This is a genomic window from Belnapia moabensis DSM 16746 (assembly GCF_000745835.1).
GTDB lineage: Bacteria > Pseudomonadota > Alphaproteobacteria > Acetobacterales > Acetobacteraceae > Belnapia > Belnapia moabensis.
Window position 1 is genome coordinate 53,475 of record NZ_JQKB01000013.1, and the last position, 55,770, is coordinate 109,244.

At 70.5% G+C, this 55,770-nt stretch carries 52 protein-coding genes (1 of these 52 cut by a window edge); 27 read left to right on the forward strand and 25 right to left on the reverse strand.

Going from position 1 to position 55,770, the window contains the following annotated elements:
* The 3 genes from EP26_RS10885 to EP26_RS10895 all read left to right on the forward strand — a co-directional run.
* Positions 1–16 carry the 3' portion of a nucleoside 2-deoxyribosyltransferase gene (locus tag EP26_RS10885; protein ID WP_043338504.1) on the forward strand. Its footprint begins 542 nt before the window's first position, so 16 of the gene's 558 nt are visible here — the last part of the coding sequence; its start codon lies off the left edge, out of view; the stop codon is at positions 14–16.
* A gap of 4 nt (positions 17–20) precedes the next feature.
* Positions 21–476: a hypothetical protein gene (locus EP26_RS10890; RefSeq protein ID WP_043338505.1), complete on the forward strand. Its 456-nt coding sequence runs from the start codon at positions 21–23 to the stop codon at positions 474–476.
* 82 nt (positions 477–558) lie between these two features.
* Positions 559–789 (forward strand): hypothetical protein, encoded by a 231-nt coding sequence (locus tag EP26_RS10895; protein ID WP_043338506.1) that lies wholly within the window; start codon positions 559–561, stop codon positions 787–789.
* 2 nt (positions 790–791) lie between these two features.
* On the opposite strand, the gene rnd is transcribed toward EP26_RS10895, so the two are convergent.
* Complete coding sequence (gene rnd / locus EP26_RS10900; protein ID WP_043338507.1) at positions 792–1,976, reverse strand: ribonuclease D; 1,185 nt, start codon at positions 1,974–1,976, stop codon at positions 792–794.
* A 112-nt stretch (positions 1,977–2,088) separates the two neighbouring features.
* Here rnd and aspS point away from each other — a divergent pair, with 112 nt between their 5' ends.
* Together aspS and EP26_RS10910 are read left to right on the forward strand one after the other, a co-directional pair.
* Positions 2,089–3,891, forward strand: coding sequence for an aspartate--tRNA ligase (aspS, locus tag EP26_RS10905; protein ID WP_043338510.1), 1,803 nt, complete (start codon positions 2,089–2,091; stop codon positions 3,889–3,891).
* Between the two features lie 30 nt (positions 3,892–3,921).
* On the forward strand, positions 3,922–4,734 hold the full coding sequence (locus tag EP26_RS10910) for an EipB family protein (RefSeq protein WP_043338512.1): 813 nt from the start codon (positions 3,922–3,924) through the stop codon (positions 4,732–4,734).
* Positions 4,735–4,740: 6 nt separating this feature from the next.
* Here EP26_RS10910 and EP26_RS10915 read toward each other — a convergent pair whose 3' ends face one another.
* The gene (locus EP26_RS10915) at positions 4,741–6,309 is read right to left on the reverse strand and encodes an ABC transporter substrate-binding protein (RefSeq protein ID WP_043338515.1); all 1,569 of its coding nucleotides are present in this window, start codon (positions 6,307–6,309) and stop codon (positions 4,741–4,743) included.
* Between the two features lie 56 nt (positions 6,310–6,365).
* Positions 6,366–7,976: a hypothetical protein gene (locus EP26_RS10920; RefSeq protein WP_043338516.1), complete on the reverse strand. Its 1,611-nt coding sequence runs from the start codon at positions 7,974–7,976 to the stop codon at positions 6,366–6,368.
* 532 nt (positions 7,977–8,508) lie between these two features.
* On the opposite strand from EP26_RS10920, the gene EP26_RS10925 reads away from it, so the two are divergent.
* Positions 8,509–9,144: a hypothetical protein gene (locus tag EP26_RS10925; RefSeq protein ID WP_052389043.1), complete on the forward strand. Its 636-nt coding sequence runs from the start codon at positions 8,509–8,511 to the stop codon at positions 9,142–9,144.
* A gap of 24 nt (positions 9,145–9,168) precedes the next feature.
* Here EP26_RS10925 and EP26_RS10930 read toward each other — a convergent pair whose 3' ends face one another.
* Together EP26_RS10930 and EP26_RS31860 are read right to left on the reverse strand one after the other, a co-directional pair.
* Positions 9,169–10,245, reverse strand: coding sequence for a tartrate dehydrogenase (locus EP26_RS10930; RefSeq protein ID WP_043338517.1), 1,077 nt, complete (start codon positions 10,243–10,245; stop codon positions 9,169–9,171).
* Between the two features lie 80 nt (positions 10,246–10,325).
* Positions 10,326–11,126, reverse strand: a complete 801-nt coding sequence (locus EP26_RS31860; RefSeq protein ID WP_052389044.1) for a calcium-binding protein — start codon at positions 11,124–11,126, stop codon at positions 10,326–10,328.
* A 184-nt stretch (positions 11,127–11,310) separates the two neighbouring features.
* On the opposite strand from EP26_RS31860, the gene EP26_RS10940 reads away from it, so the two are divergent.
* The 5 genes from EP26_RS10940 to EP26_RS10960 all read left to right on the forward strand — a co-directional run bounded on the left by EP26_RS10940 (position 11,311) and on the right by EP26_RS10960 (position 18,684).
* Positions 11,311–12,735 carry an FAD-binding oxidoreductase gene (locus EP26_RS10940; RefSeq protein ID WP_043338518.1) on the forward strand — a complete coding sequence of 475 codons (1,425 nt, stop codon included), beginning with the start codon at positions 11,311–11,313 and terminating at the stop codon, positions 12,733–12,735.
* Between the two features lie 96 nt (positions 12,736–12,831).
* The gene (gene lptF, locus EP26_RS10945) at positions 12,832–14,007 is read left to right on the forward strand and encodes an LPS export ABC transporter permease LptF (RefSeq protein ID WP_043338521.1); all 1,176 of its coding nucleotides are present in this window, start codon (positions 12,832–12,834) and stop codon (positions 14,005–14,007) included.
* Entirely contained in the window at positions 14,004–15,125 is a 1,122-nt protein-coding gene (gene lptG / locus EP26_RS10950; RefSeq protein WP_043338613.1) for an LPS export ABC transporter permease LptG, read from the forward strand. The genes lptF and lptG overlap by 4 nt, the downstream gene beginning before the upstream one ends.
* Positions 15,122–17,458 carry an LPS-assembly protein LptD gene (locus EP26_RS10955; protein WP_245624367.1) on the forward strand — a complete coding sequence of 779 codons (2,337 nt, stop codon included), beginning with the start codon at positions 15,122–15,124 and terminating at the stop codon, positions 17,456–17,458. Before lptG ends, EP26_RS10955 begins: the two co-directional genes overlap by 4 nt.
* 254 nt (positions 17,459–17,712) lie before the next feature.
* Positions 17,713–18,684, forward strand: a complete 972-nt coding sequence (locus EP26_RS10960; protein WP_211259419.1) for a Bug family tripartite tricarboxylate transporter substrate binding protein — start codon at positions 17,713–17,715, stop codon at positions 18,682–18,684.
* 6 nt (positions 18,685–18,690) lie between these two features.
* Here the strand turns inward: EP26_RS10960 and EP26_RS31865 are convergent, their stop codons facing one another.
* A complete protein-coding gene (locus EP26_RS31865; protein ID WP_052389045.1) occupies positions 18,691–19,620 on the reverse strand; it encodes a calcium-binding protein in 930 nt (309 codons plus the stop codon).
* 257 nt (positions 19,621–19,877) lie between these two features.
* On the opposite strand from EP26_RS31865, the gene EP26_RS10970 reads away from it, so the two are divergent.
* A complete protein-coding gene (locus tag EP26_RS10970) occupies positions 19,878–20,801 on the forward strand; it encodes a DUF1835 domain-containing protein (RefSeq protein WP_157033489.1) in 924 nt (307 codons plus the stop codon).
* On the forward strand, positions 20,798–21,715 hold the full coding sequence (locus EP26_RS10975) for an isoaspartyl peptidase/L-asparaginase family protein (RefSeq protein WP_043338525.1): 918 nt from the start codon (positions 20,798–20,800) through the stop codon (positions 21,713–21,715). The genes EP26_RS10970 and EP26_RS10975 overlap by 4 nt, the downstream gene beginning before the upstream one ends.
* A gap of 37 nt (positions 21,716–21,752) precedes the next feature.
* Here EP26_RS10975 and EP26_RS10980 read toward each other — a convergent pair whose 3' ends face one another.
* Positions 21,753–22,091: a hypothetical protein gene (locus EP26_RS10980; RefSeq protein WP_157033490.1), complete on the reverse strand. Its 339-nt coding sequence runs from the start codon at positions 22,089–22,091 to the stop codon at positions 21,753–21,755.
* Positions 22,092–22,334: 243 nt separating this feature from the next.
* On the opposite strand from EP26_RS10980, the gene EP26_RS10985 reads away from it, so the two are divergent.
* Entirely contained in the window at positions 22,335–22,808 is a 474-nt protein-coding gene (locus EP26_RS10985) for a DUF1203 domain-containing protein (protein WP_043338527.1), read from the forward strand.
* On the opposite strand, the gene EP26_RS10990 is transcribed toward EP26_RS10985, so the two are convergent.
* Together EP26_RS10990 and EP26_RS34765 are read right to left on the reverse strand one after the other, a co-directional pair.
* Positions 22,809–24,674, reverse strand: coding sequence for an ABC-F family ATP-binding cassette domain-containing protein (locus EP26_RS10990; RefSeq protein WP_043338529.1), 1,866 nt, complete (start codon positions 24,672–24,674; stop codon positions 22,809–22,811).
* A gap of 44 nt (positions 24,675–24,718) precedes the next feature.
* The gene (locus tag EP26_RS34765) at positions 24,719–24,883 is read right to left on the reverse strand and encodes a hypothetical protein (RefSeq protein WP_157033491.1); all 165 of its coding nucleotides are present in this window, start codon (positions 24,881–24,883) and stop codon (positions 24,719–24,721) included.
* Between the two features lie 108 nt (positions 24,884–24,991).
* Between EP26_RS34765 and ndk the strand changes: the two genes are divergently transcribed.
* Positions 24,992–25,414 (forward strand): nucleoside-diphosphate kinase, encoded by a 423-nt coding sequence (gene ndk, locus EP26_RS10995; RefSeq protein WP_043338530.1) that lies wholly within the window; start codon positions 24,992–24,994, stop codon positions 25,412–25,414.
* A 37-nt stretch (positions 25,415–25,451) separates the two neighbouring features.
* On the opposite strand, the gene EP26_RS34770 is transcribed toward ndk, so the two are convergent.
* Genes EP26_RS34770 through purM form a run of 3 tightly spaced genes read right to left on the reverse strand, consistent with a single transcriptional unit; the run spans position 25,452 to position 27,350 of the window.
* Positions 25,452–25,610, reverse strand: coding sequence for a preprotein translocase subunit SecE (locus EP26_RS34770; protein ID WP_157033492.1), 159 nt, complete (start codon positions 25,608–25,610; stop codon positions 25,452–25,454).
* Between the two features lie 10 nt (positions 25,611–25,620).
* Positions 25,621–26,280 carry a phosphoribosylglycinamide formyltransferase gene (gene purN / locus EP26_RS11000; RefSeq protein ID WP_052389046.1) on the reverse strand — a complete coding sequence of 220 codons (660 nt, stop codon included), beginning with the start codon at positions 26,278–26,280 and terminating at the stop codon, positions 25,621–25,623.
* Positions 26,277–27,350 (reverse strand): phosphoribosylformylglycinamidine cyclo-ligase, encoded by a 1,074-nt coding sequence (gene purM / locus EP26_RS11005; protein ID WP_043338618.1) that lies wholly within the window; start codon positions 27,348–27,350, stop codon positions 26,277–26,279. The genes purN and purM overlap by 4 nt, the downstream gene beginning before the upstream one ends.
* A 95-nt stretch (positions 27,351–27,445) precedes the next feature.
* Between purM and EP26_RS37390 the strand changes: the two genes are divergently transcribed.
* From EP26_RS37390 to EP26_RS11035, 6 genes are read left to right on the forward strand one after another with little or no spacing between them, the layout of a single operon-like run.
* On the forward strand, positions 27,446–28,138 hold the full coding sequence (locus EP26_RS37390) for a hypothetical protein (RefSeq protein WP_043338532.1): 693 nt from the start codon (positions 27,446–27,448) through the stop codon (positions 28,136–28,138).
* Entirely contained in the window at positions 28,125–28,721 is a 597-nt protein-coding gene (locus EP26_RS11015) for a CDP-alcohol phosphatidyltransferase family protein (RefSeq protein WP_245624368.1), read from the forward strand. Before EP26_RS37390 ends, EP26_RS11015 begins: the two co-directional genes overlap by 14 nt.
* Positions 28,722–28,747: 26 nt before the next feature.
* On the forward strand, positions 28,748–29,881 hold the full coding sequence (locus EP26_RS11020; protein ID WP_084112460.1) for an AI-2E family transporter: 1,134 nt from the start codon (positions 28,748–28,750) through the stop codon (positions 29,879–29,881).
* Positions 29,881–30,627 carry a P-loop NTPase family protein gene (locus EP26_RS11025; RefSeq protein ID WP_052389047.1) on the forward strand — a complete coding sequence of 249 codons (747 nt, stop codon included), beginning with the start codon at positions 29,881–29,883 and terminating at the stop codon, positions 30,625–30,627. The genes EP26_RS11020 and EP26_RS11025 overlap by 1 nt, the downstream gene beginning before the upstream one ends.
* A 9-nt stretch (positions 30,628–30,636) precedes the next feature.
* Positions 30,637–32,820 (forward strand): RNA degradosome polyphosphate kinase, encoded by a 2,184-nt coding sequence (locus EP26_RS11030; protein ID WP_043338534.1) that lies wholly within the window; start codon positions 30,637–30,639, stop codon positions 32,818–32,820.
* Positions 32,821–32,825: 5 nt separating this feature from the next.
* A complete protein-coding gene (locus EP26_RS11035; RefSeq protein ID WP_043338536.1) occupies positions 32,826–34,310 on the forward strand; it encodes a Ppx/GppA family phosphatase in 1,485 nt (494 codons plus the stop codon).
* 25 nt (positions 34,311–34,335) lie between these two features.
* Here EP26_RS11035 and EP26_RS11040 read toward each other — a convergent pair whose 3' ends face one another.
* The 4 genes from EP26_RS11040 to EP26_RS11055 are packed head-to-tail and all read right to left on the reverse strand — an operon-like array spanning position 34,336 to position 36,710.
* Positions 34,336–34,653, reverse strand: a complete 318-nt coding sequence (locus tag EP26_RS11040; RefSeq protein WP_043338537.1) for a hypothetical protein — start codon at positions 34,651–34,653, stop codon at positions 34,336–34,338.
* A gap of 36 nt (positions 34,654–34,689) precedes the next feature.
* Positions 34,690–35,094 (reverse strand): hypothetical protein, encoded by a 405-nt coding sequence (locus tag EP26_RS11045; protein WP_043338538.1) that lies wholly within the window; start codon positions 35,092–35,094, stop codon positions 34,690–34,692.
* A gap of 13 nt (positions 35,095–35,107) precedes the next feature.
* A complete protein-coding gene (locus EP26_RS11050) occupies positions 35,108–36,070 on the reverse strand; it encodes an N-carbamoyl-D-amino-acid hydrolase (protein WP_043338539.1) in 963 nt (320 codons plus the stop codon).
* A gap of 16 nt (positions 36,071–36,086) precedes the next feature.
* The gene (locus EP26_RS11055; RefSeq protein ID WP_043338540.1) at positions 36,087–36,710 is read right to left on the reverse strand and encodes a hypothetical protein; all 624 of its coding nucleotides are present in this window, start codon (positions 36,708–36,710) and stop codon (positions 36,087–36,089) included.
* Positions 36,711–37,006: 296 nt separating this feature from the next.
* Between EP26_RS11055 and EP26_RS11060 the strand changes: the two genes are divergently transcribed.
* Positions 37,007–37,477 (forward strand): hypothetical protein, encoded by a 471-nt coding sequence (locus EP26_RS11060; RefSeq protein WP_043338542.1) that lies wholly within the window; start codon positions 37,007–37,009, stop codon positions 37,475–37,477.
* Between the two features lie 228 nt (positions 37,478–37,705).
* On the opposite strand, the gene EP26_RS11065 is transcribed toward EP26_RS11060, so the two are convergent.
* On the reverse strand, positions 37,706–38,935 hold the full coding sequence (locus tag EP26_RS11065) for an ABC transporter substrate-binding protein (protein ID WP_043338544.1): 1,230 nt from the start codon (positions 38,933–38,935) through the stop codon (positions 37,706–37,708).
* Between the two features lie 137 nt (positions 38,936–39,072).
* On the opposite strand from EP26_RS11065, the gene EP26_RS11070 reads away from it, so the two are divergent.
* Positions 39,073–40,062: a Bug family tripartite tricarboxylate transporter substrate binding protein gene (locus EP26_RS11070; RefSeq protein ID WP_043338545.1), complete on the forward strand. Its 990-nt coding sequence runs from the start codon at positions 39,073–39,075 to the stop codon at positions 40,060–40,062.
* 221 nt (positions 40,063–40,283) lie between these two features.
* Here the strand turns inward: EP26_RS11070 and EP26_RS11075 are convergent, their stop codons facing one another.
* Positions 40,284–41,672, reverse strand: coding sequence for a dihydroorotase (locus EP26_RS11075; RefSeq protein ID WP_043338546.1), 1,389 nt, complete (start codon positions 41,670–41,672; stop codon positions 40,284–40,286).
* Between the two features lie 33 nt (positions 41,673–41,705).
* Positions 41,706–42,617: a LysR family transcriptional regulator gene (locus EP26_RS11080; protein ID WP_052389048.1), complete on the reverse strand. Its 912-nt coding sequence runs from the start codon at positions 42,615–42,617 to the stop codon at positions 41,706–41,708.
* Between the two features lie 118 nt (positions 42,618–42,735).
* Between EP26_RS11080 and EP26_RS11085 the strand changes: the two genes are divergently transcribed.
* The 3 genes from EP26_RS11085 (at position 42,736) to EP26_RS11095 (ending at position 46,794) form a co-directional block, all read left to right on the forward strand.
* Positions 42,736–44,277: an MmgE/PrpD family protein gene (locus EP26_RS11085; protein WP_043338547.1), complete on the forward strand. Its 1,542-nt coding sequence runs from the start codon at positions 42,736–42,738 to the stop codon at positions 44,275–44,277.
* 233 nt (positions 44,278–44,510) lie between these two features.
* Positions 44,511–45,644 (forward strand): bifunctional 2-methylcitrate synthase/citrate synthase, encoded by a 1,134-nt coding sequence (locus tag EP26_RS11090; protein WP_043338548.1) that lies wholly within the window; start codon positions 44,511–44,513, stop codon positions 45,642–45,644.
* A 487-nt stretch (positions 45,645–46,131) separates the two neighbouring features.
* The gene (locus EP26_RS11095; RefSeq protein WP_211259420.1) at positions 46,132–46,794 is read left to right on the forward strand and encodes a hypothetical protein; all 663 of its coding nucleotides are present in this window, start codon (positions 46,132–46,134) and stop codon (positions 46,792–46,794) included.
* A 60-nt stretch (positions 46,795–46,854) separates the two neighbouring features.
* Here EP26_RS11095 and EP26_RS11100 read toward each other — a convergent pair whose 3' ends face one another.
* From EP26_RS11100 to trxB, 5 genes are all read right to left on the reverse strand, one after another.
* Positions 46,855–47,454, reverse strand: coding sequence for a nitroreductase family protein (locus tag EP26_RS11100; RefSeq protein ID WP_211259421.1), 600 nt, complete (start codon positions 47,452–47,454; stop codon positions 46,855–46,857).
* A gap of 28 nt (positions 47,455–47,482) precedes the next feature.
* Positions 47,483–50,455, reverse strand: a complete 2,973-nt coding sequence (locus tag EP26_RS11105; protein WP_169747383.1) for a caspase family protein — start codon at positions 50,453–50,455, stop codon at positions 47,483–47,485.
* Positions 50,456–50,493: 38 nt separating this feature from the next.
* Positions 50,494–51,513: an SH3 domain-containing protein gene (locus tag EP26_RS11110; RefSeq protein ID WP_043338550.1), complete on the reverse strand. Its 1,020-nt coding sequence runs from the start codon at positions 51,511–51,513 to the stop codon at positions 50,494–50,496.
* Between the two features lie 303 nt (positions 51,514–51,816).
* Positions 51,817–52,704 (reverse strand): LysR family transcriptional regulator, encoded by an 888-nt coding sequence (locus EP26_RS11115; protein WP_084112462.1) that lies wholly within the window; start codon positions 52,702–52,704, stop codon positions 51,817–51,819.
* A gap of 82 nt (positions 52,705–52,786) precedes the next feature.
* Complete coding sequence (gene trxB / locus EP26_RS11120; protein WP_043338552.1) at positions 52,787–53,767, reverse strand: thioredoxin-disulfide reductase; 981 nt, start codon at positions 53,765–53,767, stop codon at positions 52,787–52,789.
* Between the two features lie 158 nt (positions 53,768–53,925).
* On the opposite strand from trxB, the gene EP26_RS11125 reads away from it, so the two are divergent.
* Positions 53,926–54,405, forward strand: a complete 480-nt coding sequence (locus tag EP26_RS11125) for an Lrp/AsnC family transcriptional regulator (RefSeq protein ID WP_043338555.1) — start codon at positions 53,926–53,928, stop codon at positions 54,403–54,405.
* On the opposite strand, the gene EP26_RS11130 is transcribed toward EP26_RS11125, so the two are convergent.
* Positions 54,395–55,696, reverse strand: a complete 1,302-nt coding sequence (locus EP26_RS11130; protein ID WP_043338557.1) for a hypothetical protein — start codon at positions 55,694–55,696, stop codon at positions 54,395–54,397. The genes EP26_RS11125 and EP26_RS11130 overlap by 11 nt on opposite strands.
* Positions 55,697–55,770 lie beyond the last annotated feature (74 nt).

A 55,770-nucleotide genomic window follows, 5' to 3' on the forward strand; every position in this document is an offset into this window, starting at 1 on the left:
GGCGATGCGCCGGTAACGCCGTGCTCTATCTCGACCTCGACGGCGTGCTGGCCGATTTCGACCGCGGCGTGGAGGCGGTGACCGGCCAGCGACCGGAGGCGCTGCCGTTGAAGACCATGTGGGCCGCGCTCGCCAAGGCGCCGCGCTTCTTCGAGACGCTGGAGATGATGCAGGATGCCGAGGCGCTCTGGCGCTTCTGCGCCCCGCTCAAGCCCACCATCCTCACCGGCCTGCCGCGCGGCGCCTGGGCGCCCGAGCAGAAGCGCCGCTGGGTGGCGCGGGTGCTCGGCGCGCATGTCCCCATCATCACCTGCATGAGCCATGAGAAGCCGCGCTGGTCCGGCCCCGGCCATGTGCTGGTGGACGATCGCGCCTCGGCCCGTGCCGGCTGGGAGTGGAAGGGCGGGCGCTTCATCCACCATGTCTCGGCGGCGGAGAGCATCGCGCAGCTGCGGGCACTTGGCCTCGGCGGCTGAAGGCGGTCGCTCGATCCGCCTGCGGCTCGGCATCCGCCCCGTGCCAGCCACGTTGGCCCCCTGTGGCAACGGAGAAGGCGACATGACCGACAGGAAGGACGACGACAAGGCGACGCCTGCCCTCGATGAGATGCAGCAGCAGATGCAGCAGCCTTCGGGCACCGGCAGCGGCGGGCATGGGATCGCCTCGGGCCACAACCCCGGCGGCACCCTGCCGGGCGGCGGCCCGGGGGCCGGACTTGGCAGCCTTGGCACCGGCGGCGCCTCGACGGGCGGTGCGCCGACCGGTTCGGTGAAGCGCGGCGGCGCCTGAGCTCAGCGGGCGGCGATCAGCTTGATCCGCCGCCCCTCGACGCCGACCGCCAGCCGGCCCGCCTTCAGGTCCAGCGCCGCCTCGCCGAAGACCTCCCGCCGCCAGCCATGCAGCGCCGGCAGGTCCGGCTCTGCCTCGGTCGCCAGCCGGTCGAGGTCCTCGCTATTGGCCAGGAGCCGCGGTGCGACGTGATGCTCCTCCGCCTTGGCGGCCAGCAGCACCTTCAGCAGTGCGATCAGGGCCGGGGAAGGGGAGGGGCCGCCGCGATCCCGCGGCGCCTCCGGCATGGCCGAATCGGGCAGCGCCTTGGCCGCCTTGATCGCGGCGATCAGCCCGGCGCCGCTCCGCCCCTTGGCGAAGCCTTCCGAGATGCCGCGCGCCCGGGCGAGGTCGGCCGCCGTCTCCGGCGCGGTCGCGGCCAGCTCCAGCATCGTCTCGTCCTTCACCAGCCGCTGGCGAGGGATGTTGATGCGCTGCGCCTCCCGCTCCCGCCAGGCCGCGGCGGCCTGGAGTATGCCCAGGAAGCGCCGGTTGCCGGTGCGTGGGCGCAGCCGCTCCCAGGCCGTCTCGGGGTCGGTGCGATAGGTCTCCGGTCGGGTAAGCACCGCCATCTCCTCGCCCACCCAGTCGAGCCGCTCCTCCCGCTCCAGCCGCTCCCTGAGCGCGACATAGATGCGGCGGAGATGCGTGACATCGGCCGCCGCATAGGCGACCTGGGCCGGTGAGAGCGGCCGCACCGACCAGTCGCTGAAGCGATGCGCCTTGTCGATCTGGGCATTGGCGAGAGAGCGGCAGAGCTGGTCGTAGCTCACCTGGTCGCCGAAGCCGGCCACCATGGCGGCCACCTGGGTGTCGAAGAGCGGCGCCGGCACCGCATCGAATTTCAGCAGGAAGATCTCCACGTCCTGCCGCGCTGCATGGAAGACCTTCACCACCGCCGGATCGGCCAGCAGCGCGCCGAGCGGCGCCAGGTCGAGATCGGGGGCGAGGGCATCGACCACCGCCGTCTCCCGCGCCCCGCCGAGCTGGACGACGCAGAGCTCGGGCCAGTAGGTCCGTTCCCGCATGAATTCCGTATCGACGGTGACGAAGCTCTCCCCCCGTAGCCGCTCGCAGAGGGCGGCGAGGGCCTCGGAGGTCGTGACGAGGGCGGGCACAGACTCGGTTTCGGCGGAACGGCGGCTCATTCGAGGCTTCTAGCCCTGTGCGGGGCAGGGGGAAAGCCATGCGCGCTTGACAGGACCCGCCCCGCCCCCCTCTTACGGGCGCTCCGATTGCCAGCGCAGGTCCCGAACCCCCATGCATGCCTACCGCACCCATAGCTGCGGCGCCCTCCGCGCCACCGATGCCGGCAGCACGGTCCGCCTCTCCGGCTGGGTGCACCGCAAGCGCGACCATGGCGGCCTGCTCTTCCTCGACCTCCGCGACCATTACGGCCTCACCCAGTGTGTGGTCGCCCAGGGCTCGCCCGTCTTCGAGGCGGCCGACCGGCTACGGCCCGAGAGCGTCATCACCGTCACCGGCGAGGTGGTGAACCGCGAGCCCGGCACGGTGAACGTCAAGCTCCCCACCGGCGAGATCGAGCTCCGGGTCCGCGAGCTCACGGTGCAGTCGACGGCCGAGGTGCTGCCCTTCCAGATCGCGACGGAGCAGGAGTATCCGGAGGAGATGCGGCTGCGCTACCGCTTCCTCGACCTCAGGCGGGAGCGGCTGCAACGGAACATGATCCTCCGCGCCCAGATCATCCAGGACATCCGCGAACGGATGATCGCCACCGGCTTCAACGAGTTCCAGACGCCGATACTGACCGTCAGCAGCCCCGAGGGCGCACGCGACTTCCTCGTCCCTGCGCGCCTGCACCCCGGCAAGTTCTATGCCCTGCCGCAGGCGCCGCAGCAGTACAAGCAGCTGACGATGGTGGCCGGCTTCGACCGCTACTTCCAGATAGCCCCCTGCTTCCGCGACGAGGCCGGCCGCGCCGACCGCACGCTGATGTTCTACCAGCTCGACGTGGAGATGAGCTTCGTCACGCAGGAGGACGTATTCACCACGATGGAGCCGGTGATCCGCGGCACCTTCGAGCGCTTCGCCGAAGGCCGCCATGTCGATGCCGGCCCCTGGATCCGCATCCCCTATGCCCAGGCGATGCTGGACTATGGCTCGGACAAGCCGGACCTGCGCAACCCGCTCGTCATCCGCGACGTGACGGAGCAATTCGCCGGCTCCGGCTTCGGGCTCTTTGCCAAGATCGCGGCGAGCGGCGGCGTGGTCCGCGCTATCCCGGCGCCGGGCGCCGCGGGCAACCCGCGCAGCTTCTTCGACAAGATGAACGAATGGGCCCGCGAGCAGGGCGCCGGCGGCCTCGGCTACATCACCTTCGAGGCGGATGGCGCCAAGGGCCCGATCGCCCGCAACCTCGAGGCCGACCGCGCCGCGGCGATCCGCGATGCCTGCGGGCTGAAGGCAGGCGACGCCGTCTTCTTCGCCGCCGGTAAGGCCGCAGACGCCGCGAAGCTTGCCGGCCAGGCGCGGCTCAAGCTCGGCCACGACCTCGGCCTTTCGGAGAAGACCGGCTTCCGCTTCTGCTGGATCACCGACTTCCCGTTCTACGAGCTGAACGAGGAGACCGGGCAGGTCGACTTCAGCCACAACCCTTTCTCGATGCCGCAGGGCGAGATGGAGGCGCTGGAGAAGCAGGACCCGCTGACCATCCCGGCCTACCAATACGACGTCGTCTGCAACGGTTACGAGATGGCCTCGGGCGCTATCCGCAACCACAAGGCGGAGATCATGGTGCGCGCCTTCGGCATCGCCGGCTATCCGCCCGAGGCGGTGGAGGAGCGGTTCGGCGGCATGTTGAACGCCTTCCGCTATGGCGCTCCGCCGCACGGTGGCATGGCGGCCGGCATCGACCGCATCGTCATGCTGCTGGCGGAGGAGCCGAACCTGCGCGAGGTCAACCTCTTCCCCATGAATCAGCAGGGGGAAGAGCTGATGATGGGCTCGCCCTCCACCGTCGAGCCCGCCCGGCTCAAGGAATTGCACATCCGCCCCGAGCTGCCGCCCGCCAAGGGGGCTGCCGCGGCGCCCAAGGCGTCCTAGATCAACACGTCGCTTCGTAAGGACAGAGTGATGCCGCTGCGCCGCCCCCTGCTCGCCGCCGCCCTCCTCGCTGCCTGGGTAGCGCCCGTCGCCGCGGAGCCGGGGGTGGAGGCAATGATTGGCCATCGCGCCGCCTACCAGCTGACGCTCGACCGGGTGCGGGAGAATTCCGACATCGCCCGGGCCGAGGGCGCGATGCTCTACGAGGTGGTCGATGCCTGCGACGGCTGGGCCACGCGGCAGCGCTTCCAGCTCACCATCACCGACCGGGACGGGACGGAGGTCGAGACCACCTCCGACTACTCGACCTACGAGACGAAGGATGGGCGGAACATCCGCTTCTCCCTTACCCAGACCTCGCAGGGCGCCGTCTCCCAGCGCATCTCGGGCGAGGCGGAGGTGACGCCAGAGGGCGGCACGGTCCGCTATGTCGACCCGGAGGCGAAGCAGGTGGCGCTGCCGCCCGGCACGCTGCTGCCGATGCTGCACACCATCCGCACGCTTGCCGCCTCCCGCACCGGGCAGCGGCTGCTGGTCGTGCCGCTCTTCGACGGCACCAGCGCCGATGGCGCGCAAGACACCACCTCAGTCCTCCAGGCCTGGCAGACGCCGCAGGCGAATGAGCGCTTCCCGGCGCTGGCCTCGCTCGGCAGCGCGCGGATGCGCATCGCCTTCTTCGACCGTACACCCGGCAGCAATGCCGGGGGCGCCAGCGCTCCGGATTACGAGGTTGGCCTGCGCTACTACGAGAACGGCATCGCCGACGAGCTGAAGATGGAATTCGGCGATTTCAGCGTGAACGGCCGGATGCGCGAGCTGGCGCTGCTGCCCAACCCCTGCTGAGGCGCCTCAGCCCCGCCTGAGGTTCCACAGGAAGGGGTTCGGCCCCTGCAGCACCCCCGTCAGCTCCCGCCGGAAAGCGGTGCGAAGGCGGAACAGACCTGTTGGGGCGAAGGGCACGCTCTCCCAGGCCGCGGCCTGGAGATCGGCCATGGCGGCAGCCTGAGCCCCGGCATCGGCGGCGCCAATCCAGCGCTGCACCGCCGCCTCGCTCGCCGCATCGGTCGGCCAGCCGAACCAGGCCCGCTCGCCATGCCCGCGAATGATCGGGCTGACCGCCGGGTTGGCGATGGCGGCCGCCGGGAAATTCGTATTGTGCAGGTTCCAGCCTCCCGCCTCGGGCGGCGCCTTGTTGGCGCGGCGGGCGATGATCGTCGCCCAGTCGCTCTCCACCAGCTCGATATTCACGCCGAGCCGCCGCATCAGGTCGGCGGTCACGCGCCCCTGCTGGGTGACGGCCGGGAAGTCGCTCGGGTTGATGAGAACCACCCGCTCGCCGCGATAGCCGGCCTCGCGCAGCGCCGCCCGCGCCCGCTCCATCGCTGGCTGGCCACCCGGCGAGACCTCAAACTCCCGCACCTGCGGCAGCCCGCAGGGGAAGACGGCATGGCAGTCCCGCCAATCCCCGGGCAGGGCGACGGATGCCATGTAGTCCGGCTGCGCCATCGCCTCGCGCACCGCTCGTCGTACCCGAACATCGCTGAAGGGCGGATGCAGGTGATTGAAGCGCAAGAAGCCGAGGAAGCCGTTCGGGTCGTAGATCTGGGTGGCGACGCCCGGCGCCCGGTCCAGCACCGGCACCAGGTCGGGCAGCGGATACTCGATCCAGTCGATCTCCCCGGTCCTGAGCGCCGCCGCCGCCGTGCCGCCATCCGGGACCCAGATCAGTTCCAGCCGGTCGAAATGCACCCGCTTGCCGCCCGAGGCCGCCTCCGCCGGCTCGTCGCGCGGGACATAGGCCTCGTTCCGCGCATAGGCCGCCTTCGCGCCCTGGCTGAATTCGTCGGCGAGGAAGCGCCAGGGCCCGCTGCCGACCATCTCGGTGATCGGCTTGTCGGCCGGCATCGCCGCTACCCGCTCCGGCATGATGAAGGCGGGGCTCGCCGCCGGCTTGGCCAGCGCATCGAGCAGCGCCGGGAAGGGCCGGTGCAGGCGGATCAGCAGCGTCCGATCGTCCGGCGCCGACCACTCGGCCACCGCCGCCGCCAGCACCTGGCCGAACCCGTCCCGCACCGCCCAGCGCCTCAGCGAGGCGATGCAGTCCCGCGCCCGCACCGGCTCCCCGTCATGGAAGCGCAAGCCCTCGCGCAGGCGGATGGTCCAGGCCAGCCCATCGGCCGAGACCTCGTGCCCTGCCGCCATCTGCGGCTGCGGCCGGAGCGCACTGTCGCAGCCATAGAGGGTGTCGAAGACGCAGTAGCCATGCGTTGTGGCGATGGTGGTCGGGTTGAAGATCGGGTCGAGCACCGCCGGCGCCGCCTGCGGCATGAAGCGCAGCGTGCGCGCCCGGCTTCCTTGGGCGAGCGCCGGCCCCGCCAGGACCAGCCCCGCTCCCTGCAACACCTGCCTCCGCCGCATCGTCGTCTCCCTTGCCCCTGCCGGATAGGCCAGGGGCGCCGCCGGCGGAAGAGGGCTCAGCGATGACCGGGGCTGTGCTCCGCGAACAGCTCCGGTGGCCGCACGCGGTAGAGCGCCGCCATCGGCGTATGCGTCACCAGCTCCAGCCGTTCCCGGGCGAAGGCAGGCAGCTCCCCGGCGCCGCCGGCCAGCAGCACCAGCACGTAGTCGAAATTCTCCTGCCAGTCGGTGAGGTAGGGCTGCCGCCTGAGATCCGGCGGCGGCTCGGCCGCCGGGTCCAGCATCCGGTAATCGGGCAGGTAGCCGGCCGGCTGGGCGAGCGCATCATAGGGAGGCAGCACCCGCAGCGGTTGCTGGCTGGGGTTGGTGAAGACCATCGGCCAGAAGGCATGCCGCTCAATCGTCAGTAGCGAGCCGAGATGCTGATCGGTCCGGCAAAAATCGGCGATGATCAGACGCCGCCCATGCTGGCGCCAGAAGTCCGGGTTGCTGCCCGGGTCGACGGTGGCCACCAGCACGCGGCTGCCCGGCTCCACCGTCTCGATGCTGCGGCGGATATCGACGACGTCCCGCTCCTGCCCCGACCAGACCGAGGCTAGGATGCCCATCCGCACCAGGAACAGCGCTGCGAGGGCGACACCCACCACGCGTGCCGGACGTGGCGGTAGCATCGGCAGCGTGCCGGCGAAGAGCAGCATGCCCAGCATGATCGGGAAGCGCCCGTCGATGAAGGAGGCCTCCTTCAGCGTCATCGGCATGGCCAGGTAGAGGAGGAAGCAGATCATCGCCGCCAGCAGGCTCGCCCGGTTCACCCGCAGCATCCGCAGCGCCAGGCAGGCCAGGACGAGGCCGAGAACGGCGAGCGCTGTCAACTTGTCGAAGGCGGCGTAGTAATTCATGAAGGGTTCGGTGAGGTTCGTCAGCTTCTTCATAGGCGAGTTCCAGGTGACGGAACCCTCCTCGGCGCTGGCCAGCCGCGCGCTCAGGTAGAGCGCGGCCGAGGGCAGGAAGACGAGCCCCGCCGCCACGGCCCGCCGCAGCAGCGCCCCCCAGCTCTGCGCGCGCAAGTGGTCCCACATCAGCAGAAGCTCGCGCGCGCCGATCAGCACGGCGCAGAAGACGAGGCCAAAGATGTGGCAGAAGAAGACGAGGGTCGCCGCCACCGCCGCCGCGATGACGGTCGCGACGGGATGGCGCTCGCGGAAGACGTGCCAGCCCGCCGCCGTGATCATCGCCAGCGCGATCCCCACCTGGTAGTTCATGAAGCCCATGAGGAAGAGCGCGTGATAGCCCATCAGCGCCGCCGCCACCGGCCACCAGGACCAGCGCCCGAACACCGCGCGGCTGTAGAGGATGATCGCGGCGTAGTTGAGCACAAGGATCAGGCCGAGCATGACGCGCCCGGCAACATAGACGGGCAAGATCTTCACCAGCCCCGTCAGCACCACATCGATGGCGAGGTTGGGGATGATTTGCCAGTCCTGCGCATAGATGCGCGACAGCACCGGGTCCTCCTGCCCGAAGGCGAGCACATAGGTCCGAGCCAGATGGTTCGGGTAGTCGAGCAGCGGGGGCAATTCGGTGATGCAGAGCGGCGCCAGCAGTACGAGCAGGGCACCGAGGCAGACAAACCAGCGCAGGCGCGGTTGCAGCGACGCGTCGCTCATGCCGATCGCTCCTTCGCAATTTTGCAGGTGACGTCTGCAATGTCATTGCCTGCTGCAATGCGGCAACCCAGCTTCGGCAAGATGAACGAACTGTGTGCAGCATTGCGTCCTTGAGGTTGGGCGGAGCTTCCGTCATTCCCCGCTTTGGCGTCATGGTGTACGAAATCGTCGCAGGACGTCCTGCCGCTGCGTCAGCCGATAGCAGGCGTAGCCTGCCGTCGGCATGAGGGAGCGTGCACTCGATCTACGGCAGCCCGGCCGTCCGGAGTGTATACGGTCGATTGCCTGTCGGCGGCGGCTGCGAACCCGCAGCCTGTTGGCGCAGACCCCGTTCAAGCCGCACTTTGTCCAGACATCTGCTGGCACGAACGACAAGCCAAGAAGGCTTTCGCGGAACCAGAACGCGCCGATGCACCGGTCCGGGAGCATCCACCATCCATTGACGCCGCCGTGTACGACCACTGTGGTTGCAACCTATGGTCGCCTCTGGACCGATTGGCTATCCTGGGACCCGATCTTTCTGGAGGATGGCATGTTGCGTCGTGCGGTGCTGGTCGCTGTCTTGGGGTTCATGGCCTGGGTCGGGCCCGGCCAGGCACAGTCCAGCGACCCCTCCTTCCGTGTCGTCAACAATACGCCGAATGTGGTGAACGAGGTCTATGCCTCGCCGACCAATGAGAGGAGCTGGGGGCAGGACCGGCTGGGTGACCAGGTGATCGCGCCGGGCGCCAATTGGATCATCCGTCTGCCGGCCGACGGCAATTGCACTTTCGACATCCGCATCGTCTACCAGGGCGGCACCGCGGAGGAGCGGCGCAACGTCAACACCTGCGCCATGACGGACTTGGTGCTCGGCCAGCCCGCCGGGCCCGCGCCGCGTACCCAGCGCAACCAGCAGCAGGGTAGCACCCAGCAGGGCAATCCCTCCTTCAACCTCGTCAACCAGAGCGGCCGGGTGATCGAGGAATTCTACGCCTCGCCCTCCTCCCAGCAGAACTGGGGCCCGGACCGGCTGGGCGACGACGTGGTGCAGCCGGGCGCGACCTTCGCCGTCCGCCTGCCGCAGGGCGAATGCACCTATGACATCCGCATCGTCTTCGCCGGCGGCCAGGCGCAGGAGCGGCGCAACGTGAACGCCTGCTCGCTGACCAACTACACCGTCCGGTAGCGCCTGCGCCAGGGGCGGTGCCGCTCAGGCATTCGCCCCCGCCAGCGCCGCGATCACCGCCTCCGTGACCTCGGCGGTCGTCGCCTTGCCGCCGAGATCGGGCGTCATCACCGCCCCGCGTCCGGTGACCGCCTCCACCGCCGCCATCAGCCGCCCTGCCGCACGCGGCTCGCCGCAATGCTCGAGCAGCATCGCCGCCGTCCAGAAGGCGCCGAGCGGGTTGGCGATGCCCTTGCCCGTGATGTCGAAGGCCGAGCCGTGGATCGGCTCGAACATCGAGGGCCGCCGCCGCGAGGGGTCGATATTGCCCGTCGCCCCGATGCCGAGCGAGCCCGCCAGTGCCGAGGCCAGGTCGGAGAGGATGTCGGCATGCAGGTTGGTGGCGACGACGGTGTCGATCGTCCCCGGCTTCATCACCATCCGTGCCGTCATGGCATCGACCAGCATCTTGTCGACAGTGAGGTCCGGGTATTGCGCCGTCACCTCGGCGCAGACCTCGTCCCACATCACCATGCCATGCCGCTGCGCATTGGACTTGGTAACGACGGTGAGCAGCCGGCGCGGCCGGCTCATGGCGATCTCACAGGCCTGACGGCAGATGCGGGCCACGCCCTCGCGGGTGAAGACGGCGACATCCATGGCGACCTCGATCGGCAGGCCGCGATGTGCTCTCCCGCCGACGCCGGCATACTCGCCCTCGGAATTCTCCCGCACGATCACCCAATCGATTTGCCGTCCCAGCTCCTCCCGCAGCGGCCCCTGGATGCCGGGCAGCAGCCGTGTCGGCCGGACATTGGCGTACTGGTCGAAGCCCTGGCAGATGGCCAGCCGTAGCTCCCAGAGGGTGAGGTGGTCCGGGATATCCGGCGCTCCGACCGCACCGAAGAAGATCGCGTCGAAGCCTTCGAGCTGGCGAAGCCCGTCCTCCGGCATCATCCGCCCGCTCGCGCGGTACATCGCGCTGCCCCAGTCGAAGCCCTGGAACTCGCAGGCGAAGCCGCCATCGGCCCGGGCCGTCGCCTCCAGCACGCGGCAGCCGGCCTCGATCACCTCGGGGCCGATACCGTCGCCGCCGATGGCGGCGATCCTCAGTTGGCGCATGGCGGGCCGTCCTCCAGTTCGTTGCCCGCCATCAAGCCCGGGGGCGCGGTGCCCATCAAGCCCCCGCGCCGGAGGTGGCATCAAGCCAGGATGAAATCCGACTTCACCAGCTGGTGCACGCCGCTCAGGGTGAAGCTGGCGCTGGGTCCTTCCGGCGCCCCGATCCCGTTGAAGAATGGGACATAGATTTCGACCACCGTCTGCCCGCCTTCGACTGCTGCCCGCACCTGCGTGTGGGTGGCATCGGTGAAGGCGCCGGAGCCGAGAAAATCCACCGCCGGCCTCGTCATGAAGGGTTCGAGAAAGGGCGTGAGATCCAGCTTGTCCTCGCCGCGGCGGAAGTCGGTCACCACGTCGCCGGTCGTGTCATAGACCGGCAGCTTGGCCTGGCTGTTGGTGCCGCCGAAGCGGAAGACGTCCTGACCGCTGCCGCCGGTCAGCGTGTCGGCACCGACGCCGCCCGTCAGTACGTCGTTGTCCCGTCCGCCCGAGAGCCGATCGTCGCCACCGCCCCCCATCAGCGTGTCGTGGCCATCGCCACCATAGAGTGTGTCTCTACCGTCGCTGTCCCGGGCCTGGGCGCTTCGCCAGGGGTCTTTTCCGGCGAGAGCGCCGTAGCCGAGGATCATGTCGTTGCCGCTGCCGCCCCAGACATGATCGTTGCCGTAACCCGCATAGACCGTGTCGTTCCCGGCGCCGCCGCCAATCCAGTTGGCGCGAATGACGGGACCCGGGAAGGGCTCCGGGAAGATCGGCGGACGGGGTCCGTTCAACCCATCGCCGTAGATTAGGTCGTTACCGCCCCGGCCATGGATATCATTGGCGCCGGCATCGCCGAGCAAAGTATCGGCCCCCGAGCCACCATAGATATGTACTGGCATTGCTTCCCCCACCAAATGGCGACCATATCGAATACAATATTCATCCTACGGGTGAAGCGGTTCCGTCACATTGCACAAACCCGAGAGATAGATGTGGGCCGAGAAAACCTGCCCAAAGGTTATATCTCCTGGCGGGGTGGCCACAGCGATTGACCCCGGCCCCCTTCGGCACGACCTTCCCGCCATGCCCGACGACCTCTCGCCCCCGCTGCTCGATCGTCTTTCCGCCGTGCTCGGCCCGCGCGGCATCCTGACCGAACCTGCCGATCTCGAGCCGCATCTCGCCGACTGGCGCCTGCTCTATCGCGGCCGGACCCCCTGCGTGCTGCGCCCCGCCGGCACTGCGGAACTGGCCGAGGCGGTCCGCCTCTGTGCCGCGGCCGGCATGCCGCTCGTGCCGCAGGGCGGCAACACCTCCATGGTCGGCGGCGCGACGCCGGATGAGGGCGGCCGGCAGATCGTCGTCTCCCTGGCGCGGATGAACCGCATCCGCGACCTCGACCCGCTCGACATGACGATGACCGCCGAGGCCGGGCTGGTCCTCAAATCCGCGCAGGATGCCGCGGCCGAGGCCGGCTGCCTCTTCCCCCTCTCCCTTGGCGCCGAGGGAACGGCGACGATCGGCGGCGTGCTTTCGACCAATGCCGGCGGCAACACCACCGTCCGCTACGGCAATGCCCGCGAGTTGATGCTCGGCCTCGAGGTCGTGCTGCCGGACGGCCAGGTCTGGAACGGCCTCCGCCGCCTGCGGAAGGACAATACCGGCTACGCGCTCCGCCACCTCTTCGTCGGCGCGGAGGGGACGCTTGGCTTCATCACGGCCGCCGTCCTCCGCCTCTTCGCCCGGCCGAAGGAGAGCGAGGTCGCCCTCTGCGCGGTCCGCGACGAGGATGCGGCACTCGCCTTGTTCCGGCGCTTCCGCGACCGCGACGAGACGGCGGTGCGCGCCTTCGAATACATGTCCGGCACCGGCGTCGGCTTCTACGCCCGGTTGATCGAGGGCGGCAGCGTCCCGCTCTCGACCCCCGCCGACCACTATGTGCTGGTCGACCTCGCCTCCACCCGCCCCGATGCCGGCCTGCGCCCCCTGCTCGAGGCTGTGCTGGAGGAGGCGCTGGAAGCCGACGAGGTGCTCGACGCCGCCATCGCCGAAAGCGAGGCCCAGCGTGCCGCCATCTGGCGCATCCGCGAGGAGCACCCGGAGGCGCAGAAGCGCGAAGGCGCCTCGGTGAAGAACGACGTCTCCGTCCCGGTCTCGCGCGTGCCGGAGCTGATCCGCCGCGCCTCCGACGCCTGCCGCCGGCTGATCCCAGGGGTGCGCCCCGTGCCCTTCGGCCATCTGGGCGATGGCAACATCCACATGAATCTGCAGCAGCCGGAGGGAATGGACCCAGCCGCCTTCCTCGCCCGCAGCCATGACATCATGGACACGGTGAACGAGGTGGTCCGCGAGCTCGGTGGCAGCTTCAGCGCCGAGCACGGCATCGGCCGGCTCAAGACCGACATGATGGAGGGCTGGCGCGGCGGGCCGGAACTGGCGGTGATGCAGCGGATCAAGGCCGCGATCGACCCGCAGGGGATCATGAACCCAGGGAAGGTGTTGCCCTGAGGCAAGGCCGGGCCACCATCGATCCGGTGTCCACCCCGATCCTTTCCCCCGCTCCCGCCAGCGGCTAGGGTGCGCGCCCCCGACCCTTGATCCGTGATGAGCAGCCTCGATCGTTACATCTTCCGCCAGCTGGGCGTCGCGCTGCTCGCCGTGACCATCGGCCTGGCGGCGCTCGTGTGGCTGACCCAGTCGCTGCGCTTCATCGAGCTAGTGCTCGACCGCGGCCTGTCCTTCGGCGTCTTCGTCGAGCTGACTGGCCTGCTGCTGCCGAGCTTCTTCGCCATCATCCTGCCGATCACCACCTTCGTCGTCTCCCTTTTCATCTATGTCCGCCTCGCCTCGGACCGGGAGCTGGTGGTGATGCGCGCCGCCGGCCTCTCGCAATGGCAGCTGGCGCGGCCGGTGCTGGCCATAGCCGGCCTGGCGACGCTGGTCTGCTACGCGCTGAACCTCTGGGTGGTGCCCAGCAGCCAGGCCGCCTTCCGCGCCTGGCAGTTCGAAATCCGCAACGAGCTGGCTGCGATCCTGGTGCAGGAAGGCGTCTTCAGCTCTGTCGGCGACGATCTCACCGTCTATGCGCGCTACCGCGACCCGGACGGCACGCTGCGCGGCATCTTGGTGCATGACGCCCGCGAGGCCGGCGCCCCCGTCACCATCCTGGCCGAATCGGGCCATATCTCCCCCGGCCCCAACGGCCCGCGCGTCACCCTCGAGAACGGCCAGCGCCAGCAGGTGGAGAAGGTGGCGCCGCCCGCCGGCTCGCCCCCCGGCACGCCGCAGCAAATCCGCCTCTCCGTGCTCTCCTTCAGCGAGAACAGCGTCGACCTGGCCCGTGCCCGCAGCGGCGAGGCCGATAGCCGCTACCGCAACGCCCAGGAACGTACCCTCGACGAGTTGCTCCACCCCGACCCGGCCGAGCACGTCCCGGAGCGCGACCTCAAGCGCTTCATCGCGGAGGCGCATCAGCGCTTGAGCAGCCCGCTGACGGCGATGAGCTACGCCCTGGTCGCCCTGGCGACGGCGCTGACTGGGCAGTTCCGCCGTCATGGCGGCAGCCTCCGGCTGTTCACTGGCATAGCGGTGGTGGTGGCGCTGCTCGCCTTCGGCCTCACCGCCGGCAATCTCGCGGCGCGGACGCCGCGGCTCATCCCACTGATCTGGCTGAACACGCTGCTGCCCGGCCTGGTCTCCGCCTGGGTCCTCTCTGGCGCACCGGGCTGGCCGCAGGGCTGGTGGCTCAACCGCCGGCCGAGGGGCGCCGCCACGCCATGATGCTGGCGCTGACCCTCACGCGCTACGTTGCCCGGCGCTTCTTCGGCGCGACGCTCGCCATGCTGACCGGGCTGACGCTGCTCGTCTCGCTGTTCGACTTCATCGAGCTGCTGCGCCGTGCCGCGACCCGCCCGGATGCCGGTTTCGCCCTGGTGGCGACCATCGCGGGGCTCCGCCTGCCTTTCGTCGCCCTGCAGATCCTTCCCTTCGCCATTCTGCTTGGGGGGCTGCTCGCCTTCTGGCGGCTGACCCGTTCCTCGGAGCTGGTGGTGGCGCGGGCGGCGGGCATCTCCGCCTGGGGCTTCCTTTCCGGCCCGGTCGCCGTGGCCCTGTTGTTCGGCGGGCTCGGCACGGCGGCGATCTCGCCGCTTTCCTCGGTGATGCTCGCCCGGGCGGAACGGATGGACTTTGCCTATCTCCGCTCCAGCGCCGGCATCACCGCCCTCGCCGGCGGCCGGCTTTGGCTGCGCCAGGCGGATCGTGGCATCGAGGAGCAGGGGGTCGCCATCCTCTCCGGTCGCCCCGTCTCCGACCGCGAGGCCGCGCGCGAGGGGTTCAGCATGACCGATGTCTCGCTCTGGCGCCTCTCGGCCGATGACCGGCCGCTGGCCCGGATCGAGTCGCCACGGGCCCGGCTGCTGGCCGGCCGCTGGGTGCTGGAGGATGCCGTCACCTTCAACGCCGACCGCAGCGCGGGACCGAAGCAGGAGCTCAGCTTCCCGACCGAGCTGACGCCCGAGCGCATCGAGAACAGCTTCGCCTCGCCGGATACGCTCTCCGTCTGGGCGCTGCCCGGCTTCATCGCAGTGCTGGAGGGGGCCGGCTTCTCCGCCGTGCGGCACCGGCTGCACTTTCAGAGCCTCCTCTCGCTGCCCCTGCTCGCCGCAGCCATGGCGCTGCTGGCGGCCAGCTTTTCCATGCGCTCCTCCCGCCGCGGCGGAGTAGCGCAGATGATCGGGGCCGGCGTCGCGGCCGGCTTCATGCTCTTCGTGCTCGACAAGATCGCCAATGAGTTCGGTGAGGCCGGGACGCTCCCGGTCTCGATCGCCGCCTGGGCACCCACCATGGCCGGGCTGCTGCTCGCCCTCGCCCTGCTGCTGCATCTGGAGGATGGATGAGCCCTCGCCCCGCACGCCGTCGGCGCCTGCTCCTCGGCGGGGCGCTCGCGCTGCTGCCGGCCAGTCAGGCCCTGGCGCAGATGGAGCAGCCGAGCGTGACGCCGCTCGACGCATCCATCCGCCCCTCCCTGGTCGCGCCCGCGCCCGGCACGACCTCGGGAGCGAGTCAGGCCCCCGGCTCCAGCGCGTCCGCGATCCAGCCTTTCGGCAGCATCGCCGGCGGCGGGCAGCCGGTGGACCGCAACGCCCCGGTCACTTTCACCGCCGAGGAGGTGGAATATGACCGCGACAAGGGCCTCGTCATCGCCCGCGGGCGGGTCGAGGCCTGGCAGGGCGAGCGCCTGCTGCGCGCCGACGAGTTCACCTACGACCGCAATACCGGTGTCGCCACCGCCCGCGGGAACGTCCAGCTGCTGGAGCCGGACGGCCAGGTGCTCTTCGCCGATGAGGCGGAGCTGAAGGACCGCTTCCGCGACGGCGTGCTGGAGGGCGTCCGCGCCCTGCTCGCCGCCAATGGCCGCATGGCGGCGAACGGCGCCCGCCGCACCGGCGGCACGATCAACGAGCTGGCCCGCGTCGTCTATTCCTCCTGCGACCTCTGCGCCGACGACCCGACCGCGCCGCCGGTCTGGCAGGTCGAGGCCCGCCGCGCCACGCAGGACAAGGGCGAGCAGCGCATCAGCTACCGCGACGCGACCGTCCGCCTCGGCGGTGTCCCGGTGCTCTATACGCCTTACCTCTCCCACCCGGACCCGAGCGCCCCGCGTGCCTCCGGCTTCCTCTTCCCGACGCTCGGCTATACCCGCTTCCTCGGCGCCTTCGCCGAGACGCCCTATTACTGGGCCATCGACGATACCTCTGACCTTACCGTCATCCCCATCCTCTCGACGCGGCAGTATCCCAATCTCGGCCTCGAATACCGCAAGCTGTTCAATTTCGGCGAGATCACCGGCAGCGCCTCGATCGGCGGGTTGAACGGCACCGATACCGGCGGCAAGCGGGAGCTGGCGGGCCACATCTTCCTCAAGGGCCGCTTCACCATTGACGAGAACTGGCGAGCCGGTGTCGACCTCAACCGCGCCAGCTCGGAGCAGTACCTCCGCACCTTCCGCTACGAGTACCGCCGGGTGCTGACCAGCCAGGCCTATGTCGAGGGCTTCTGGGGCACCGAAACCTATGCCCGCATCGATGCCCGCGCCTATCAAGGCCTGCGCAGCATCGACGACACGCGGCAGATTCCCTATGTCCTGCCCAATGCCGTGGTCGAGCATGCGCCGCACGGCAAGTATCTCGGCGGCTTCCTCACCGTCGATGCCGGGCTGCTCGGCATCAGCCGCGACATCGGCAGCTCCACCCAGCGCCTGTCGAGCCGCGTTTCCTGGCAGCGGCCGGAGACGGACCGCTTCGGCGGCCTCTGGACGGTGAAGATCCAGGCCGATGGCCTCGGCTATCGCTCGCAGGGGCTGCAGGAGCCGCCGACCAACCTGCCTGAGGCCAATGGCGACCGCTTCAACGGTAATATCCGAGCCGCGCTCGACTGGCGCATGCCCTTCGTCCGCTATGCCGGCGCCTGGGGCAGCCAGACCATCGAGCCGCGCGTGCAACTCGTCACCGGCCCGCGGGCTGGACCGCAATACAGGGTGCCGAACGAGGACAGCATCGATTTCGAGTTCACCGATGCCAATCTCTTCGCCCTCAACCGCTTCACCGGCCGCGACCGGCAGGAGGGCGGCACCCGCGTCGATACCGCCATCCGCGCCGCCTGGGACTTCCCCAATGGCGGGCAGGTCGAAGGGATGATCGGCCGCTCCTTCCGCCTCGATGACCAGATTTCCAGCCCCTATGTCGGCTCCGGCCTCGAGCGCCGCGCCTCCGACTACGTCGCCCGGCTGCGCATCGCGCCGACCACCTGGTTCGACACCATCGGCCGCATCCGCCTCGACGGCGAGAACATCACCGACCGGCGGCTGGTGGACACCGTTGCCAATCTCGGCCTCGGCCGGGTGACGCTCTCGGCCGGCTATCTCTACTCGCCGCCGCTGCCCTTCCTCATTCCCAGCCGCGCGCGCGAGGAGGTTGGCGCCGGCTTCACCGCCCGCATCGGCCAGTACTGGCGCGTGACGGTGAACGGGAAATATGATCTCGGCCTCGGCCGCGCCGTGCTGGTCCAGGGCTCGGCTGGCTACGAGGACGAGTGCTTCATCTTGGAGGGCCGCTTCATCAAGCGCTTCGCCGAGGATCCGACGAGCCAGAGCCTCTATGCCGCAAACACCGTCATCCTCTTCCGCCTCGGCCTCAAGACGCTCGGCGAGTACTTCTTCCGCGCGATCTGACCTCACGCGGCGCGCCGCCTCTTCAGCAGCCCCCGGTGACGCCACCGAAACCGGGCCAGGTTCTCCTGGCCGGCAGGCTCCATCCAGGGTGGTGCGGAGACGCCACATCGGCGAAGTCTTTACAGGGGCTTTGCCTAAATCCGGTCGCGAGGGGAAATTGCAGCGTAACCGCTGGCCGGCCGGTTGCGCGCTGGCGCCGCTGCCACGACCATGCCGGAAACCGGCCCTGAAAGGCCGCACCGGGAGAGATATCCATGCCCATGCGCCGCCGCAGCCTGCTCGCTGCCCCCTTTGCCACGCCGTTGCTCGCCAGCCCGGCCATCGCCCAATCCGGCTTCCCCAACCGCCCGATTCGCATGCTGGTGCCCTGGCTTCCCGGCGGCTCCTCCGACGTACCGCTGCGCGTGCTGAGCGAGTTGGCAAGCGCGAAGCTCGGCCAGCCCGTGATAGTGGAGAACAAGCCCGGCGCCTCCGGCACGCTCGGCGCCCTGGCCATGTCGCAGGAGGCGAAGGGCGACGGCCACCTGGTCGGCCAGATGCCGGTGACCATCTTCCGCCTGCCGGCCATGTCGCGCCGTCCGACCTTCGATCCGGCGAAGGATTTCAGCTGGATCCTGCACCTGACAGGCTATGTCTTCGGCGTCGTCGTCCGTGCCGACCAGCCCTGGCAGACATGGCAGGAATTCGTCGCCTACGCGAAGGCCAATCCCGGCAAGGTCACCTACGGCACGCCCGGCGTCGGCAGCACGCTGCACATCACGATGGAGCGCATCGGCGAGATGCTCGGCATCGAGTGGCTGCACATCCCCTTCCGCGGCGGCGCCGACAACACCCAGGCCGTGCTTTCGGGCCAGACCGTGGCGAACAGCGACAGCACCGGCTGGGCGCAGCTGGTGCAGGAAGGCCGGCTCCGCCTGCTGGTGGTCTGGACCGCGGAGCGCGCCAAGCGCTTCCCCAACGTTCCCACGCTGCGCGAGGTGGGTATCGACATCGTCGCCGACAGCCCCTTCGGCATCGGTGCGCCGAAAGGCGTCGATCCGGGCATCGTGCGGGTGCTGCACGATGCCTTCAGGGAGGCGCTGTTCGACCCGAAGCATGTCGAGACGCTGGACCGCTACGACATGCCGCTGCGCTACATGAACAGCGAGGATTACGCCGCATTCGCCATGAAGACTTATGCGGAGGAGAGCGCCATCATCCGCAAGCTCGGCCTCAGGATGGACTGAACCTCCTCAGGACAGGATGAAATCCGCCGCCGTCAGCTGATACACCCCGGCGAGCTCGATCTCGCCGTTCGGGCCGGATGGCGTTGGCACCGGGAAGTCCGGAGGCGGGTTTCCGAAGACGGCGGCGAGCTGAACGATGGTGCGCCCCTCCTCGATCACGGTGCGGACCTGAAGGCCGAGGCTCGCGCCGAATTCGCCCTCGCCGAGAAAGACCGATTCCCGGTCCGGGGCGAAAGTGTTGGCGTAGCCGCGGAGGTCGATACGGTCCACGCCCTGGTAGAAGTCGAGGATCACGTCCCGCGCGCCGGCGCCGACCCCGGTCTCGATATCGCCAAACGGAATATCCCTGACGTAGACGAAGGTATCGGCGCCGGCCCCGCCGGTCAGCCGGTCGGCGCCTTCCTCCCCGCGCAAGCGGTCGTTGCCGGTGCCGCCGCAGAGCCGATCGATGCCGCGGCCACCGTCGATGGTGTCGTTGTCGGCGCCGCCGTAGATCTGGTCGGCCCCGCCGCCGCCATCGATCGTATCGTCGCCCCTGCCACCAAAGAGCAGGTCCGCCCCATCCGCGCCGATCACACCGATGCTGCCCGTCGGGCTGCCGCCGAAGACGCCATAGCCGGCGATCGAGTCATTGCCATCGCCGCCGAATACCGTGTCGATCCCGAAGCCGGCGCTGACCAGGTCATTGCCGGCCCCGGCCAGGATGAGGTTGCGACCGGGCAGGAACTCGCCGGAATTGTAGGGTGGCGGCAACGGCCCGCTGCCGCTGCTGATGAAATTGTCGCCGAAGATCACGTCATTCCCGGCGCCGGCGAGGATGGCGTCGTTGCCCTGCAATCCTTCGATCCGGTCATCCCCGGCGCCGGCGAGGATCAGGTCGTTCCCCGTCGTTCCGAGTAGGCTATCCGGCCCTGCAGTACCGTTGCGAACTGCCATGGTCTTGCGCCTCCCGCCTTTTGCGCGAGCCTAGGACGGCCAGCACGCTCCACGCGATGGTTCCGATGACACGCTTGCGCGACGCCGCTGCCGCTGCCGTTCGCGTGGCAAAGGGGGTGGCGCGGCGCTGCCGTTCCATCGCATGCTTCGCCAAGATCGGCCGACCAAGCCAGCAGGAGACGGAGGAGAGGCATGGCCGGAAGGCCGCGCGACATGGCAAACGCATTCGCCCGGCGCCAGGCAGGACCGCGCCGCCGGTGACGCCGCTGTTGCATCTGCGCTGCGGCGACGACCTCCGCGGCCGCCTTCAGTCGGCCGGGATCGCCGGCGAATACCTCTGCTTCGCCGACCCGGTCTGCGTCGGCCCAGCGCAGGACGATGGTGACCTGATGGCCTGGCTCGGGATGCGCGCGCGTTACGTGGCGCTGCATACAGGGCAGGACCCGGCCGCCGTGCGCCTCCGCCTCGGCCGCGAATATGCCGCCCTCAACGGCCTGCACCGGCGCGAGGCCGTATGGCTCTGGTTCGAGCATGACCTCTGGGACCAGATCGCGCTTATTCGCATCCTCTCCCTGCTCGCCGAGAAACGCCTGCTGCGCGGCAAGCTGCTGCTGCTGCCCGCCGATGGCGACCGCAGCTTCCCCGCGCTCAGCGATGCTGAACTCGGTGCGCTCCAACCCACGCCGCTCTCCGATCTGCAGATCGAGCAGGCCGCCGAGGCCTGGGCCGCCTTCGCCGCGCCCGACCCGCGCGGGCTGGACGCCTTCAGCCGGCGGGAGCTTGCCTTGCCCTTCCTCGCCGCGGCGCTGCGCCGCCACTTGCGCGACCTCCCCTGGACGACCGACGGTCTCGGCGAGACCGAACGCCGCGCGCTGCGCGCCATCGCCGAGGGCGCCACGGACGAGGCCACCGTGTTCCAGAAGTTGCAGGACGGCGACCCGATCTTCCACGTCACCGACCTGATCGTGCGCGAGGTGATCAACCGCCTGCGCCAGGGACCGAACCGCTTGGTCTCGCGCGATGCGCAGCTGCATCCGACGCCGCGCGGCGCCGCCGTGCTGGCCGGCACGGACCGCTTCCGCCCGCCACCGCGCTTCCATGCCGGCGTGCATGTGCTGCCGGACCCGCCCTGGCTTTGGGATCCGGCGCAGGTCGCCGTCATCCCGGGACCCGCTGCATGAGCTTCACCCTCGTCATCCATGGCGGCGCCGGCACCATCCTGCGCGAGGACATGTCAGCCGCCCGCGAGGCGGAGTACCGGGCTGCATTGGAGGTTGCGCTCGCCGCCGGCGGCGCGATCCTGGAGCAGGGCGGCAGCGCCCTCAATGCAGTGGAGCAAGCGGTGCGCGCCTTGGAAGACTGCCCGCTCTTCAACGCCGGCCGCGGCGCCACATTCACCGCCGCCGGCACGATCGAAATGGATGCGGCGCTGATGGATGGTGCTGCGCACCGCGCCGGCGCCGTCGCCGGCGTGCAGCGCATCCGTAACCCTATCACGGCCGCACGGGCGGTGATGGAGCGCACGCCGCATGTGCTGCTGATCGGCCCCGCAGCCGATGACTTCGCCGAAGCCGAGGGGCTCGGCCTCGCGCCGCCCGAGTATTTCCGCACCGAGCATCGCTGGCAGCAACTGCAGGCGGCGCTGGCGGCGCGGCGCATCGCCCTCGATCACGACCTGCCCGCACGCATGGGCACGGTCGGCGCCGTCGCGCGCGACCGCAGCGGCCGCCTCGCCGCCGCCACCTCCACTGGAGGGATGACGAACAAGCGCGCCGGCCGCGTCGGCGACAGCCCGCTGATCGGCGCCGGCACCTGGGCCGATGCGACGGTCGCGGTCAGCTGCACGGGAGTAGGGGAAGCCTTCATCCGCTGCGCCGCCGCGCATGAGCTCTCCGCCCTGATGCGCCACCGTGGTCAGCCGGTGCAGCAGGCCGCCGCCGAGGTTGCGGAGGTGCTGGTGCCTGCCAGCGGGGGCAGCGGCGGCCTCATCGCCGTCGATGCGAAGGGCGAGCCAGGCATCGCCTTCGGCACGCCCGGCATGTATCGCGGCATCCTCCGCGATGGCGCAGCGCCGGAGATCGGCATCTACGCCTGAGGCTCGGAGAGCCGAAGCTCTCCGGGGTCACGGACGATCAGCTGCGCGGCGCACCGACGCCAAGGCTGGCAAGGCCGCCATTGTCCTGCTGCGGCGCGTAGACCACGCGCGGGCCGCCATCGGCGAGGCCGCCGACCAGCGTGCCGGCCTGGCCCGGGAAGCTGTTCACCGCACCATAGGTGTAGCTGTGGTCGCGCGGGCCGCCGCTCATCACCACTTGGGCGCCGCCCAGGATGTTGTTGGTGGAGGGGGTGGCATAGACCACGCGCGGGCCGCCATCACCGCCGCCGCCGACCAGCATCGGACCTTCCTGCGCCAGCGCGGCACCGGTGGCGCCCAAGGCGATCACGGAAGCGAGAAGAGCAGAGCGAAGCATTATCCTGTCCTTTGTGGCTGGGCAGCTCATGACCGCCCTCGCCGCCAAAATTGGGCCGCATCGCTCCGCCTCGCCAATGCATTCGGCGCATACCCATGATTCGCGAAATGGATGATGCGGAACCGGCGACCGGACCCAAGGGTCGCGCCTGCGTGAAGCTTGGGCTCCTCGCATGCCAGCGCAACCCGCGGAAGGCGCACTGCCCCCATCCGCGCGAGGCTGCACGCGAAGGAGACCCCGCGCATGACACGGTTCCGCTGCACGCCCATCCCGACCGAGACTGCCCAGCGCTGGCGCGCCACCGGCACCGACGACCGCGGCCAGCCCCTGCATCACCGCATCGTAAATGGTCCTGGCTTCCCCTGCCGCCATTGCCTGCGACTGGGCGAGCCGGGCGAGGCGATGCTGCTCGGCAGCTACGCCCTGCCGCATCCGCAGGGCGTCTACTGGACGCCGAGCCCGATCTTCCTCCACGCCCGCGACTGCGCCTGCTTCGAAGCGGCAAACGAGATCGCCCCCATCGTGCTCGCCAATGGCATCGTCTCCGTCCGCGCCTATGACGCCGATGAGATGTGCCTCTACGACCTCGGCGCCATCAGCGAGGGCGGCGCAGTCGCGCCGCTGCTGGACCGCGCCCTCGCCGACCCGCGGACGCGCTTCGTCAACATCCACACCGCGCGGCCTGGTTGCCTGCTGACGGCGGTGGAGCGGCTGTGACTACGCCGCTTCCAGCTTCTCCTGCAGCTCCAGCCACTCGCTCTCGAGACCGGGCAGGATCTTGTTGATCACCGCGCGGCGCGTGGTGGCGCGGTTGATCAGGTCGGTCTTGTTGTTGGCGTAGAGCCGCGGGTCGGCCAGCGCCTTGTCGATCACCGCCGCCTCGTCCTGCAGCTTGGCGATTTGCGCCTCGATCTGCTTCAGCCGCTCGCGCAGCGGGGCGAGGGCCATGCGGCTCTCCGCCCGGCCGCGCCGCTCCGAAGGCCGCGCCGCGCCCGCCGGCTCGCTGCGCGAGGCTCGCCGCCCGCCGCCGAGCAAGGCGCGGTAGTCGTCGAGGTCGCCGTCGAAGGGCTCGACCTTGCCATTGCCCACCAGCCACAGCCGGTCCGCCACCAGCTCCACCAGATGCGGGTCGTGGCTGATGAGGATGACGGCGCCGTTATAGTCGGCCAGCGCCTTCACCAGCGCATCGCGCGCGTCGATGTCGAGGTGGTTGGTCGGCTCGTCGAGGATCAGCAGCTGCGGCGCCTCGCGCGTGCAGAGCGCCAGCAGCAGCCGCGCCTTCTCCCCGCCCGAGCAGGCGGAGATCTTCGTCGTCGCCCGCTCCACGTCGAGGCCGAAGCGGGCGAGCTGGGAGCGGCATTGGGTGACGGTCGCCTTGGGCATCGCCGCCTGCATGTGGGAGAGTGGCGTGCCCTCCATGTCGAGCTCATCCGTCTGGTGCTGGGCGAAGTAGCCGATCTTCAGCTTGGGCGAGCGGAACTCCCGCCCGCCCATCAGCGAAAGCCGCCCGGCGAAGAGCTTCGCCAGCGTCGACTTGCCGTTGCCGTTGGCGCCGAGGAGCGCGATACGGTCGTCCTGGTCCAGCCGCAGGTCGAGCCCCTTCAGCACCACGCGCCCGTCATAGCCGATGCTGCCGCCGGAGATGGAGAGCACGGGAGGGGCCAGCTCGGCCGGCTCCGGGAAGGCAAAGCGCGTCACATGGTCCTCGACCACGCTCTCGATCGCCGGCATCCGCTCCAGCGCCTTGATGCGCGACTGCGCCTGGCGCGCCTTGCTCGCCTTGGCGCGAAAGCGGTCGACGAAGCTCTGGATATGCGCCCGCTCGGCGGCAAGTTTCTCGTTCATCGCCGCCTGCTGCGCCTGGCGCTCGGTGCGGACGCGGACGAAATTGTCGAAGGCGCCCGGGTACAGCGTCAGCTTGCCCCGGTCGAGATGGGCGATGGCATCGACGCAGCGTTCCAGCAGCCCGCGGTCGTGGCTGACGATGATGGCCGCGCCTGAGAAGCGCTGCAGCCACCCCTCCAGCCACATCGTCGCCTCGAGGTCGAGGTGGTTGGTTGGCTCGTCGAGCAGCAGCAATTCGGGCTCGAGGAAGAGCACGCGAGCCAGCGCCACGCGCATCCGCCAGCCGCCGGAGAACTCGGTGCTCGGCCGCGCCTGCGCCGCCGCATCGAAGCCGAGGCCGGCGAGGATGGTCGCGGCGCGCGAGGGCGCGCTGTCCGCCTGTATGGCGATCAGCCGTTCGTGGATCTCGCCCATGCGGTGCGGCTCGGGCTGGCCTTCGGCCTCGGCGAGCAGTGCCGCGCGCTCGGTATCGGCGGCGAGCACTGTCTCCAGCAGGCTCTCCGGCCCGCCCGGCGCCTCCTGCGCCACATGGCCCATCCGGGCGCGCTGGGCGAGGCGGATATCCCCGCCATCCGGCTGGATATCGCCGATGATCGCCTTCAACAGGGTGGACTTGCCGGCCCCGTTGCGGCCGACCAGCCCGACCTTGCGGCCGGGATCGACGGCGAGGTCGGCGCCTTCCAGCAGGGTTCGGCCGGCGATGCGGAGGGTGAGGTCGCGGATGGCGAGCACGGTCATGCGCGCCTTCTACAGCCGCCCCGGCCCTCCGTCACGCATGCAGGCTAGCTCGGCTGTCCTTCGCTTTCGGCCTCGGGCGGGGAGGGGGGCTTCGGCGCCGGTGCCTCGGCCCATTCGTCGGAGACCATGCCCTGCTGGCTACTCACCAGGTCGATATCGGCCTGGCTGGGCGGGCGGGGGATTTTCGGCTTCGGCGTGTCATCGGCCATGGGACGCTCCTTTGCTGTGCCCCCAACGCCCGATGCCGGGCCGGGTTGGGCTTGCATCCGCGCCCGGGCCCGCCTATCCCGCCGCCACCGTCACGAAGGAACGCCACCATGGCCGTCGAACGCACCCTTTCCATCATCAAGCCGGACGCCACCCGCCGGAACCTGACCGGCAAGATCAACGCCAAGTTCGAGGAGGCCGGCCTCCGCATCGTCGGCCAGAAGCGCCTGCAGCTGAGCGAGGCCCAGGCCGGCGCCTTCTACGCCGTCCACAAGGAGCGGCCTTTCTACAAGGACCTGGTCAGCTTCATGATCAGCGGCCCGGTGGTGGTGCAGGTGCTCGAGGGCGAGAGCGCCGTCGCCAAGAACCGCGAGATCATGGGCGCCACCAATCCGGCCAATGCCGCGCCGGGCACCATCCGCAAGGAATTCGCCGAGAGCATCGAGGCCAACAGCGTCCACGGCTCGGACAGCGCCGAGAACGCGGCGACCGAGATCGCCTTCTTCTTCGCCGGCACCGAGATCGTCGGCTGAAACAGCGGGGCCGGCTCCTGGGGCCGGCCCCCTTCCGTCAGGCCACGAAGAGCAGCAGCGCCAGCAGCACCAGCACGGTGATCACGATCCCCCAGGTGGAGAACTGCAGGAAGCCCTCCCACCCCCGCTGCCGGTCGAGCAGCAGCGCCTTCTGGTCGACTTCCCCGAAATCGTAATGCTCACGGTGTTCGGCCACGGTCCGGTCCTCATCCACTCTCGGAATGGGGTGTAGAAAGCGCGGGCGGGCTCGGCAAGGGGTTGGCGAGCGCCGCCACGCTGTCGGGATGCATCGCCGCCCCGCCGGCCGCGACGCGTAGCGCCGCCGGATAGATCCGGTGCTCCTGGGCCAGCACCCGGGCGGCCAGCGCCGCCTCGGTATCCCCCGGTAGCACCGGCACCGCGGCCTGGGCGAGGATCGGCCCGGCATCCATCTCCTCGGTCACCTGATGCACCGTGCAGCCATGCAGCCGGACGCCGGCGGCCAGCGCCCGCGCATGGGTGTCGAGCCCCGGGAAGGCCGGCAGCAGGCTCGGGTGGATGTTCAGCATCCGCCCCGCCCAGCGCCCGACGAGGAAGGGTGTCAGCAGCCGCATATAGCCGGCGAGGCAGACGAGCCGGATGCCGTGCTGCTCCAGAACATCCTGCACCGCCGCCTCATGTGCCGCCCGGTCGCGGCCGAAGGACTTGCTGGCAACCACCGCCATCGGCACCCCGGCCGCCGCGGCCACCGCCAGCCCGCCCGCATCCGCCTTGTTGGAGAGCACGAGGGCGATCTCCGCCGGAAAATCCGGCGCCCGCGCCGCTTCGATCAGCGCCACCATGTTGGAGCCGCGGCCGGAGATCAGGATGGCGGTCCGGACCTTCACCTCGGCCAGGTCTCCGGCAGGTTGTCGATCCGCACCTGCGCCTCGCCGCTCCCGGCTTCCAGTGAGCCGATGCGGAACACGGTCTCGCCCGCGCCCTCCAGCAGGGCGGTCGCCTCCGCCACGGCCCCGGCCGCGACGACGACGACCATGCCGATCCCGCAGTTGAAGACGCGCAGCATCTCCTCCGGCGCGACATTGCCGGCCTGCGCCAGCCAGGCGAAGACCGGCGGCACCGTCCAGGCTCCCGCATCCACCGCCGCGGCGACGCCTTCGGGCAGCACCCGCGGCAGGTTGCCGGGCAATCCGCCCCCGGTGATATGGGCAGCCGCCTTCAGCAGCCCCTTGCGGTGCAACGCCAGCAGTGACTTCACATAGATCCGCGTCGGCGCCAGCAGCGCCTCGCCCAGGGTCCCGCCGCCGAAGGGGGAGGGGGCATCGAGGCCGGTCCCTGCCGCCTCCACCACCCGCCGCACCAGCGAGAAGCCGTTGGAGTGCACCCCCGTGCTGGCGAGCCCCAGCAGAACGTCGCCCGGCCCCACATCCGGCCGCGGAAGCAGCGCCCCGCGCTCCGCGGCGCCGACCGAGAAGCCGGCGAGGTCGTAATCCTCGGCGGCATACATCCCCGGCATCTCCGCCGTCTCGCCGCCGACCAGGGCGCAGCCCGCCTGCCGGCACCCCTCGGCGATGCCGGAGATCACGTCCCGCGCCTGCTCCAGCCGCAGCTTCCCGGTGGCAAAGTAGTCGAGGAAGAACAGCGGCTCCGCCCCCTGCACCACGAGGTCGTTCACGCACATGGCGACCAGGTCGATGCCGACCGTGCCATGCAGCCCGGCATCGAGCGCTACCCGCAGCTTGGTGCCGACGCCATCGGTCGAGCTGACCAGCACCGGGTCGGTGAAGCCGGCCGCCTTCAGGTCGAAGAGTGCGCCGAAGCCGCCGAGCCCGCCCATGGTGCCGGTCCGGCTGGTGGACCGGGCCATCGGCTTGATCGCCTCGACCAGCGCGTCGCCGGCGTCGATGTCCACCCCGGCATCACGGTAGGTCAGGCTGTTTCGCGGGGAACTGGTCAGGGCGGCCTCCGATCGGCTAAGGGGAGTCCGCGGCTTTCTAGCGCGCCTTTTCGGGCGCGTCCCCTGTGCCGGGCCGCATGGCAGGAGAAAGCGCAATGCTGGGCAGATCGGGCGTCCTCCGGGGCATGGCGGCCCTCGCGCTGTTGCTTGCCGCCACCCCCGCCCTGGCGCAGATGGCCGCCCTGCCGCCCCCGGTCGCCACGACGCCGGATGCCTCGGCGCTGAACCTCACCCAGCGCGGCATCCCCGCCGAGGCCTCGGCCGAGAACGGCGTGCTGGCCCGCGAGCGGGCGCTGGCCGCCGGCCGCCGCACCGCCTGGGAACGGGCGCTGAGCGAGGCCGGGCTGCCGCCGGTCAACCTCTCCGACCAGCGGCTCGAGGACATGGTCCGCTCCATCGTCATCGAGCAGGAGCGCACGGCGCCGACCCGCTACACCGGCCGCATCACCGTGGTCTTCGACCCCAACCGGGTGCGCTCGGCGCTCGGCGGCAGCGTCACCGTGCCGGGCGCCTCGCCGCCCCCTGTCGCCGCCGGCGCCCCGGCCTCGAATTGGATCGAGGCCAGGGCCATCTACCGCTCCATGGGTGAGTGGCTCGAACTCCAGCGGCGGCTGCGCGGGGCACCCCCGGTCGCCTCGGTCGATATCCAGGCGATCGCGGTGGATGCGGCGCGGCTGCGCCTCGGCCTGCGCGCCCCGCCGCCCGAGGCCGCGGCGCTGCTTGCCGCCATCGGCATCGCGCTGGAACAGGCGGGCCCCGCCTGGCGGCTGGGCCTTGCCGGAAGCTGACACCCGCCGGACCGAGCAGGCGCCGCCGCATGTGCTCGTCACCCTGCCCAACCTCATCACCCTGGCGCGGCTCTGCGCCGTGCCGGCCACCATCTGGCTGATCCTGCACCGCCGCCTCGACCTTGCCTTCTATGTGTTCGTCGGCGCCGGCATCTCGGACGGCGTCGATGGCTGGCTGGCGCGGGTGACCAATACCCGCAGCGCGCTCGGGGCGATGCTCGACCCGGTGGCGGACAAGGCGCTGCTGGTCTCAGTCTATGTGACGCTCGCCGCCATCGGCGGGCTGCCGGACTGGCTCGCCATGCTGGTGGTGTTCCGCGACCTGCTGATCGTCGGCGGCGTGCTGGTGCTCTGGGGGCTCGGCCAACCGCCGCGCATCCGCCCGCTGCTGGTCTCGAAGCTGAACACCTGCGCGCAGATCGCGCTAGCCGCCCTCGCCCTCCTGATCCTCGGCTTCGGCCTGGCCGCGGACGGGCTGCTGACCGGGCTGACCTGGGCGGTCGCGCTGACGACGCTCGCCTCGGGCATCGCCTATGTGGTTTCGGCCGTCCATTGGACACATCATCCACCGCCACGGCCATGAATCTCGTCCCGCCCCAGCCCCCGGCCATGAAGCCCGAACCGCCACCGCTGCCTCTTCCAGGGGCGCGCCCGCGCACCGCGCCGCCGGTGGCGACGCGCGCCCAGCGGGTGGCCCTCGCGCTCGGCGTCGCGGGCGGGCTGTTGCTGACCTTCTGGCTCTTCTCGCCGATCCTCACCCCCTTCGTGCTGGCCGCCGTCATTGCCTATTTCCTCGACCCGCCGGCGACGCGGCTGACCCGCATTGGCATCCCGCGCGGCGTCTCGGCGCTGCTGATGATCCTGGCGCTGGTGGCGCTCGCCCTGCTCTGCCTGCTGCTGCTCTACCCGCTGCTGGTCGCCCAGGTGACGGTGCTGATCCAGCGCCTGCCGGCCTATGTCCTCGGCATCGGCCAGGCGGTGCGCGATGCGCTGACCGCGCTCTCCGAGCGCCTCGGCCCCGATGTCTTCGACCAGCGCCTGCAGGACCTCGCGGTTGGCCAGGCAGGGGCGATCATCTCCTATCTCGGCACCTCGCTGGCGCGGATGATCACCGGCGGCATTGCCCTGTTCAGCGTCTTCACCCTGGTGACGGTGACGCCCGTCGTCGCCTTCTACCTGCTGCGCGACTGGCCGCGGATCATCCGTCGGATAGATGCCTGGCTGCCCCGCCGCTCCGCCAACACCCTCCGCCAGCTCGCCCGCGACACCGACCGCGTGCTCTCCGCCTGGCTGCGCGGCCAGCTGCTCTGCTGCGCGCTGCTCGCCGTCTACTACGCCGCCGCCCTCTCCGCGGTGCGGCTGGAGCTCGGCCTGACGGTCGGGCTGATGGCCGGCATCCTCTCCTTCATCCCCTATATCGGCTCCATCACCGGTCTTATCACTGCGCTGGCCCTGGCACTGGCGCAATTCGGCACCTGGAACGGCGTGCTGGTGGTGATGGCGGTCTTCGTCGCCGGCCAGGTGATCGAGGGCTACATGATCTATCCCTGGCTGCTCGGCGACCGTGTGGAGCTGCACGCCGTGTGGGTGATCTTCGCCCTCTTCGCCGGCGGCGTCGCCTTCGGCTTCCTTGGCGTGCTGCTGGCGGTGCCGCTGGCGGCGGTGATCGGCGTCATCACGCGCTACTGGTTGCGCCGCTACCTGGAAAGCCCGCTCTACCTCGACCCGCCGCGGACCGGTTGATGCTCGACACCACGGCGCCGCTGCCGCGGCAGCTCGCCCTGCCGCTGCCCGCCTTCGCCCCCTTCGAGGCCGAGCCGGTGCTGGCCGATGACAGCAATGCCGAGGCCCTCGCCTGGCTCGCCCGGCCCGAGGCTTGGCCGGGCGGCCGCCTCGCGCTTCACGGCCCGGCCGCGACCGGCAAGACACTGATGCTGCGCGGCCTCGCCGCCCGGCGCGGCTGGCCGGTGCTGACCGGCCCGGCGCTGCGCGGCCTGCCGGAGCTGCCGCCCGGCCCCGGCCTCGCCCTCGACGACGCCGACTGCATGGCCGAGGAGGCCGCGCTCTTCCACCTGCTCAACCTCGTCGCCGAACGCGGCCAACTCCTGCTGCTCGCCGGCCGTGCCCCGCCGGCGCGCTGGCCGGTGGCGCTGCCCGACCTCCGCAGCCGCCTGCGCGCCATGCCTGCCGCCGGCATCCGCCCGCCCGGCGACGGGCTGCTCGCCGCCCTGCTGCGCCGCCATTTCGCCCGCCGCCAGCTCCGGGTGGAGGAGGGGGTGCAGGCCTGGCTGCTCGCCCGCCTGCCGCGCGAAGCCGCCGCCATTGCCGAGGCCGCCGCCAGGCTCGACCGCGCCGCGCTCGCCCTCGGCGGCCGCGTCACCCGGGCGCTGGCGCGTGCAACCCTGGCCGACCTGCCGGGCTTCGGTACGGATGACGAATCGATGTCACCGGCCGAGACCGACTGCCCGCCTCCCCCGACCCTGCTGTAGGGTAGTCCGATGAGCCTCGCCGAGACCCGCACCCCGCCCGCCGCCGAACCCGTCGCCGTGCCGCTGGAGCCCGAGCGCTTCATCAACCGGGAGCTCTCCTGGCTCGACTTCAATACCCGAGTGCTTGAGGAGGCCGGCAACGAGCACCACCCGCTGCTCGAGCGGCTGCGCTTCGTCGCCATCTCCGCCGCCAACTTGGACGAGTTCTACTCCGTCCGCGTCGCCGGGCTGATCGGCCAGGAGCGCGCCGGCATCACCAGCCGCTCGCCCGACGGCCGCACCCCCTCGCAGCAGCTCGCCGCCATCCACGACCGTGCGGAGGTGCTGATCGAGGCCCAGCAGGCCGCCTGGCGCGCGTTGCGCGGCCTGATCCGCGAGGCCGGCATCATCGTCCTCCGCCCCGAGGAGCTGAGCGAGGCCGACCGCGCCTGGCTCGACGGCTGGTTCATGGAGCGCGTCTTCCCGGTCCTCACTCCGCTCGCGGTCGATCCGGCACATCCCTTCCCCTTCATCCAGAACCTCGCCGCCTGCATGGTGCTGAAGCTGGTGCGCGAGGAGGATGGCGGCACCATGCGCGCCCTGCTGCCGCTGCCGGCGCAGGTCGAGCGCTTCATCCGCCTGCCTCCCACGGAAGGCGAGAGCGCCATCCGTTTCCTCCTGCTCGAGGACCTGATCGAGCTCAGCCTGCGCCGCGTCTTCCCCGGCTTCATCCCGGCCGAGCACGGCTTCTTCCGCCTCATCCGCGACACCGACGTGGAGTTCGAGGAGGAAGCGGAGGACCTCGTCCGCTCCTATGAGACGGCGCTGAAGCGCCGCCGCAGGGGCCGCGCCATCCGCCTCAGCGTCACCGCCGCCACGCCGTCCGACATCGTCGACTTCGTCATCGAGGAGCTGGACGCCGAGCGCAGCGGCGTCTTCGTGGTGGACGGGCTGCTCGGCCTCGACGACCTCCGTCAGCTCATCGTCGACGACCGGCCGGACCTGCTCTTCACCCCCTACACCCCGCGCTTCCCCGAGCGCATCCTCGACTATGGCGGCGACTGCTTCGCCGCGATCAAGGCGAAGGACATTGTCGTCCACCACCCCTATGAGAGCTTCGACGTGGTGGTGCAGTTCCTCCGCCAGGCGGCGCGGGACCCGAATGTCGTCGCCATCAAGCAGACCCTCTACCGCACCAGCCGCGACAGCCCGATCGCCCGTGCCCTGATCGAGGCTGCGGAAGCCGGCAAGAACGTCACCGGCATCGTCGAGATCAAGGCCCGCTTCGACGAGGAGCGGAACATCGCCCTCGCCCGCGAGCTGGAAGCCGCCGGCGTGCAGGTCGTCTTCGGCTTCGTCGAGCTGAAGACCCATGCCAAAATGTCGCTCGTGGTCCGCCGCGAGGCTGGAGCACTCCGCTCCTACGCTCATTTCGGCACGGGCAACTACCACCCGATCACCGCGCGCATCTACACCGACCTGTCCTTCTTCACCGCCGACCCGGCGCTGACCGGCGATGCCGCGCGGCTCTTCAATTACATGACGGGTTATGCCCGGCCGGAGCGGATGGAGGGCCTCGCCTTCGCCCCGCTCACCATCCGCCCGACCCTGCTCGGCCTCATCGAGCAGGAGCGCCGCTTCGCCGAGGAGGGCAAGCCCGCCGGCATCTGGCTGAAGATGAACAGCCTGGTGGACGAGCAGCTGATCGACGCGCTCTACGCCGCCTCGCGCGCCGGGGTGAAGATCGACTGCGTGGTGCGCGGCATCTGCTGCCTCCGCCCCGGCGTTCCCGGCCTGTCCGAGACCATCCGGGTGAAGTCCATCGTCGGCCGCTTCCTCGAGCATTCGCGCATCCATGTCTTCGGCAACGGCCACCGCCTGCCCTCGCGCCGGGCGCGGGTCTTCATCTCCTCGGCCGACTGGATGGCGCGCAACATGGACTGGCGGGTCGAGACCATGGTGCCGGTCGAGAATGCGACCGTGCATGCCCAGGTCCTCGACCAGATCATGGTGGTGAACCTCAAGGACACTGCCCAGAGCTGGGAGCTGACCAGCGAGGCCACCTGGCACCGCCTGCCGCGTGGCCCGCAGCCGGTTTCGGCGCATGAGTATTTCATGACCAACCCCTCCCTCTCCGGCCGCGGCAGCGCGTTGCACCGCAGCGGCCGGGCAGCGATGCGCAAGCCGCGCCCCGACCGCATCGCCCAGGACTGACCAGCATGACCACTCCCGAAGCGCCCCGTTGCGGCGTCGTCGACCTCGGCTCGAACTCCGTCCGCCTCGTCATCTTCGAGGGCCGCGGGCGGAACCCGCAGGCCATCTTCAACGAGAAGGCCGTGCTCGGCCTGGGGCGCGGCCTCCAGGCGACGGGCCAGCTGAACGAGGAGGCGATCGGCCCCGCGCTCACTGTCCTCGCCCGCTACCATGCCGTCGCGCGCGCCATGCACGCCGACCCGCTCGAGGTGGTGGCGACGGCCGCCGTGCGCGACGCCAGCAATGGCGAGGCCTTCACCGCTGCCATGCAGGAGCGCATGCCGGGGCTCCGCATCCGCATCCTCACCGGCGAGGAGGAGGGCCGCCTCTCGGCCGATGGCGTGCTGCTCGGCTTCCCCGGCGCCGATGGCGTGCTCGGCGATCTCGGCGGCGGCAGCCTCGAAGTGGTGCGCCTCACCGAGGGCTGGGTCGCCCGCGCCGCCTCGCTCCCCATCGGCGCCATCCGCCTCGCCGAGCGCGCTGGGGGCGAAGTGGCCCGTGCCCGCGCCATCGCCGAGGAGGAGCTGGCGAAGCAGCCCTGGCTCGCCGAGGGCGGCGGCCGCGACCTCTATCTCGTCGGCGGCGCCTGGCGGGCGCTCGCGCGGATGCACATCGCCCAGACCGGCTATCCGCTGGCCATCGTCCACCACTACGTCCTCCGCCGCGAGGAGGCGCGCGACCTTGCCGGCGTCGTCATGGCCGCCTCCCGCCGGGTGCTGGAGCGGATGGCCGGCGCCCCGCAGAAGCGCCTGGGCGACATGCCCTTCGCTGCGGTGACGATGCGCCGCCTGCTGCGGGCGACCGGCGCCGCCCGCGTCGTCTTCTCCGCCAATGGGTTGCGCGAGGGCTGGTATTCCCGCCTGCTGCCGGAGGCGGTGCGCCAGGATGACCCGATGCTCGCCGCCGCCCGCGACCTCGCCGCCGCCTGGGGCCGCGACCCGGATCTGCCGCCCGCGCTGATCGCCTGGACCGACCCGATCTTCCCCGACCAGGATCCGGCCGTGCGCGCCCTCCGCGAAGCCGCCTGCTGGGTCTCCGACATCGGCAGCCACGATCACCCGGAATACCGGGCGGAGCAGGCCTTCCTCCGCATCCTCCGCCAGCACGGCGCCGGGCTCGACCACCATGCCCGCGCCTTCCTCGGTCTCTGCGCCGCACTGCGCTACGAGGCCGAGCCAAGCGCCCCCTTCCTCGGTCCGACCCGCGTGCTGCTCGACCTGCCGACCATCCGCCGGGCGGAGGCGCTCGGCGCCGCGCTGCGCCTGGCCTACACGCTCTGCGGCGGCACGCCCGCGCTGCTGGCCGGCACCCGGCTGGAGCGCCAGGGCGGCCGCCTCGTCCTCCGCCTCGCCGAGGGTACCGGCGTCTTCGCGGGCGAGAGCGTGCTGCGCCGCGTGGAGCAGCTCGGCGCCGTCCTCGGGCTGGAGGCGGTGGTGGAGGTCGAGGGGTAGCGCCGCCCTCGCGGAGCCCTGGCCGCTACCGCTGCGTGTTCTGGTTCAGTCCCGGCTGCATGCCGGCATTGCCGGTGCCGAGCCGCCCGGCTTCCTCCGGCCGCCCGACATCCGGCCGGAGCGAGTTGCGATCCGCCTCGAGCGGCAGCACCTGCGCCGGCGGCACGATGGGCTGCGGCTCCCGCGCCGCCTCCGCCGCATCCCGCGCGCGATCCTGCTGCTCCTCGCGGTTGAGCTGGCGCGAGGCGCGCTCCGCCGGGGTCTGGGCGAGCGCCGGCCCGGTGGCCAGCGCGGCGGCGAGGAGCAGGAGGTGAGTGGCGATGGCGTGCGGCATGCCGGCCATAGCGTTCAACCTTCGGTTCGGTTCCGTGCCTGTCCCCTACATGCAGTTGTAGAGCCGCATGCAGGAGAAGTAGCGCTGCTGGCACTGCCTCATGCAGCCGGCCCGGTCAGTCGGGGTGAAGGCCGGCGCGCTTGGGTTGGTGCTCCACATCGGCGGGCAGGCGACCTGGCAAGAGCTCTGCTGCGTAAGGCAGTTGTTGGCGATGGGCTGGGGGCAGCGCGGCAGCGCTTGGCCGCCGCCCTGCGGCGCCGGCGGCGCCACGGTCTCGCCGCTGCCACCCTCGGGTGGCAGCGGCGCCGGCTTGCCCCCGAACTGGGGTGTCGCCCCCACGGGCGGCAGCGCCTCCGGCTTGCCGGGCTGGGCCGCCGCCGTGGCGATGACGGGCATCGCCAGGGCCAGCAGCAACCGGATCGCGGCAAGGCGCATGGCTATCAGCTTCATCGTCTTCTCCGCCTCAGCCCTTCGGTGCCCACTCCGGCGGCGCCATGCTGCCCGTCTGCCCGGTGATCCGCCCATAGGCCTCGACCCGCCGATGGGCGGCGAAGTTGAAGATCGTCCGCCGCCCCAGCTCGCACATACCGAGGTCGCAGTCGGCGACGATCAGCTCGTCGCCCCAGCTCGTCGCCTGGGCCATGATCTCGCCCTGCGGGTTGACGATGATGGAATGGCCGAAGAGCTCATGCCCGTCCTCGTCGCCGGCCTTGGCGACGCCGGCCGCGAAGCAGGCATTCTGGTAGCACCCCGCCTGAATGGAGAGGTGGCTGTGGAAGACGCGCAGGTGATGCGCCTCGAAGCCGCGGTTCTCCATGTTGAGGCTCGGCGTGTTGTAGCCGAGCATGACCAGCTCGACCTGCTGCAGCCCGAGCACCCGCCAGGCCTCCGGCCAGCGCCGGTCGTTGCAGATCATCATGCCGATATTGACCTGCGCCTCGCCGACCGGGGCGCGGACCACCGGGAAGCCGAGATCGCCCACCTCGAAATAGCGCTTCTCCAGGTGCTGCACGGTCCGCGTCGGGTCATACTCGGCATGCCCGGGCAGGTGGACCTTGCGGTATTTCAGCACCACCTCGCCCGAGGGGTGAACATAGACGGCTGTGTTGAAGCGCCGCCCCTCCGGCGTCCGCTCCGCATAGCCGAGATGGAAGCCGATGTTGAACTTCCGTGCCGCCTCGAAGAGCGGGGCGGTGGCGTTGGAGGGCAGGGCGGTCTCGTACCAGTGGTCCGCCTCCGCCAGGTCCTCATGATACCAGCGCGGGAAGAAGGTGGTGAGCGCGAGCTCGGGGAAGACCACCACCTCCGCCCCGCGCCGGTGCGCGGTCTCCATCAGCCGTACCATGCGTCCGACCGCGACATCGCGCCCTTCGGCCTTCTGGATGGGTCCCAGCTGGGCGGCGGCGAGGACGAGGCGTCGGGACATGGGCAAGGCTCCGTGGTCAGAGTGTGCTGCCGCCCCCGCCGCGTGGCCCGCCGATGGTCGGCACCACGGTCGCGTCGAGGGTGACGGCATAGGGTATCATCAACGGATCGGCCCCGGAGCCGATCGGTTCGAAATCCAGATAGCCGCTGTAGGACTTCCAGGCGACCGGGCTTTCGCTGACGATCTGGTCGTAGAGGTTGTTCGGCGTGTCGATGCCGTCCACCTCATGCGTCGAGATCAGCCCGGCCGCGTAGCAGGCGCGCGAGGCATGAGTGGAGCAGTTGTTGCCGGCGATGGTGAAGCCGTCCGTCTTGGCGCGCATGGCGAGCCAGGCATCGCGGAAGGCCTCCGCCCGGCGCTTGCCCACATCGAGCACCAGCATGGTGGAGATGCAGGGCTCCGCGCGGGCATTCGCCAGCGTCACGTAATGCCGGCGCTGGGTACGATAGGTGGCGTAGGAGAAGACGATGCCCTTGCCGCCCACCGCATCGGTGCCGAAATACCCCACCGGCGCGCCGCCCGGCAGGATGCAGTCGCTATGGCCACCATCCGGCGGGCCTTCGGTATGGGAGGGCTTGAAGCGCACGATATAGGCGATGGTCGTCTCGCCGTTGAAACGCAGCGTGATCGGGGAGGGCATGATCGGCCTTCTGTAACTGGCCGATGCGGTATCGCACCGAATTTGGTGCGGCATCAACGACAGGGTGATGTAAGGAATTTCAATTTCATGCAGAGCCACGCCGGCCCGCGCCGCACCGCAAGCGAGGCGGGAACGGCTGGCTCGCCGGGCGGAAACTGGCTAATCGGGGTTGAAATACCACCTGGGACCGCACGGAGCAGGATCGTGGCCAATTCGTTGAATTTGCCCGACGAAATCGACTTCTGGTTATCTTCAACCGCAGGAACGTTCATGCCAATGACCGCAACGGCCAGTTCATGGCGAAGCAGGACGAGGAGAAGTACGCCCGAGGCATCCATGCCATCAACGACAGTTACGGCGCCCTCTACCGCTCCCTCTCGCTGCCTCGCTCCGACCTCCGGCGGTCCGTCCATGCCCTGCGCCGCGGCTTCCTCATCAACAAGGGCTTCACGCAGCTCCAGTCGGCACCGATGTACTTTTGGTGTGTCACCTTCGACTTCTACAACCGGGGCTCGCCGAATGACCCGAACGGGCCGCGCCGCCTCATAGCCATCCTGAGGAACTGGCCGGGCGCGCAGACCCCTTCCGGCCAGACCATCCACAGCTCGGATGGCGGCTACTTCGCCCACCTGATCTACAGCAACAACCACTATGGTGATCAGCGGAGCAGGACGCCGAGCTTCGCCTATGTGAAGAACTGGCCGCTGAAGGACTACCCGGCCGGCGCCTACTCCGCCCTTGGCAGCGTCGCCGCGACCTTCGGCTGAGCATGTCCCGGTGCCAAGCCGGGGCGCTTCGGGCAAGGCGCGTGGCAGAAAGAATCTGCTCGTGCTCACCCGCCTCGCCGCTTGCTCCCGTAGTCATCGCCGGCGGGCCGAAGCTGAAGGCCCGCGACCTTCTGTCACTGACCGCCGCGACATCGCGCCGGTATCCTTGCAAGGCGGGGATACCGGCGCGCATACAAAACCGAATTCCTTCTGGCGGGCAGCGTCCCCTCAGGCCCTGACCAGCGGGCAGCCGCCCTCGCCGATCGGCCGGAAGGCGTCATCGCCCGCCGTTGTCTGCAGCAGCTTGTAGTAGTCGAAGGGCCCGCGGCTCTCCTCCGGCTTCTTGACCTCGAAGAGGTAGGCGGGGTGCAGCTTGCGGCCATCGGCGCGGATGGTCCCGGGGCCGAAGCAGTCGTCGTCGCAGGGCATCGCCTTCATCCGCGCCACGACCTCGGCGCCATTCGCCTTGGCCGCCGGCACGCCCATGTCGACCACGGCCTTCAGGTAATGCAGCACCGCCGCATAGCCGCCTGCATGGTTCATGCAGAGCGCGTTGTTGCCGATATTCGGCCGCACGCGCGCCGAGAAGGCCCGGGTCCGGTCGTTCAGGTCCCAGTAGAAGGTTTCGGTGCAGATCAGCCCCTGCGCCGTGGTGAGGCCGAGCGCATGCACGTCCGGCAGGAACATCAGCAGCGAGGCCAGCTTGATGCCGCGCCGCGCCAGGCCGAATTCGGAGGCCTGCTTGATGCAATTGATGGTGTCGGAGCCGGCATTGGCCAGGCCGATCACCTTCGGCTTCGCCGCCATCGCCTGCACCAGGAAGGAGCTGAAATCCGAGGTGCCGGGGAAGGGGGTGCGGGCCGAGCCGATGATGCTGCCCCCGGCGGCCTTGATGAAGGTCCCGGTATCCCGCTCCAGCGCATGGCCGAAGGCGTAGTCGGCGGTGATGAAGTACCAGCTGTCCCCACCTGCCCGTACCGTGGCGCCGCCGGTCGACTTCGCCAGCATCCAGGTGTCATAGGTCCAATGGACGGTGTTCGGCGTGCATCTCGGCCCGGTGAGGTCCGAGGTGGCGGAGGAGGTGTTGAGGAAGACCTTGTTCTTTTCCCGCACCACCTCGTTGACCGCCAGCGCCACCGAGGAAGCGCCGCCATCGACCACGACATCGACGCCGTCCCGGTCGAACCACTGCCGGGTGACGTTGGAGCCGACATCGGCGCGGTTCTGGTTGTCGGCGAAGAGCACCTCGATGTTGAAACCGCGATTGCCGAATTCGGCGACGGCCTGACGGATGCAGGCCAGCTCCGTCGGTCCGGTGACGTCGCGGTAGGTGCCCGAGAAGTCGCAGAGCAGCGCGATACGGATGGTGTTGGCCGCCTGCGCGCGGGCGCTGCGCCAGGGCAGGCCTCCGGAAAGCGCGGCGCCCGCGCCCAGCAGGGCGCGTCGAGACATATCCATTGTCGTTGTCCTCCCTGACGGCTTATGGCGCCGCCTGCACCGGAGGCTACACCGTTCCGCTTTCCGCCTGCCAGTGCATAAGCCCCGATGACAGGGGCTGCCGCATGCGGCATGTCACCCGGCCAAGGAGGAAAACCATGCCGTTCACCCGCCGTGCCGCGCTCGCCCTCGCCGCCGCCCCGCTCGCCGCGTCCCTGGCCACCCCTGGCCTCGCGCAATCCACCGGCGACTTCCCCAACCGCCCGCTGCGGATGGTGATTCCCTTCCCGCCCGGCGGCGGCAGCGACATCCTCGGCCGGCTGCTGGCCCAGCGCATTGGCGACGTCATCGGCCAGCCCGTGGTGCCGGAGAACCGCTCCGGCGCCGGCGGCAACATCGGCACGGATGCCGTCGCCAAGGCCTCGCCCGATGGCTACACGCTGGTTACGGTGTTCAACACCATCGTGGTGAACCAATTCATCTTCCGCACCATGCCCTTCGACCTGAAGCGCGACCTGGCGCCGGTCGCCCGCGTGGCGCTCGCCCCCACCGTCATCGCCGGCGGGCCGAAGCTGAAGGCCCGCGACCTGGCGGAAGTCGTCGCCATCACCCGCGCCCAGCCCGGCCTGCTGAACCACGGCACGCCCGGCCTCGGCACCATCACCCATGTCTCGGCCGAGCTGATGGACAGCATGTCCGGCGGCAAGCTGACGCATGTCCACTACCGCGGCACCGGCCCGGCCGTGACGGCCTGCGTCGCCGGCGAGGTGGAGCTGGTCTCCGCCCCCTGGTCGGCGGTGGAGCAGCTGGTGAAGGGCGGCCAGCTCCGCGCCCTCGGCAACCTCGCCGCCCAGGACAGCCCGCTGATGCCGGGCGTCCCGACCGTCGCCCAGGCCGCCAACCTGCCCGGCTATGCGGTTGACAATTGGGGCGCCGTGCTCGCCCCCGCCGGCATCCCGGCCGCCATCCTCGCCCGCATCGCCGAGGCCGTCCGCATGGCCGTCGACACGCCAGAGGGCAAGGCAGCCATGGCCGCCCGCGGCATCGAATCCGCCTGGGCCGATGGCGGCACCCTCGCCCGTATCATCGAGGAGGAGGGCACCCGCTGGGAGCCGGTCATCCGCAAGGCGGATATCCGCGTCGAATAACTGGCCCGGCTGCATCCACCCGCCTTCCCCGGCCGTAACGCTGCCGGGAGGCGAGGGAGCGATGGCCGAGAACGAGGACGAGCCGCGCAGGACGGCATATGCCCATCAGCAGATGGCCGAATCCTTCGGCCTGCTGATCCTGGCCGCCGACGCGCTCGGTCTGCGGAAGACCAAGGCGGCGCTGGCCCAAGCCCTGCGCCGCCTCGACCGCGAGATGGTTCTCAGCCCTCCCCCAGATACGTCTCCCGGTGCTGCCGCGGGACGAAGCGGCCCTGGCCCGGCCGCGCAAGCACCGCCTCGCCATCCCAGATGAGGCTGCCGCGCAGCCAAGTGGCTGCGACACGCGCCTTCATCCGTCTCCCGTGATAGGGCGACCAGCGCGCATCCGGCCGGTCCTGGATCGTCGCCTCGTCGAAGGTGAAGTCGCCCCGCTCCATTACCAGCAGGTCGGCATCGGCGCCGATGCGGATCGCCCCCTTCTTCGGCGCAAGGCCGTGGAAGCGCGCTGGCCGCTCGGCGCAGAGGCTCGCCATCAGCGTCACCGGCAGCCCGCGCTCCTCCAGCAGGCTGAACATCAGCGGCGCGAAGCTCTGCATCCCCGTCAGCCCGGCGCCGGGGGCGAAGATGTCGCCCGTATAAACCTTCCGCTCCCGCGGCCAGGGCGCGTGGTCGGTCGAGACATAGGCGACCTGCCCGGCGGCGACGGCGCCCCAGACCCGCTCCACCTCGGCCGCCGAGCGGAAAGGCGGGTTGCACTTACCGAAGCCCTCGAGCCGGACGAGGTCCTCCTCGGTCATGCAGAGATACTGGATGCAGGCCTCGCCGCTCGCCTTCGCCCCCTGGCGGCGGAACAGCTCCGCCAGCTCGAAGCCGCGCGCGAGCGACGAATGGGCGATATGCACATGGCACCCCGTCTCCAGCGCCATCTCGAAGATCTCGAGATCCGCCATGCTCTCGGCCAGCGGCGGGCGGGTGCGCGCATGCATGATCGGGTCCGTCCGGCCGGCCGCCTTCGCCTCTTCGGTCAGGCGCTGCACCAGCTCCTGGTCCTCGTTGTGGATGGCGCACATCAGCCCGGTCTTCGCGATCTCGCGGAAGGCGGCGAGCATCGTCGGGTGGTCGATGCGCGGAAACCGCACCGCGTCATACTCATAGGTCGAGAGCTTGAAGGAGCAGACGCCGCCCTCCGCCAGCCCCTCGATGGCCGCGACGCCGCCGGTCTTGGCGATGGTGCCGTAAAGCGCCATGTCGACATGGCTCGTCCCCTCGACCACGCCGACCTTGGCGCGCAGCACGCCGGCATCCGTCACCGGCTGCGGCACGTCATAGGGCATGTCGACGCAGGTGGTGACGCCACCGGCCGCGGCCGACATCGACGCCCCCTCGATCCCCGGCCAGCCGGTGCTGCTGCTGGTGTGCATGTGCCCGTCGACCAGCCCCGGCAGCACGAGCTTGCCACGATAGTCGGCGACGGCCCCCGCCGGCGGCGGCGCCCCCTGGCCGATGGCGGCGATCGCCTCGCCACGGATGCCGACATAGCCGCCCGGCAGCACCGCATCGGGCAGCACGATGTCGCCGAGGATCACGCGGTCGAAGGGGCTCTGGTCCATGCTGCGGGCATCCTGAGTCGTTGAAGGGCGAAGCTAGGCCGCATCCCCCGCCGCCGGAAAGGCCCCCCGCGCCACCGCGATCGCCGCCCGCGCCGCCTCCGTCTCCCGCTCGCCATTCCACACCAGCGCCACGCCGACCGACCCCACCGGCCCCGCCAGCGCGCGGAAGGCAACCCCCGGCGGCCGCAGCACCGCCATCCCCGAACTCACCAGCGCCACGCCCAGCCCCGCCGCGACGAAGGCAAGCTGCGCCATCGCGCTCCCCACCTCCCGCATCGCCACGGGCTCGAACCCCGCCTCACGGCAGGCGCTGACCTGCCGGTCGAAATAGGCGGGGCTGATCGAGCGCGGCAGCAGCACCAGCGCCTCGCCGGCCAATGCCGCCAGCGGCAGCGGCCCCGCCTCGCCGAGCAGCGCATGCCCCTTGGGCAGCGCCGCCACCAGCGCATCCGCACCCAGCGGCATGACCCTCAGCGGCGGCCGGTCCCGGTCCAGCCGGGCGAGGGCGAAATCCACCTCGCCCCGCCGCAGCGCCTCGACGGCATCGGCCGTATCCATCTCCCGCACCGCCAGCGCGCTGTCCGGCGCCGCCGCCCGCAGCCCGCGCACCAGCGGCGGCAGGTAGTCGAAGAGCGCCGAGGTGACGCAGGCCATCGCCATCGGCGCATGCCGGCCCGCGCGCAGCTCCCGTGCCAGGCTCTCCACCTGCTTCGCCTCCTCGGCCAGCCGCCGGAGGATGGGCAGCAGCGCCTCGCCCTCCCGCGTCGGCCGCGCGCCCTTCCGCGTCCGCTCCAGCAGGCGCACGCCGAGCTCCGCCTCCAGCGCCTGGATCTGCGCCGTCAGCGGCGGCTGCGACAGGCCGAGCCGCGCCGCCGCCCGGCCGAAATGCCCCTCCTCGGCGACCGCGAGGAAATGCCCCATGCGCCGCAGGATACGGAAATCCATCGCCCCTAACCTGTCTCGATATGAAAATCCTATCGTCCTTGCGGCTCAATCGGAATGGACGAAGATGCGCGACGGGGGGACAAAGCATCCCTCACCACCCGCCGAGGGAAGGCCACCGATGCAGAAACACGAAGTGAAGCTCTATCCGTCCAAGTCGCTGCTGAAGCGCGAGGACCAGCTCGCCTGGAAGATCGCCGGCGTCGCCGCCGACAAGGTCGCGGTCGAGAAGGACGTGGCCGGGATGATCATCAACCGGATCATCGACAACGCCTCCGTCGCCATCGCCGCCATCAACCGCCGCCCCGTCACCTCGGCCCGCACCATGGCGCTCGGCCATCCACGGAAGGGCGGCGGCGCCACCATCTTCGGCGTCCCCGGGGCGAAGCGCTTTTCCCCCGAATGGGCCGCCTGGGCGAACGGCACCGCGGTGCGAGAGCTCGACATGCATGACACCTTCCTCGCCGCCGACTACTCCCACCCCGGCGACAACATCCCCCCCATCCTCGCCGTCGCCCAGACCATGGAGAAGTCCGGCCGCGACCTCATCCGCGGCCTCGCCACCGGCTACGAGATCCAGATCGACCTGGTGAAGGCGATCTGCCTGCACGAGCACAAGGTGGACCACATCGCCCATCTCTGCCCCTCGGCGGCGGCCGGCATCGGCACCCTGCTGAAGCTGCCGCAGGAGACGATCTACCAGGCGGTGCAGCAGGCGCTGCATGTCTCCATCTCCTTCCGCCAGAGCCGCAAGGGCGAGATCAGCTCCTGGAAGGCCTTCGCCCCTGCCCATGCCGGCAAGCTGGCGGTCGAGGCGGTGGACCGCGCCATGCGCGGCGAGGGCGCGCCGAGCCCGATCTATGAAGGCGAGGACAGCGTCATCGGCTGGGTCCTCTCCGGCCGCACCGTCGCCGACAAGGAGGGCCGCACGGCCGCCTACGAGCCGGTCTACTACGAGGTGCCGCTGCCGGCCCCGGGCGAGCCGAAGCGTGCCATCCTCGACAGCTACACCAAGGAGCACTCGGCCGAGTACCAGTCCCAGGCGCTGATCGACCTCGCCTTCCGCATGCGGGAGAAGATCACTGACTTCGACGCGATCGAGAAGATCCTCATCCACACCTCCCACCACACCCACTACGTCATCGGCACCGGCGCCAACGACCCGCAGAAGATGGACCCGAAGGCGAGCCGCGAGACGCTCGACCACTCCATCATGTATATCTTCGCCGTCGCCCTGCAGGACGGGCGCTGGCACCATGTCGACAGCTACGCCCCGAAGCGGGCCGGCCGGTCCGACACCGTCCGCCTCTGGCACAAGATCGAGACGCGGGAGGAGGCGGAGTGGACCCGCCGCTACCACTCGCGCGACCCGAACGAGCTGTCCTTCGGCGGCCGCGTCGAGATCACCATGAAGGACGGCTCGGTGCTGAGCGACGAGCTGGCTGTCGCCAACGCCCACCCGCTCGGGGCGAAGCCCTTCGGCCGGGCCGATTACATCAACAAGTTCCAGATCCTGACCGACGGCATCATCTCAGCGAAGGAGAGCGACCGGTTCCTGGCCGATGTGCAGGACCTGGCCCGCATCCCCGCCGGCGAGCTCGAGGTGCTGAACGTCGCCCTGCCGAAGGGCGCGCTGGCCGAAGGGAAGCCGGGCATCTTCTGAGGCTGCCCGCAGCGCCGCCCCCGCCCGGCCGGGGGATCGGGCCGCACCTCTCCGTGACGCCCTCCCTGCATCGCGGAGGGGGCGTCACCACCTCGCCGGGAAGACAGCGAAGGCCGCCGCGCCGGCCGGCCTTCGCCCCGCCTGCCGTGACGCCACGGCCAATGCGGAGGGCAAGCCGGGCATGACCCCGCCCGGGCCCCGCCGCCACTCATCACACGCAAAGGAGAGTCCGCATGAGCGAAGCCACCCCCGAAATCAAGAAGGGCCTGGTCGGCGTCTATGCCGACGTGTCCACTGTCTCCAAGGTGATGCCGGAGACCAACAGCCTCACCTATCGCGGCTATGCCGTGCAGGATCTCTGCGAGAACTGCAGCTTCGAGGAGGTCGCCTACCTGCTCTGGAACGGCGAGCTGCCGAACCGCGACCAGCTTGCCGACTTCAAGGCCGCCGAGGCGGCGGAGCGCGAGATCAGCCCGGCGCTGCACCGCGTCATCAAGGACTTCCCGCACAGCGCCCACCCGATGGACGCCATCCGCACCGCCGTCTCCTTCATGGGGATGGAAGACCCGGAGAACGCCGATGTCAGCGAGGCGGCGACGCGCCGCAAGGCCATCCGCCTGCTGGCCAAGATCCCGACCGCCATCGCCGCCGCGCACCGCGCCTCGAAGGGGCTCGACCCGGTGATGCCGGACCCGAGCCAAAGCTTCGGCGAGAATTTCTTTAACCTGGTCTTCGGCAAGGTGCCCCAGCCCGAGGTGCTGAAGGCCTTCGACGTCTCCCTGATCCTCTACGCCGAGCACACCTTCAACGCCTCGACCTACACGGCGCGGCTGGTGACCTCGACCGGGGCGGACATCCACGGCGCCATCACCGCCGGCATCGCGGCGCTGAAGGGCCCGCTGCATGGCGGCGCCAACGAGGCCGTGATGCACATGCTGAAGGAGATCGGCGGGCCGGACCAGGCGGAGGAGTGGCTCTCCACCCGCTTCGACCACAAGGCGCTGGTGATGGGCTTCGGCCACCGGGTCTACAAGAACGGCGACAGCCGCGTGCCGACCATGACCAAGTACGCGGAGAAGATGGCCGAAGTGGTCGGCGACCGGCGCTGGATGGAGACCTCCCGCGTGCTGGCGACGAAGATGCTCAAGGAGAAGAACATCCACCCGAACCTCGATTTCCCCGCCGGCCCCGCCTACTACCTGATGGGCTTCGACATCCCGCTCTTCACGCCGATCTTCGTCGCCTCGCGCATCACCGGCTGGGCGGCGCATGTCATCGAGCAGGCGGCCGACAACCGACTCATCCGCCCGCTCTCGCACTACACCGGGCCGGAGCAGCGCCCGGTTCCGCCGATGGATCAGCGCTGAGCGACAGCGCCATCGCGCATCGAGGAACGGCCGCCGGAGCGATCCGGCGGCCGTCTTCAATTGCGCATCGCGCATAAAAGCGCAGCGCGAATTGCGGTTTCTGTTGACATGATGGTTGCGCATGCAGATAGCGTGATTCGCGCGCACGATGTTGCATGCGATTCGTTCGGCGGTGCCCGCACCGCTGCACCTCGCGGAGCCATCCGGCGACAGCGTGCCGCAGCAGGGAAGGACGGTCCATGGACCGCAAGCAGGGAGACGAGGCGACGCGATGCGTCGCATTCGTCACGCCGGAGCAGGGCAAAGTCTTAACGCCCGATGCCGGATATGCGGAAGGCGGCAGCACGATGCGGCACCTCGCCGCCGATCGCCCGCCACCGCGTGCTGCTCGCCTGGCCTGGACGGCGATGCCTGCTGCCACCACCCGGGTGCCGCGCCGTCGCGCTGCCGCCCGGTCAACACCGGACTGCGCAAGGAGATGCCAACCGTGACCGATTCCCCCGAGACCCCCGCCGCAGATCGCGCGCAGCCGATGGCCGTCGCCACCAGCCGCCGCACCGCGAAGAAGCCGGTGACCGCGCGCAGTCGCGCCGCCGCCGCGAAGAAGCCGGCCGCCCGCAAGGTCGTCGCCAAGAAGGCCGCGCCGAAGAAAGCCGCCGCCGCGAAGAAGCCGGCCGCCCGCAAGGCCGCGCCGAAGCGCGCCACCGCCGCGGCGAAGAAGCCCGCCGCGCGCAGGACCGTCGCCAAGAAGGCCGCGCCGAAGCGCGCCACCGCCGCGGCGAAGAAGCCCGCCGCGCGCAGGACCGTCGCCAAGAAGGCCGCGCCGAAGCGCGCCGCCGCCGCGACGAAGAAGCCCGCCGCTCGCAAGGCCGTGGCGAAGCCGGCCGCGCGCAAGGCCGCGCCGAAGAAGGCCGTCGCCAAGAAGGCCGCGCCGAAGCGCGCCGCCGCCGCGACCAGGAAGCCCGCTGCCCGCAGGGCCGTGGCGAAGCCGGCCGCGAAGAAGGCCGCTCCGGTGACCTCCGCCCGCTCCGAGGCGGCGAAGAAGGCGGCCGCTACCCGCGCCGCGAAGAAGGCCGCGGCGTCGATGAACTCCGCCGCCGCTCCGGCCGCCGCGCCGATGGCTGCTGAGGCCGAGACCCCAGCGACCTAATTCGCCGCTACCGTTCTACGCCCGCGAGCCACCGCGCTCTGCGGGCGTAGAACGCCACGCTCAAACCTGCCATCCGCCGAAGAAGGCCCATTCGCCGATCGGCCTGCGCTGCCGCGGCGCCACCTCGCGTGCGGCCAACGCTTCAGGCAGCGCCTCCGCCACCCCGACAGGGCCGAGCGCGATCGCCGTCGCCGGCTCGTAGCCCTCGCGGATGCCGAAGACCTCCCGCGCCTTCGCCGCATCGAAGCCGCCCATCTGATGCAGCTGCATCCCGAGCGCCGCCGCCTGCAGCGCCATCTGCGCCATCGCCGCGCCGGTGTCGTAGAAGGCGTGGCGGTTCGGGTTGCCGTTCGCCGGGTTCACCATGCGCGCGACCGCCAGCATCAGCACGCTCGCCTGCCCCGCCCAGGGCTGGTTGCCTGGCGCCAGCACGCCGAGCAGCTTGCCGAATGCCTCTGGCTCATCCGCCTTGCGCGCGACGATGAGGTGCCAGGGCTGCTGGTTGCTCGAACTCGCCGCCCAGCGCGCCGCCTCCAGCAAGCTGTCGAGCGCCGCCCGCTCGACCGGCGCCCCGGTGAAGCTGCGCGGGCTCCAGCGCCGCCGCAGCAGCGCCTCGATCGGGTGCTCGGCCGGCGCTTCGCGGTCGGGTGGCATGGACATGCGCTTGCTCCTCAGTGAGGAGAGCAGCCTATCTCCGCACCTGCGAAATCGGGAAGGAGCGCAGGTCCCGCTGCGCCGTGCGGAACACCGCATCCTGCTGGTGCTGCCGCTGCCGCGCCAGCTCCGGCACCCGCCGCGTTACCCACTCGCCGAGGCCGAGCGCGCTGACCCGCCCCTCGGCATCCATCGCCGCCTTGCCGCGCAGGCCCTCGCGCAGCGCATAGGCGAAGACGCCGTTGCGGTCGTCATAGCTGTCGAGCGCCTCCTGCACGCTGCCGCTCGCGGCGAGCAGGAAGCGCCCCGTCTCGTTCCCGAGCGCCGAGAGCTGCTCCATGGTGAGCTGCCCCGCATGGCAGGTGTCGAGCAGCAGGAAGGCATCCCGCGCCCGGATGCGTGCCAGCGCCGCGACCAGCGTGCCGTCGTCGATCCCCTGCGCCCGCAGCGCCGCCCAGCCGGAGGTGTCGCGCGTATCCGAGGGCAGGAAGAGGAAGCGGTTGTCCGGCTGCGTGCGGATGCCATGGCCCGCGATGTAGAGGATGAAGGTATCCCCCGGCCCCACATCCTCCGCTGCGCGCGCCAGCGCATCCAGCACGCCGCGCCGCGAGGCCTCGGCATCGCGCAGCACCGTCACCCGCGTCTCGCGGAAGAGCGAACCGGCGCCCTCGCGCAGCAGCCCCGCCACCGTCTCCGCATCCGGCACGGCGAAGCGCAGGTCGAGCTCCGGATTGGCATAGCGGTTGACGCCGATGGCCAGCACGACGAGCCGCCCCGCATCCGCCGGCGGCCCCGCATCCCCGGGCCGGCGCAAGGCGAGTGCCGGCCCATCGGCGAAGAGAGTCCTGTCCTCCGCATAGAGTCGCGTGGCGATGCGGTTCGGCCCGGGGTCGAGCGGCACCTCCACTTCGGTCTCGCCCGGCTTCGCCTCGGTGCGGGCGGCGATGCGGTCGTTCACCAACACGTCGAGCGGCCCGAGCCCGAGTCCGCGATCCGTCGTGGCGAGAGTAAGGCGCAGCGCCGTCGCGCCCTCCGGCAGGCTGCGCGCATCCCAGCCCAGTGGCTGGCATTCCGCCCCGACCACCGCGCAGGCTTCCTTGCCCGCCGCCAGCACCGGCAGCCGGCCGATCCGTGCCCGCACCTCGCCGAGCTGCGCCAGCCGCTGCTGCGCTGGCCCCTGGTCGCCCGCGATCCGCTGCCGCACGGCTTGCGGCGCATAGAGCGCGCGATAGGCCTGCTGGAAGCTCGCCCATTCCGTATTCTGCGCCCGCCCGCGATTGAGCAGCACACCGACCAGCTCCTGCCCGCCATTGGCGGCATGGTCGAACAGCCCCTCCGGCGTCCAGAGCGCCCAGCGCCGCGTCTCCGCCTGGATGAAGAGCGCCGCCTGCTCCACCACCGCCCCGGCGGCCAGCCGGTACCAGCGCAGCGTCCCGTCGCCAAGGGCCGCGATCGCAATGTCGCCCGCGACCGTCAGCCCCCAGACCGCCCCCGGCACCGCCAGCGCATCCACTGCGCGCCCGGCCGCGTCGAACAGCCGGAGATGCGTGTCGGTGCCGAGCAGGAACCCGTCCTCCTTCGGCAGGATGGCGAGGCTGCGCGCGAACTCCCCCTCGCCGAGCCGGAGCGGAATCTGCCCGAGCCGCGGCCGGTTGGAATTGTGCCAATCCGCGATGGGCAGCCGCGCGCTCGCCGTGCGCGCTGCCTGGAAGGCGCCCGCGCCGCCCGCCGCCTCCAGCCGCCCATCCAGCGCGTCGAAGGTGACCGGCGCCTCGCCCGCCCGCAGCGCCACGCGCAGCGTCGTGCCATCTTCTGTCGCGGCGAGGCTCGCCCCCGTCGCGCGGAAATCCGCCCCCGGCGGCTGCGGCGGGAAGGCGATCAGCCCCTCTGGCGTGATCCGCCCCCAGCCGGGATCCGCCGCCGCATAGGCGACGCCGCCGCCGGGCAGCGCCAGCAGATGCGAGATCGCATCCCGCGCCGCCGGGATGTCGGTCGAAGGCCCGAGCCCGAAATCCGTCCAGCGCCGCACCACGAATTCGCGCTTGGGGGAGGGGGCGGGCGCCGCCTCCCGCTGCACCGCGATCCCCCGCCCAGCGGCCGCCGGCGCCCCCGCCAGCCGCGCATAGCCCGCGGCGTAGAGCTGCACGCCGCCCTGCCCATCGGCGGCCCAGGCGACCGCCGGCAGCCCCTCACCCGCGAGCCCCGCGACATCCGGCAGCATGACGCTGCGCAGGTCGGTGGCCGACAGCACCTCGACGCGCAGCCGGTCCTCGTAGCCGATGGCGATCAGCCCGCCATCCGGCGACCAAGCCAGGCCGAAGGGCCGCGCCCCGTTGGCCGGCACCCGGTCCGCCAGCCTGCGCCCGTCCGGGCCATAGACCCGCACATGCCCATCGGCCGAAGCGGTGGCGAGCCGCCCGCCGCGGTCGAAGCTCAGCATCCGCGCCGGTCCGCCATAGCCCGGGTCGTTGAACAGCAGCGCCCCGGTCCGCGCATCGAAGACGCGGATGCCCGCCCGCCCGCCGAGCGCCACCGCCAGCCGCAGCCCATCCGCCGAGAAGGCCAGGTGCTGCACCGGCGCCGGCAGGCCAGAGAGCCGCGCCAGCAGCCGCCCGCTCCGCGCATCATAGAGATAGAGGCAGAAGACTCCGTCCCAGGACTGCCCGGTGAAGCCCGCCGCCGCCACCCGCCCGCCATCCGGGCTGAGCGCGACGGCATAGAGCTCGCCATCCTCATTGGTGCCGATGGGCGGCCGGATCACCCGCCGCTGCGTCCCTTCCGGCAGGGTCCAGAGCCGCAGGGTCTTGTCGTCCGAGACGCTGGCGAGGGTCTGCCCCGACGCATCCACCGCCAGCCGGGCAACGGGCGCCGTATGCGCCCCCGCCTCGATACGGAGGAAAGGCTGCTGCGGCGGCTCCGGCGGCGCCGGCTGGGCCACCGCCACCGCGCCCAGCAGCAGCCCTGCCAGGAGCAACCCGAGGCGGATCATGGAGGTCCTTACGAGCAAATTACCCCTCCTGGGTGGGACACCCATGCGGGGTTTGCTCAGCCGGCCAGCTCGAAGCCCCCGCCCTGCGCCGCCCGCTCCGCATTGGTCACGCTTTCGGAGAAATTGTCCCGCTTGGCGATGTTGGAGGCCGCCAGTTCCCGCGTGCTGCCGCCCTCGCCGCCGCCCACCGGCACCGCCGCCGGCCGCCGCATCGGGAAGCTGCTCGCCGGCGCATAGCCGCGCAGCCCGCCATCCGTCTCGACCAGCGCGAAATTGCTCCCCGCCGGCTTCACCTTCACCGGCTCGTTGGCGGCGACGCGGCCCACCTCAGGCGCATTCGGCTCGGGGCGGATGCGCAGCGGCACCGGCGCCCGCGTCCGGGCCGGGGCAGGGGGGGCGGCGGTGCGCGCCACCACCTGGTGCCGCGTCCCCGGCGCCACGGCCTCGATCGCCGTGTCGAACTCCGCCCCGCGCGTGCCGATCTGCTCGTTGATCCTGCGGGCGATGGCGATGTCCTGCTGCACCCGCGTCCGCAGGTCAGCCATCTGCAGCCGCCCGGCCTCCAGCGCCGTCCGCCCGCTGCGCACATCCTGGCGGATCGCCTCGGCGGCCATCAGCCGGCAGTCGATGAGCTGGTTGAAGGCCAGCTGCGTCTTGTCAATCTGCGCATTCTCATTGGAGAGATCGTTGCCGATCGAGGCGCTGAGGCTCGCCTGGTCCTGCGCCTGCCGCTGCTTCGCCGCGAGGTACCCGCCCGCAGCGCCCAGCGCGCCGCCCGCCAGCACGCCCGCCCCGGCGCCGATGGCAATGTCGCGCGTCCGCCCCGTCGCCGCCGCGCCGATCAGCCCGCCGAGCACGCCGCCCGACACGGCGCCGATGGCCGCGCCGCGGATCATGTCCTGCCCATAGTAGTTGCCGGTCGAATCGAGGGCGACCCGCTGTGGCCGGCAGGCATCGGTGCCGTCATCGGCGCCGATGCGCTGGGTCTGCGTCGTGGCGCAACCGGCGAGAAGGGCGAGAGCCGTCAGGCCGGCGGTGAAGCGCCGAATTGGGCGCAGCGGAGAAGCATGATGCATGAACCGAACGTATCAGGACGGTGGTGTCTCGGCCAGTACAGCCGGGGGTTGCGCCCCGATCTGCGCATGCTTGTGTGTTTTTGCGGCAATATCGTGAGGGCGTGATCGCGCAAAAAGAAAGCCGCCGTCCCGGGGGGCGGCGGCCAAGTCAAACAGGGAGGCTTCACGTCTGGGAGACGAAGGATGTCAGGGGAGACCCCTGAAACCCTGTCCGGCACAACCACCGGATGCGAGGAGCCTACGCCTGCTACTGCTGTGCAGCATTGGTGAAACCTGCCAGCTCCCATGCGTCAATTGCATGGATTAATGTCCAGCCAGCTCCGCAACGAGGAAGTCGCGGAAGACCGAGACGCGCTTCGAGTGCCGCATCTCCTCCGGATAGACGAAATAGGCATCGAGCTTCGGTGCCTTCAGCTCCGGCAACACCTGCAACAGCCCATCCAGGTCAGGACCCATATAGTCCGGCAGCGCTGCCAGCCCGAGCCCGCTTTGCACCGCCCGCAGCATGCCGGTGAGGCTGTTGACCTCCACCGCCGCCCTGCGCGCCGAGCCGGGACGCCGCCCTGCCTCCGCCAGCCAGTTCACCTCGTCGATCGGCGGCCGGTGGTCGCCCCAGCAGATGATGCGATGCGCGTCCAGCTCTTCCACCCGCTCAGGCACGCCGGCGGTCTTGAGATAGCTGGGCGCCCCACAGACCCGCCAGCCGAAGCTCGCCAGGTGCCGCTGGATCAGGTCCGGCTGCCGCGGTGCATGCATGCGGATCGCCACATCGGCCTCGCGCATAGCGAGGTCGAGGTCGCTGTCGTCCAGCAGCAGCGTCACGCTGACATCCGGGTAGAGCGCGAGGAAGCGCGACAGCCGCGGCGCCAGCCAGGTGCCGCCGAAGCCGGTGGTGCAGGTCACCTTCAGCCGCCCCGCCGGCCGCTCCCGGCTCTCGGTAAGCAGCGCCTCCGTCATCGCCAGCTTGGCGAAGACCTCGCGCACCGTGCGGTTCAAGGTCTCGCCCGGCTCGGTGAGGATCAAGCCTCGCGCATGACGATGGAAGAGGGGCACAGCCAGCGCCTCCTCCAGCGCCTGGATCTGCCGCGAGACGGCGGATTGGCTGAGGTTCAGCGTCTCCCCCGCATGGGTGAAGGAGCCTGCCTCGGCGACCGCGTGGAAGACGCGCAACTTGTCCCAATCCAGCGGCATCAAAAGCACCTATCCAAAGCGGCCCGATGAGGGTGTCCTGCCGCGGCCTCGCCGTGGAAGGCCGTGCGCGGCGGCGCGGGGATCAGGTCCACGCTTCGATCGCCGGCGCGTCCTCGGGCAGGTGCGCCAGCCATTTCTCGGCCTCCAGCGCGGCCATGCAGCCGGTGCCCGCGGCGGTCACCGCCTGCCGGTAGATGCGGTCCTGCACGTCGCCCGCGGCGAAGACGCCCGGGATGCTGGTGCGGGTGCTGCCCGGCTCGGTCACGACATAGCCTTCCCCATCCATCCCGAGCTGGCCGCGGAACAGCGCGGTCGCCGGGTCATGCCCGATGGCGACGAAGACGCCATCCACCGCTAGCTCCCCCCGCTCGCCCGTGCGGGCGTTCCGGGTGGCGATGGCGCGGACGGCGCGGAAGCGCCCGCCCTCGGTCCCGAGCACTTCGTCCACCACCGTATCCCACAAAACAGTAACATTCGCCTTGGCAAAAAGCCGCTCCTGCAGGATTCGCTCGGCGCGGAAGCTGTCCCGCCGGTGCACCACCGTGACATGGCTGGCGAGGTTCGACAGGTAGAGCGCCTCCTCCACCGCGGTATTGCCGCCGCCGATCACCGCCACCGACTTGCCGCGGAAGAAGAAGCCGTCGCAGGTCGCGCAGGCCGAGACGCCGAAGCCCGACAGCTCCTGCTCGCCCGGTATGCCGAGCCAGCGCGCCTGCGCCCCGGTCGCGATCACCAGCGATTCGGCGAGGTAGACGTCGCCCGAATCGCCCTCCGCCCGGATCGGCCGCGCCTTGAGGTCGATCCGCGTCACCACGTCCTGGATGATGCCGGCGCCGACATGCTCCGCCTGCGCCCTGAACTGGTCCATCAGCCACGGCCCCTGGATCGGTTCGGCGAAGCCCGGGTAATTCTCGACATCCGTGGTGATGGTGAGCTGCCCGCCCGGCTGCATTCCGGCGACGACCAGCGGCTTCAGCCCCGCCCTTGCCGCGTAGATCGCGGCGGTGTAGCCCGCCGGCCCGGCGCCGAGGATCAGCAGTCGCGTGCGATGGGTGTTGGACAAGGCTCGGCTCCCGGCAGTCGGTAGGGTGGCCGAGCATATTTGCCCGGGCGCCCCGCGGAACAAGCGAAAGCCGGGATGGACGTCGCCGATGTCTTGCGGCCCCGGCCCGCTGCAATGATATTGCGCCAGACGCCCGTCACCGGCAATGAACAGAGGCCATGACCGTAGAGACCGACCCATCCCTCGACGAGGTGGACCGCCAGATCCTGGCCGAATTGCAGGCGGACGGACGCATGACGAATGTGGAGCTGGCTCGCCGCGTCGGCCTCTCCGCCCCGCCCTGCCTCCGTCGCGTCCGCCGGCTGGAGGAGGAGGGGATCATCCGTGGCTATCATGCCGATCTCGACCCGGTGGCGCTCGGCTACGAGATCACCTTCTTTGCGCTCGTCGGCCTGGAGAGCCAGAAGGAGGCCGTGCTGCAAAGCTTCGAGCGCCTGGTACGCGACTGGCCCGAGGTGCGCGAATGCCACATGATCCGCGGCGGCGGCGACTTCCTGCTCCGGCTCGTTGCCCGCGACACCGCGCATGAGAATGCGCTGACCGCACGCATCACCGCCGCCGAGATGGTCGCCCGTGTGCAGACCTTGCAGACCATCCGCACCTCGAAGGACGAGGCCGGCGTCCCCGTCACACCATGAGAGTCGTGAGTTCGGCCAGGTGCCGCGCCGCATCGGTCCGGCCCGGCGCCAGGCGCTCCGCCATGCGGTAGGCACCGACCGCCGCCGCCACCGCGCCCTGCTCCTTCAGCATGTGGCCGAGCTGTAACCAGAGCGCCGGCTGCCCCGGGCAGGCGCGCAGCACCAGCCGGTAGAGCCGCTCTGCCCGCGCCCAGCGCCGCCGCCGCGCGGCATGCCGGGCGAGTTCGACGAGGCCGCTCCAGCGCATCAGCCGCTCCAGCCAGCTCGCCCCTCGCCCGAGCACCTGCGTCACCAGCGCCGCCTCCGCCGCCTCGGCGGCCTTCGCTTGGCACAAGGCCCGCTCCAACTCCCCGATCCTGGCGAGCCCCGCCTCGCGTTCACCGGCCAGCGCCTCACGCGCCGCATCCCGTTCCGCTTCGGCCTGTCGCGCGAGGGCCTGCGCGTGGTCCCGTTCCTGCGTCCGCGCCGCACCCTCGCGCAGCAGGCCGCCGAGTGCCTCGGCCTCGACGGCCCGCGCCGCCGCCGCCTCGCCCATCAGCCGCAGCAGCGCGGCCCGCACCGGATGGAACCAGAAGGGACCGCCATAAGGCACATCCTCCGCCGAGGCCAGGAGCGGCTGGTCGAAGGGGATGAGGTTCACCCCCGGAAACCCGGCCAGCCAGGCATAGAGGCCCGCCAGCCGCGCATCCGCCGCCTCCATCTCCGGCGGCATCTCGAAACCATGCTCCCCGCCTCTGGCCAAGTGGCTGCGGCAGAGCCGGCGGGCGAGGATGACCACCCTGGCCCCGGCCGCGATCTTCGGCGCCAGGATGCTGGCATGGAAGGCAGCGAAGCTCTCGCGCCAGATCTCCCAATAGGCGCCCTCGAAGGTATAGAGCTGCTCCGCCCCGGCCAGCAGCGGATGGCCGGAGAGGTCGATCCCCGCCCAGTCCGGCTCGAAGATGGCGTTGCGGATGTCGGGGACGATGCAGCCCTCGAAGCGCAGGCCGTGGACCAGATGCTCCTCGGCGAAATCGAGGAGGATGAGGTCGCATTCCGCCTCCTGCAGCAGCCTGCGCGCATCCTTACGCATCTCGCGTGCCAGGAATTGCTCGGCCCGCGGATGCTCCGACAGGGCGATCTCCGCCCCATGCGGCGGCGAAATCAGCGCGGGGATGCCGACGCGCCAGAGATGCCGGTTGTCGAAAAGGTCGGCGAGGCCGGACATGAGATGCTCGGCCGCGCAGCCGCTGAGGCTGATGCTGCGGTACCGCCCGGCCCGAGCCGGCGGCATTTCCGGGAGGGCATCCATGGGCTGACAGTCCTTTCGGCCGCTGACTTAGTCGCCCATTTATAACATTCCCGTTAGCGCTCACCAATCGATTG

Coding starts and splice junctions, on each gene's coding strand:
- EP26_RS11065 (WP_043338544.1), bottom strand. CDS start 38,935: ATGGATATGTCTCGACGCGCCCTGCTGGGCGCGGGCGCCGCGCTTTCC.
- EP26_RS10985 (WP_043338527.1), top strand. CDS start 22,335: ATGACACGGTTCCGCTGCACGCCCATCCCGACCGAGACTGCCCAGCGC.
- EP26_RS11060 (WP_043338542.1), top strand. CDS start 37,007: ATGGCGAAGCAGGACGAGGAGAAGTACGCCCGAGGCATCCATGCCATC.
- EP26_RS11025 (WP_052389047.1), top strand. CDS start 29,881: ATGCTCGACACCACGGCGCCGCTGCCGCGGCAGCTCGCCCTGCCGCTG.
- EP26_RS31865 (WP_052389045.1), bottom strand. CDS start 19,620: ATGGCAGTTCGCAACGGTACTGCAGGGCCGGATAGCCTACTCGGAACG.
- aspS (WP_043338510.1), top strand. CDS start 2,089: ATGCATGCCTACCGCACCCATAGCTGCGGCGCCCTCCGCGCCACCGAT.
- EP26_RS11050 (WP_043338539.1), bottom strand. CDS start 36,070: ATGTCCCGACGCCTCGTCCTCGCCGCCGCCCAGCTGGGACCCATCCAG.
- EP26_RS11080 (WP_052389048.1), bottom strand. CDS start 42,617: ATGGATTTCCGTATCCTGCGGCGCATGGGGCATTTCCTCGCGGTCGCC.
- lptG (WP_043338613.1), top strand. CDS start 14,004: ATGATGCTGGCGCTGACCCTCACGCGCTACGTTGCCCGGCGCTTCTTC.
- EP26_RS11070 (WP_043338545.1), top strand. CDS start 39,073: ATGCCGTTCACCCGCCGTGCCGCGCTCGCCCTCGCCGCCGCCCCGCTC.
- EP26_RS10990 (WP_043338529.1), bottom strand. CDS start 24,674: ATGACCGTGCTCGCCATCCGCGACCTCACCCTCCGCATCGCCGGCCGA.
- EP26_RS11030 (WP_043338534.1), top strand. CDS start 30,637: ATGAGCCTCGCCGAGACCCGCACCCCGCCCGCCGCCGAACCCGTCGCC.
- EP26_RS11130 (WP_043338557.1), bottom strand. CDS start 55,696: ATGGATGCCCTCCCGGAAATGCCGCCGGCTCGGGCCGGGCGGTACCGC.
- EP26_RS10920 (WP_043338516.1), bottom strand. CDS start 7,976: ATGAGCGACGCGTCGCTGCAACCGCGCCTGCGCTGGTTTGTCTGCCTC.
- EP26_RS11115 (WP_084112462.1), bottom strand. CDS start 52,704: ATGCCGCTGGATTGGGACAAGTTGCGCGTCTTCCACGCGGTCGCCGAG.
- EP26_RS10930 (WP_043338517.1), bottom strand. CDS start 10,245: ATGCGCCAACTGAGGATCGCCGCCATCGGCGGCGACGGTATCGGCCCC.
- rnd (WP_043338507.1), bottom strand. CDS start 1,976: ATGAGCCGCCGTTCCGCCGAAACCGAGTCTGTGCCCGCCCTCGTCACG.
- ndk (WP_043338530.1), top strand. CDS start 24,992: ATGGCCGTCGAACGCACCCTTTCCATCATCAAGCCGGACGCCACCCGC.
- EP26_RS10960 (WP_211259419.1), top strand. CDS start 17,713: ATGCCCATGCGCCGCCGCAGCCTGCTCGCTGCCCCCTTTGCCACGCCG.
- EP26_RS10915 (WP_043338515.1), bottom strand. CDS start 6,309: ATGCGGCGGAGGCAGGTGTTGCAGGGAGCGGGGCTGGTCCTGGCGGGG.
- EP26_RS11055 (WP_043338540.1), bottom strand. CDS start 36,710: ATGCCCTCCCCGATCACGCTGCGTTTCAACGGCGAGACGACCATCGCC.
- EP26_RS11020 (WP_084112460.1), top strand. CDS start 28,748: ATGAAGCCCGAACCGCCACCGCTGCCTCTTCCAGGGGCGCGCCCGCGC.
- EP26_RS10910 (WP_043338512.1), top strand. CDS start 3,922: ATGCCGCTGCGCCGCCCCCTGCTCGCCGCCGCCCTCCTCGCTGCCTGG.
- EP26_RS10980 (WP_157033490.1), bottom strand. CDS start 22,091: ATGCTTCGCTCTGCTCTTCTCGCTTCCGTGATCGCCTTGGGCGCCACC.
- EP26_RS11100 (WP_211259421.1), bottom strand. CDS start 47,454: ATGTCCATGCCACCCGACCGCGAAGCGCCGGCCGAGCACCCGATCGAG.
- EP26_RS10955 (WP_245624367.1), top strand. CDS start 15,122: ATGAGCCCTCGCCCCGCACGCCGTCGGCGCCTGCTCCTCGGCGGGGCG.
- EP26_RS37390 (WP_043338532.1), top strand. CDS start 27,446: ATGCTGGGCAGATCGGGCGTCCTCCGGGGCATGGCGGCCCTCGCGCTG.
- EP26_RS11110 (WP_043338550.1), bottom strand. CDS start 51,513: ATGCATCATGCTTCTCCGCTGCGCCCAATTCGGCGCTTCACCGCCGGC.
- EP26_RS10975 (WP_043338525.1), top strand. CDS start 20,798: ATGAGCTTCACCCTCGTCATCCATGGCGGCGCCGGCACCATCCTGCGC.
- EP26_RS11125 (WP_043338555.1), top strand. CDS start 53,926: ATGACCGTAGAGACCGACCCATCCCTCGACGAGGTGGACCGCCAGATC.
- EP26_RS11045 (WP_043338538.1), bottom strand. CDS start 35,094: ATGAAGCTGATAGCCATGCGCCTTGCCGCGATCCGGTTGCTGCTGGCC.
- EP26_RS31860 (WP_052389044.1), bottom strand. CDS start 11,126: ATGCCAGTACATATCTATGGTGGCTCGGGGGCCGATACTTTGCTCGGC.
- lptF (WP_043338521.1), top strand. CDS start 12,832: ATGAGCAGCCTCGATCGTTACATCTTCCGCCAGCTGGGCGTCGCGCTG.
- EP26_RS11090 (WP_043338548.1), top strand. CDS start 44,511: ATGAGCGAAGCCACCCCCGAAATCAAGAAGGGCCTGGTCGGCGTCTAT.
- EP26_RS10940 (WP_043338518.1), top strand. CDS start 11,311: ATGCCCGACGACCTCTCGCCCCCGCTGCTCGATCGTCTTTCCGCCGTG.
- EP26_RS10895 (WP_043338506.1), top strand. CDS start 559: ATGACCGACAGGAAGGACGACGACAAGGCGACGCCTGCCCTCGATGAG.
- EP26_RS11035 (WP_043338536.1), top strand. CDS start 32,826: ATGACCACTCCCGAAGCGCCCCGTTGCGGCGTCGTCGACCTCGGCTCG.
- EP26_RS34765 (WP_157033491.1), bottom strand. CDS start 24,883: ATGGCCGATGACACGCCGAAGCCGAAAATCCCCCGCCCGCCCAGCCAG.
- EP26_RS11085 (WP_043338547.1), top strand. CDS start 42,736: ATGCAGAAACACGAAGTGAAGCTCTATCCGTCCAAGTCGCTGCTGAAG.
- EP26_RS11075 (WP_043338546.1), bottom strand. CDS start 41,672: ATGGACCAGAGCCCCTTCGACCGCGTGATCCTCGGCGACATCGTGCTG.
- EP26_RS10925 (WP_052389043.1), top strand. CDS start 8,509: ATGTTGCGTCGTGCGGTGCTGGTCGCTGTCTTGGGGTTCATGGCCTGG.
- EP26_RS11040 (WP_043338537.1), bottom strand. CDS start 34,653: ATGGCCGGCATGCCGCACGCCATCGCCACTCACCTCCTGCTCCTCGCC.